Source organism: Marmoricola sp. URHA0025 HA25, assembly GCF_054059435.1.
The window spans coordinates 1,519,249-1,573,607 of the sequence record NZ_JBSSCD010000001.1 but is presented as its reverse complement, the minus strand read 5'-3'; the positions used below and the strand labels follow the sequence as shown (position 1 = coordinate 1,573,607).

Genomic DNA, 54,359 nt, shown 5'->3' with positions numbered 1-54,359 from the left:
AACGCGATCTTCGGAGGCGTCTGGGCCGGCAAGGTCGTGGGCGTGGCCGCCGTGGTCTCCGGGTTCGGAGCTCTCGTGGGCTGGACCCTGATCGTCGCGGAGATGCCACAGGCTGCCGCCCGCGACGGAGTGTTCCCGCTGGCATTCCTCCGGGAGAGTCGCCGCGGCGTCCCGGCATTCGGCATCGTGTCCGCGACCATCCTCGCCTCGGTGCTCACCGTGGTCAGCTACACGTCCTTCGACGAGGTCTTCACCACCGTGGTCCTCCTGTCGGTCCTGACGTCGGTGATCCCGTATCTCTTCTCGGCGGCCGCCCAGGTCTACTGGCTGGCCACGTCGGCCCGCAACCTGCATCCGGCCCACCTGGCCAGAGACCTCACCGTCGGCCTCCTAGCTCTGGTCTTCTCGTTCTGGGCGCTGCAGGGCAGCGGTCAGCAGGCGGTCTACTACGGGATGTTCGGTGTGCTGCTGGGTGTCCCGGTCTACGTCTGGCACAAGAGCCGCAAGGGTGAGTACGGCGAATCCGTCGCGATGCTCGGGAGCCCGGCGAGCACCCTGGTGCTGCCTTCGGCGGTGGCCCGATGAGCGCCACGGTCCACGAGCCCCGCCTCGGCGTCGGGATCCACTCCGAGGTGGGCCAGCTCCGCGAGGCGATCGTGCACCGACCGGGTCGCGAGCTCGATCGGCTCACGCCGGCCAACGCGCCGGCCCTGCTGTTCGACGACGTGATGTGGGCCGACCGCGCACGTGAGGAACACGACGCGTTCAGCGAACTGCTCTCCGACCGCGGCGTACGCGTGCACCACTTCGCGGCCTTGCTGGAGGAGGCGCTCGCCACCCCGGACGGACGCGCTTTCGCAGTCGAGAGGGTGTGCGCGGACGAGCGGTTCGGACCGGCCCTGGCTGCAGACTTGCGCGCCCTCTTCGCCGACACCGACCCGGCCGGTCTTGCCGATATCTTCATCGGCGGACTGGTCGCCTCCGAGCTGCGGCCGCTCGGGTTCATCGGCCTCACCTCCGCCTCGCTCGACGCCGACGACTTCGTGCTGCCCCCGGTGCCGAACACGCTCTTCCAGCGCGACAACACCGCCTGGATCGGACACGGCGCCACCGTGAACCCGATGGCGATGCCCGCCCGGCGCCGCGAGTCGTTGCACACCCGAACCGTCTACCGGCACCACCCGCTGTTCGCGGACGCGACGTTCGCGATCCACTACGGCGACGACGACCTCGACCACGCACCGGCCACGCTCGAGGGTGGCGACATCCATGTGCTCTCCCACGAGACGGTGATGATCGGGATGGGCGAGCGCACGACACCGATGGGCGTCGAGATGCTCGCGCGCAGCCTGTTTGCCTCGAACAGCGCACGCCGCGTACTAGCCATCGAACTGCCCAAAGCTCGGGCGGCGATGCACCTGGACACCGTGCTCACCATGGTCGACGTCGCCACCTTCGTTGCCTATCCCTACTTCGATGGCGACCAGGTGCGGATGTGGCTCCTCACGGCGGGTGAGGATTCCGCTCGACCGGAGGTCGAGGAGCGCCGCGGGCTCGAGGCGACGCTGGCCGAGGTGCTCGGCCAAGACGTTCGCGTGCTGCGCGCGGCCCAGGACCGCCGGACCGCCGAACGCGAACAGTGGAACGACGCCGACAACTACCTCGCGATCGCCCCGGGCGTCGTCATCGGCTACGAGCGCAACACCGACACCAACCGGCTGCTGGCCGACCACGGCGTCGAGGTCCTGCCCCTGGTCGGCAACGAGCTGGGCCGCGGACGCGGAGGGGCCCGGTGCATGACCTGCCCCATCCAGCGTGACCCGGTCGAGGAGCGACGATGACACTCAGCGCTGTACGCGCCCAGGCCGGACCGGCCGCCGGTTCGCTGCTGACCGAAGCTGCCCTCGGCCGGGAGAGTTTCCTATGCCTTGTCGACCTGGCCGCCGACCTCAAGGCCGCGCGGCGAGAAGGACGCGAAGTCCCGCGGCTCGCCGGCAAGGGCATCGCCCTGATCTTCGAAAAGGCCTCCACCCGGACCCGGTGCGCCTTCGAGGTGGCCGCGGCCCAGCAGGGCGCCATGACCACGTATCTGGGACCGGACGGCAGCCACATCGGCCGCGAGGAGAGCATCGCCGACACCGCCCAAGTCCTCAGCCGCCTCTACGACGGCATCGAGTTCCGCGGCTTCGCCCACGAGACCGTCGAAGAGCTCGCGGAGTACGCCGACGTGCCGGTCTGGAACGGCCTGACCGACCAGTGGCACCCCACCCAGATGCTCGCCGACGTCCTCACGATCAGGGAGACAGTGTCCAAGGAGCTCCGCGGAGTCGCCTGGACCTACGTCGGCGACGGCCGCAACAACGTAGCCCGATCGATCCTTGTCACCGGAGCGATGCTCGGGATGGACGTCCGCATCGCAGCGCCCGCCGCACTCCAGCCGCCCCAGGACGTCCAGGCGCTGGCCGCAGAGCTGGCACGAGCAAGCGGCGGCCGCGCCTGGGTGACCGACGACCCGGTGTACGCCGTGACCGGCACGGACGTCGTCTACACCGACGTGTGGGTGAGCATGGGCGAGGCGGACTCGGTCTGGGACGACCGGGTCTCGCTGTTGCGCGAGTACCGCGTGAGGCCCGAGCTGATCGCCGCGTCCGGCAAGCCGACGACACGGTTCATGCACTGCCTGCCTTCCACCCACGACGAGCGCACAGAGCTCGGGCGGCGGGTGCTCGACCGGTACGGGTTGCACGGCGCCGAAGTGACCGACGACGTCTTCACCTCGCCGGCCTCCGATGTCTTCCAACAGGCCGAGAACCGGATGCACACGATCAAGGCCGTCATCGTCTCGGCCCTGACCGGCCCGGAAAACCACTGATCGCCGAGCAAGGACCACCAACCGAGGAGCCAGCGCCATGACCACGAAGATCACGCTCATCTACGACAACCCTCTCGATCCCGAGGCGTTCGAAGCGGGGTACGGCGCACAGCTCGCGTCGGCGAAGAAGATCCCCGGGATCCAGAGGATCGAGACGTCGAAGGTATGGCCGAAAGAGGATGGGAGTCCTACCCCGGCGTACCGGATGGTCGACCTGTACTTCGCCGACTACGACGCCGCGAGCCAGGCCGTGACGACCGACGAGGCCAGCGCGTTCTTCCCGAGTGTCTTCGCGCTCGCGACAGGTGGGGTCCGGATCGCCTTCGCAGACGTCGAGACCGACAGCGAGCAGCGGCCGCGCCCATGAGCCGCTACATGCGCACGAGCGGCCACCGGAGCGGTCCGATCGTGGTGGCGGTCGATGGACACGACGGCGACTGGAGCCCTCTGGAGTGGGCGGCATCGGAGGCCGCGACCCGTGGCCGACAGCTCCGCATCGTCTGCATCGTCGCCTCGCATGCCGTCGTGTTCGACCCCTACGGCGTCATCGCGCCTCAGCAGTGGGACGCGTCCGCACGTCGGACCGGCGAGCTGGTCCTCCAGGAAGCCACCCGACGCGCGGGCGACATCGACCCGCACCTCCGAATCTCCACGCGCCTGCACGTGGGTTTCGTGGACGCGGCGATCCTCCGAGAAGGACAGAACGCCGAGATGATCGTGATCGGTCGAGGCCGTGACATGGGTCGGCTCCTCGCTCGTTCGAGATCCCTGAGCCTGCGGGTCGCTCGCCATGCCAACAGCTCCGTTGTCGTCGTCGGGCCGGCGAACCGCTCTCGCCTGTGTGCGCACGGACACGTGGTCCTCGGGCTGGACGACTCCGGAGCACAGGCAGCGGCCCTCAGCTGTGCGTTTCTCGCCGCCCACCACGCCGATGTCCCCCTCGACGTGCTGCAGCGCCGGCCGGTGCCTGAGGTCCAGCACCAGATGGCGATGTGGCGCGACGTCTTCCCGGGAGTCGACGTGCACCAAGGCTTCGTGGGAGAGCGCCTTGCCGGCCGTCTCGTCTGCGCGTCTGAGGGTGCCAGCCTGCTGGTGCTGTCTTCCGGGCCGTCAGGCTTCCTGCACTTCTCGCCCTTCGAGGCGGTACGACGGGATGTGCTGCGCTCGGCACACTGTCCGGTGGCGGTCATCAGGACACCGTTCGAGGTGCCACGCGCCGGAGTCGCACCCCGCACTCGACGGGGCTCGGCCGCGTGGAGTACACGTTGACTCGAGCGCTCGACAGGGCGCTCGGAGGGAGCATCCATGGATGACCAGCAGGACGTTGACATCGACCCTTCTGTCCGGCCGAGCAGTGAGGGCTGCGTGGAATGCACCGCGAGCGAGGGCTGGTGGTTCCACCTGCGCCGATGTGCGCAATGCGGGCACGTCGGCTGCTGCGACTCGTCGATCGCCAGACACGCGACGGCGCACGTCGAAGCAACGGGCCACCCCATCGTGCGCAGCTTCGAACCGGGTGAGGACTGGTTCTACGACTACCGCACCGGTGACTTCGTTAACGCACCAGAGCTCGCGCCCCCGCACTCCCACCCGGAGGACCAGCCGGCGCCCGGTCCCGCCGGGAGAGTCCCGGCCGACTGGCAGCTCCAGTTGAGATGACCCAAGAGGGGACTTTGCTCAGCAGCCGCCCAAGGGCTCAAGTTCCAGGACGCCATCCGCGGCCGGATCCGCGGCGCAGCGGCGGGCGCACTCGCCCAGTGGCCACGCGACGGGGTTGGCGCGAGAAGTGCGGAAATAGGCCCCCCGGGCACTCAAAGGCGAAACCCCGCCCGACCTGTTTCGCAGGTCAGGCGGGGTCCGGTGGCTCCCCCGGTTGGACTCGAACCAACAACCCTCCGGTTAACAGCCGAATGCTCTGCCAGTTGAGCTACAGGGGATCGCGCCCGCAAAGATTAGCAACACACCGGGAGGGTTGCTAAATCGGCCGGACCTCACTCCCCGACGTCCTCGCGGGCGCTTCGCAGTAGGCCCTCGGCGGCCTCGACGACCGCCGGGTCGGCTGGGTCGACCCCCTCGTCGTACTCGTGCATCCAGGTGATCGGGCCGCCGACCGGCGAGCGCCGGCCGATCACCTTCAGGCCGCGCTTGCCCGCCATGACGTGCCCCCGCTGGAGGACGACGCTGGCCGTGACCCGCTCGCGGATCAGCTGCAGCAGCGTGGCCGGCTCGACCTCGGGAAGCGTGTACACGTACGACGGCCGCGGCTCGCCGTACCGGCCGACCTCGGTGACTCGCAGGCGGGATCCCTCGCGGTCCCAGTCGGCCCCTTCGACCTGCTCCCAGGGGATCCGGGTCGCGGCTGAGCTGGATCCACCCGGGACGACGTGCAGGGCAGACCTGGTGCCGACCAGCCAGGTGCCGTCCACGGTCTCCGCGGACGCCAGCGGACGACCGTCGACGCGGGCGGCCACGTCGACGGGCAGCGCCGACCGCCGCAGCCTCACTCGCCCGCCAGCGCGCGCTCGCGCAGATCGCGGCGGTGCTGCTCGAGGGCGACCAGCTCGCCGAACATCCGGTTGTACTCCGGCGCCTCGTCGACGGGGTTGGTGCGCTGCAGCCGGGACTTCAGCTCGGCGATCCGGCGCAGGGCCGTCAGCTCGCGCAGCCGGTTGACGTGCTGGGCGGCGTACGCGGGCGTCGGGTCCTTCGACGTGCGCACCTCCTCGACCGCGAGTGCGGTGAGCAGGCTCCGGAGGCGCTCGTCGGACGTCGCGGCGTGCAGCCTCGCGGTCCACTGGCCGTCGGCGCTGGCAACTCCTCCGGCCGCCGTGACCACGGCCCAGACGGCGCGGTATGCCGGATGGGTGAAGTCGTGCTCGTCGACCTCACCGAGCAGCGGCGCGATCGCCGCGGGGTGCTGGGCCACCAGCTTGAGCGTCTCGCGCTCGAGGGTGAACCGGGGGTCGCGCGCATCGGGCAGGTCGGCCGCGGGCCGCGCAGGGGCGGTCGCCGGCGCTGCCGCAGCGCCCGCGCGCCCGGCTGCTCGGCGTACCTCCCGCTGGACGTCGTTCGGGTCGATGCCGAGCATGCCGGCCAGCTCGCGCGCGAACGCGTCGACCTTCGAGCGGTCGCGGATCGCGGTGACCAGCCGGGCGGCGTCGCGCATCGCGTCGATGCGCCCGTCGGCGCGGTCGAGGTCGTAGCGCGAGACGACGTTGCCGAGCACGAAGCGGTACAGCGGCACCCGTCGCGCCACCAGCTCGCGGACGGCGGCGTCGCCCTCCTGCAGCCTCAGGTCGCACGGATCGAGGCCGGACGGCTCGACGGCGACGTACGTCTGGCCGGCGAAGTTCTGGTCGCCCTCGAACGCGCGCAGTGCCGCCTTCTGCCCTGCCGCGTCGCCGTCGAAGGTGAAGATGACCTCGCCGCGGAACTCGTCGTGGTCCTGGAGCAGCCGCCGGATCACGCGCCCGTGATCCTCACCGAACGCGGTGCCGCAGGTGGCGACGGCGGTCTTCACACCGGCGAGGTGGCAGGCCATCACGTCGGTGTAGCCCTCGACGATGACCGCCTGGCTGGCCCGCGCGATCTCGCGACGGGCGAGGTCGATGCCGTAGAGCACGTGGCTCTTCTTGTAGATCGGCGTCTCGGGAGTGTTGAGGTACTTCGCCTCGATCCGGTCGTCGTCGAAGATCCGGCGCGCCCCGAAGCCGATGACGTCGCCACTGCTGTCGCGGATCGGCCACATCAGCCGGCCACGGAACCGGTCGTAGAGGCCGCGGTTGTTGTCGCCGGCCAGGCCACTGGCGACCAGCTCGTCCTCGCGGAATCCCTGCCCGCGCAGGTGCTTGACCAGGTCGTCACCGCCGCGCGGGGAGAACCCGACCCCGAAGGTGGCCGCGGCGTCCTGGTCGAAGCCGCGCTCCCCCAGGAACTTGCGAGCCGCCGCGGCGTCCGGCGAGCTCGCCAGCAGCTCGGCATACCAGGCGGCGGCGAGCTTGTGCGCCTCGACCAGCCGCGGACGCTGCGGTCCGCCGGTCGCGCGCTGCGGGCCGCCCTCCTCGTAGCGGAGCTGCACGCCGACCTTGTCGGCCAGCCGCTCGACGGTCTCTGTGAAGCCGAGCCCGTCGATGTCCATCACGAACTTGATGACGTCGCCCCCGGCATTGCAACCGAAACAATGGAACATGCCCCTCGACGGGGTCACGTTGAACGAAGGGGACTTCTCGTCGTGAAAGGGACACAGCCCCTTGAGGTTGCCCCCGCCCGCGCTCTTGAGAGTCACGTACGCCGAGATCACGTCGTCGATGCGCGCCTTCTCGCGAACCTCCGCGATGTCCTCGTCCCTGATCCGGCCCGCCACGGCGCGATCCTACGTCCCGCCGCCGACCACGCGGGCCGAAGGACAGGGTCCCGGCTCAGCGGCCCTGGTCGACGAACCCGGACTCGTAGGCCGCCACGACGGCCTGGACCCGGTCGCGCACGCCGAGCTTGGCGAGGATCCGCGCCACATGCGTCTTCACCGTCGTCTCCGCGACGACGAGCTCCTCGGCGATCTCGGCGTTCGACAGGCCGCGGGCCAGCAGCTGGAGGACCCCGAGCTCGCGCTCGGTCAGGCTCCTCAGCTCCTCCGGCAGCTCCGCCGGGGGCTTCGCCTCCGCATCGGCGAACGCCTCGACGAGGCGTCGGGTGATCGACGGTTCGATGAGCTCGTCGCCTGCCGCCGCTGCCCGCACGGCGCCGACCAGGCGCGACGAGGGCGCGTCCTTGAGCAGGAAGCCGCTCGCGCCGACGCGCAGGGCCCGGTAGACGTACTCGTTCAGGTCGAAGGTGGTGAGCACGACGACTCGCGGGGGGTCGGTCATCGCCATGATCTGCTCGGTCGCCGCGAGGCCGTCGAGCTCGGGCATCCGGATGTCCATCAGCACGACGTCCGGGCGGCTGAGCTGCGTGCGACGTACCGCCTCCGCACCGTCGGCCGCCTCGTCGACGACCTCGATGTCCGGCTCGGCATCGAGGATCACGCGGAAGCCCGCGCGCAGCAACTGCTGGTCGTCAGCGATGAGGACGCGGATGGGCACGCGCTCATTGTGGCGGTACGGCGCGTCCTCGCGTGTCCTCCTCGAGGATGACGCGCCGTCCGACAATCGCCCGCTGGACGGACGAGGACGACGGCGCCGGCTCCCTAGCGTCCGAGATGTGTGGGGGACCCACTCCCGAACGAACCGAGAGGACAGGACGATGGACGGAATCTTCAAGGACGTGCGACGGATGGACGCCGTGCTCGCGATCGCGCTGAGCGCCACGGGGGTGCTGCTCATGGTGATGAACGTCAACGCGGACGTCAGCGACACCAAGGACCTCGAGCACGCGATCACGAACCAGAGCTGGCTGATGGTGCCGGTGTTCCTGGGCGCGACCATCCCCGTGCTCTGGCGACGGCGCAACGTCCTGGTCGTGGCGCTCGCGTCGACCGTCGTCATGGGTCTGCACCTGCTCGCCTTCGACTGGGTGGTCCGCTGCGGCGCGGCGCTCCCGCTGAGCTTCGTGCTCGCCTACAGCGTCGGCAAGCTGGCCCAGCGGCGTGAGTCGTACGTCGGGATCGCCGTCGTGATCGTGGGACAGACCCTGTCGCTCGTGAAAGACTCGGCCGCAGGTCTCGGAATTCTGCCGTTCACCGCCGTGATCGCCCTGGCTGCCTGGGGCATCGGGCTCGTCGTCCAGCAGCAGACCGTCAAGCGCGCGGACCGGGCCGGCGCACGGACGCCCGCCGGCTCGCACGCCTGACGGGCACGAGCGACCGACCGGTGAGAGGACGCACCATGGATGCGACCAGAGCCTTGTTCCGGGGGGTCCGACCGCTCGACGTGGCGATCACGGCGGTGCTGACGTTCCTGGGTGTGCTCCTGATGAACATGCAGGTCGGCATGGAGGTCGGGAAGCCCGTCGACGGAGTCACGATCGACTCGAACACCGGCTGGCTCTACCTGTTCCTGGTTGCTCCCCTCGCTGCCCTCTGGTGGCGACGCAACGTCATCGCGGTCGTCCTCGTGGCGACCGCGGTGATGGTGCTCCACACCCTGTTGTTCGGTCAGGTGGTGCGGTGCGGCGCAGGCCTGCCGCTCGTCTTCGTGCTGTCGTTCTTCGCCGGCTACCAGGAGGACCGCTCCACCGCCTGGTGTGCACTCGCCGGTGCCCAGGTGCTGGGGTTCTCCGTGCTGATCCGCGACGCCCAGGTGGGGGTCGAGATCCTGCCGGTCGTGAGCGCGATGTCGGCCGGCGTCTGGTGGGTCGCCCGCCTCGCCCGCCGACGCTCGACGCTCGGGCGAGAGCTGCGTGTCCGGAACGAAGAGCTCCGGGCGCTGCGGGACCAGCGAGCCCTGCTCGAGGTGACGGGCGACCGCGCCCGGGTGTCCGGGGAGCTGGACTCGCTGCTCGACCGGCGGCTCCGCCAGCTGACCACGCTTGCGGAGGCCGGGGCACGCACCGCGGACCCGGCGGCCGCGGAGGCCCTGCTCACCCGGATCGAGGACGAGGGCCGACGCACCCTCGACGAGATGCGTGATGTCGTCGGCCGGCTGCGCGGGGGCGAGGTGGCCCTGTCGCCCGCGCCGTCCGTCGCCCACCTGGACGCCCTTCTCGCCCAGCACGGCAACCAGCTCGTCGTGACCGGCGACCCCAGGAGCCTGCCGGCGAGCGTGGAGCTGTCGGCGTACCGGATCGTCGAGCACCTGCTCGGCGTCCTGGACCGCGACGGCGAGCCGCCGGTCGACGTGCGCATGGACTTCGAAGGTGGCTCTCTCGAGGTGACCGTGACGGGACGAGTGTCGCGTGGGGCCGACGTCCGGGACGCAATCGCCCGAGCGCGGGAGAGGGCGCGCCTCCAGGACGGCAGCCTCCACGTCAAGCTGACCCGCGGACGTGCCCGCGCTGTCGCGCGCCTCCCGGTCACGATCTGAGGTCCGGGGTGCGCCGCCTCGAGACGCCGCTCATCGCGCTCGTCGCGATCCTGCTGACCGCGGTCCCCTCGTTCTTCACCGATGCGGTGGACGGCGCCAGCTGGCCCCACTCCGGTCCGGACTGGATCGGCTGGGGCGCCCTGGTCGCGTCCGCGATGTCGCTGGTGCTGTGGCGGCGACATCCCGGCTGGACGCTGGTCGTCGGCTGCGGCGGGACCCTCGTGTGCACCGTGACGAACGTGGAGCCGAGCGACGCGGGCCTGGTGATCCTGCCGACGCTGGCGCTGGTGGGGGCATACAGCTGGGGAGGGCGCACGGCGATCGCGGTCGGGCTCGGGCTCCTCATCTGGCTGGAGGCCCTCTACCTCGCGACCGGTGAGACGGGACCTGCGTTGGCGATCTTCACCCTGCCGGGGTACATCGGCGGCGTGGTGCTCCGCCGGGTGCACGAGACCGCGGCTCAGCTGGAGCTGCGGAGCCGCGAGCTGGAGGAGGAGCGCGGGCTGTTCGCCGAGCTCTCCGTGCGCAACGAAAGGACCCGGATCGCCTCGGAGCTGCACGACATCATCGGGCACGCGCTGAGTGTCATGGTCGTCCAGGCCGCGGCCGGCCAGCGGCTCGCGGCACGCGACCCGGCCGCGACGACCGAGGCGTTCGAGGTGATCGCCGAGTCCGCCCGCCGGGGTCGCGAGGATCTCGGTCGACTGGTCGACCTGCTCGGCGGCGAGCCCGTCGAGGCGCCCGACCTGTCCCTGATCGACGAGGTGATCTCACGCGCCGCACGCAGCGGGCTGGCCGTGACCTGCCGTTTCGAGGGCGATCGCGACGGCGTGCCGGCGCCCGTCGCCCACGCGGCCTTCCGGGTCGTGCAGGAGGGACTCACGAACGCGCTCCGGCACGCGCCCGGTGCGGCCGTCCAGGTCCTCGTCCGTGGTGCGGGACGCGGCTTGACCGTCAGGGTCGTCAACGACGCCCCCTCGGGCGCCTCGCCCGGGATCGTCGGCACCGGTCAGGGCCTGGCCGGCCTTCGCGCCCGGATCCAGCAGCTCGGCGGCTCGCTCGACGCCGGAGCGGTCGCTCGCGGCGGCTGGCAGCTCGAGGCTCGTCTGCCGGTGTAGCCCACCCCCGGGTCAACCCAGGTGCGCTTGCTGGAGCAGCGCGCCGAGCTGGTCCGAGTCGAGCACCGGGGTCTCACGGGTCGTGGACGTGTCCTTCTCCCCCATCGCGTTGTACGCCGTCGCGGAGATGTGCAGGCCGCCGGTCGTCCACAGGTCGGCGTGCGCGCCGACGATCGCGGAGTCGCCGCCGCCCGACGCCGGCTCGGGCGCCGTGAACGTGCTCAGCCAGGAGCCGTCGGCCAGCCGGTGGCAGTCGCCCGGGGCCGCGGAGCAGGGGTCCGCCGCCACCTGCGCCTGCTTGGCAGCGGCTGCGTCCGACGACGTGCCGTCCTTCGCCAGGCTTGCTGCGTCGAGGAACCGCGAGTCGGCGTACTCGACGAGCACCGAGACCTGGCCGGCGCCCGAGCCGTCGTCCGGCGTCACGCTCCAGGACGCGGCGACGAACCCCCTGCCGGTGCTTCCCCAGCTGTCGAGCAGCCGGCTCTGACCGGGCATCCTCACGACGCCGCCACTCGCCAGCGTGTCCCGCGAGGGGAGGTCCGAGCGCACGGACGTCTGGTGCGGGGTCTGCTTGTTCTGGGAGGTCGCCGCGACGGAGCCGTTCGAGCGCGCGTCGCCGCCGACGTACGACGGCACGACGATCGCGGTGACGCCGACGGCGGCAACCGCTCCGGCAGCCGCCAGCCCGGTCGCCACCCGGCGTCGGGTGCGCAGCCTGCGCCCACGGACCATGCCGCGTGCCACCAGTCCGGAGACGTCGGGGCGGAGGTCGTCGGTGGCGCGTTCCATCAGCTGGGTGAGGTCGTTCATGGTCGTTCTCCTGTCGTCACGATGAAGTCGGCTCCGAGGTGCTCCCGGACCCGGGCGAGCGCCCGCGTCGCGCGGCTGCGGGCCGCGTTCTCGCTCAGGCCCAGCTCGGCGGCGACCGAGGCGACCGTTTGGTCGAGCAGGTAGCGCATCACCAGCACCGCCCGGTCGGTGCGGCCCAGCTCGCCGAGCGCCGAGATGAGCGTGAGCCGCAGGTCGTGATCGGCCGATCGAGACCGTCCCTCCGGCAGGTCGGCGCTCGGCAGCTCCGCGGAGCTCAGCCTGCGCCGGCCGGTCACGAAGACCCGGAAGAGCACCGTCTGCACGTACGCCGCCGGGTTCTCCGCGGTCGACACGTGGCGCCAGCGGCTGAACACGCGGGCGAACGTCTCCTGCACGAGGTCCTCGGCCGCCCACTGGTTGCCGCAGAGCAGCCACGCGGCCCGGTACAGCTCAGGCGCACGTGCCGTGGCGAACTCCTCGAACTCCTGGTCGTCCACGGCACCTCCGTCTCCCGCACTCCAGCCGGTCACCCAGTACGACGCTCTGGCTTCCCGAAATGTGTCACGACGGCTCGCCGCGCGGGGATTCAACCGACGGGTTCGGGTAGTTGGGGGGCATGACCCAGCAGACGCAACCCTCGCGCGCCGACGCTGAGCCGACGATCGGTGCGCTGGTCCACCAGCTGTCGGAGGAGATCCCCCAGCTGGTCCGCTCCGAGATCCGCCTCGCCCAGGCGGAGGTCACCCAGAAGGGCCGCCGGGTCGGGATGGGCATCGGGATGTTCAGCGCCGCCGGGCTACTGGCGTTCTTCGGGGTCGCGACGCTGGTGGCCACCGCCGTGCTCGCGCTGGCCGAAGCACTCCCCGCCTGGCTGTCCGCGCTGATCGTGGCCGCCGCGCTGCTCGTCGTCGCCGCGGTCTTCGGGCTCGTCGGCAAGCACCGGGTCAGCGAGGGCCAGCCGCTGAAGCCCGAGCGCGCCGTCGCCGGTGTCCGCGAGGACGTCGCGGTCCTCAAGCAGGTCAAGCCGTGAGCACCGAGGTCAGCCACAACGGGTTGAGCGCCTCCGCGATCGAGGCGGACATCGTCCGGCAGCGCGAGCAGCTGGCGCAGACCATCGACGCGCTGAGCCACAAGCTGGACGTCAAGAGCCGGGCCGAGCACAAGGTCGCCGACCTGAAGGCTGCTGCCACCACCGGATCCGGTCGACCACGCCCGGCGCTCGTGGCCGCCGCCGTGGTGGTCGCCGGCAGCGTGGCGCTCCTGGTCTGGTGGCGACGGCGCGACTGATCCGGGCATCCGCCCACGAGATTCCACCAACCGGCTCCACCAGGGAGGAACCATGAAGAAGCTGATGTTCGTCACGGCATTCGGGGCGGGCTACGTGCTCGGCGCCAAGGCGGGGCGCGAGCGGTACGAGCAGATCCGGCGGATGACGCTGAGGATCAAGAACAACCCGACCGTCCAGGAGACGGCCCACAGCGCCGCCGACAAGGCGCGCGAGCAGGCACCCGTCGTCGGGCACAAGCTGGCCGACGCAGCCGGCACCGTCGCCGACAAGGCCAAGCACGCCGCGCACCTGGGGAACCACAACGGGCACGACGCCAACGACCCGGCCGCTCCGGCGGGCTCGCAGTTCGAGAACCGGCCGTTCCCCGGTACGACGAGCTAGCGAGCTAGTAGTCCCCGCTCACCTGGTTGTCCAGCGGAAGGCCGCGCGCGAACAGCTCGAGCTGCGACCGGACCACCCGGTAGGCCCGCGGCCACATGGCGCTGCTGGCGCCGCCGACGTGCGGTGAGACCAGCAGGTTCGGCGCGCTCCAGAGCGGGTGACCGGCGGGCAGCGGCTCAGGGTCGGTGACGTCGAGCGCCGCCCGCACCCGGCCTTCACGGAGTGCATCGAGGAGCGCGTCGTGGTCGACGACGCTGCCCCGCGACACGTTCACCAGGAGGGCCCCGCGCTTCATCCGGGCCAGGAATCCCGCGTCCACCAGGTGTCGCGTCTGTGGCGTGCCGGGCACGATCAGCACGACCACATCGGCGTCGGGGAGCAACGAGGCCAGCTCGTCGATGCCGTGCACGCCGGGTCGTGGGTGCCGGGCCACCCGGACCACGTCGGCCTCGAACGGCAGCACCCGCGCCTCGATCGCTGCCCCGATCTGGCCGTGGCCGACGATCAGGACGCGCTTGTCCGCGAGCGACTCGCGCCGGTCGGGGCGCCACTCCCCGCGTCCTGCGCGTGGACGAAGTCCGGGACGCCGCGCAGGCTGGCGAGGATCAGGGTGAGCGTGAGCTCGGCGGTCGAGGTGTCGTGGATGCCGCGCCCGTTGCAGAGCACGACTCCGGGCGGGAGAGCTCCGCGGATGTGGTCGACCCCGGCGGTCAGCGTCTGGACCACGCGCAGCCGCGGGAGCTGCCTGAACAGCGCGGGATCCGCGGCTCCCATCTGGTACGACGGCACGTACAGCTCGACCTCGGCGGCACTGTCGGGCAACGGTTCGCCGGGCTCGGGGCGCACCGTATCGAGGCGCAGACCGGGGATCGGATCGCCGAGGTGGTCGGCCGAGAACGGCAGCCAGACCAGCGGCTCGCTCATGCCGGCATCCGGCCGGTCAGGCGGGCATGCCAGGCCACCGCGCTCGCATCGGTCAGGGACGCGATCTGGTCGACCAGCACGCGAGTGCGCCCCGCGTCGTCCGTCGCGCGGGCATGGTCGTCGCGGAACGGCGCGTCCAACGCGCGGCCGTCGGAGGTCACCAGCGCGTCGAAGAGCTCCCCGACGAGCTCGCGCTGTCGCTCCATGATCCGCGACCGCGCGTCGGTGCGCATCACGTAGTGGGCGGCGATGCCTTTGAGCACCGCGATCTCGTGCACCGTGTCGTCGGGCACGACGAGGTCTGCGCTGTGTCGCACGAGCGGCGAGTCGCCGTAGCGGTCGCGGGTGGCGGTGTGCACGTGTCCGCAGAAGACGCCGATCAGGTCGCTGGTCAGGTTCTTGAGCACGGCGAGCGCACCCCGCGTCCCGTCGTACGGCGTGCCGGGCCGGGTGCCGACCGCCCGCAGCCGGGCCAGCGCCTCGACGAGCGCAGCGTCCTCGACACCCGGCAGGTACCAGTCGCGGACCGTCGCGCACACCGCCGCGAGCTCTTCCGGGCTGTCGATCACGGCCAGGTCGATGTGGCCGCCGACGATGCCGTCCTCGAGGTCGTGCACGGAGTAGGCGACGTCGTCGGCGAAGTCCATGACCTGCGCCTCCAGGCAACGCCGCGACCCGGTGACGCCTTCGCGCAGCCAGCGGAACGCCGGCAGGTCGTCGGCGTACACCCCGAACTTCCCTGACCCGCCGGTGGTCGAGCCCGCCGAGCCGGTCTCGCGCGGCCACGGGTACTTGGTGCAGGCATCGAGCGTCGCCCGGGTCAGGTTGAGCCCGATCGACCGGCCCTCGGCGTCGGACGACTTGGCCTCCAGTCGGGTGAGGATCCGCAAGGTCTGCGCATTGCCCTCGAATCCGCCACAGCTCTCCGCGAGGCGGTCGAGGACTGCCTCGCCGTTGTGCCCGAAGGGTGGGTGCCCCAGGTCGTGGGCGAGGGCGGCGGTCTCGGCGAGGTCGGGGTGGCAGCCGAGCGGGTGTGCGATGTCGCGGGCCACCTGGGCGACCTCGAGGCTGTGAGTGAGCCGGTTGCGCACGAAGTCGTCGTCCTGCGGCCCGAGCACCTGGGTCTTCGCGGCCAGCCGGCGCAACGATGCGGAGTGCACGACCCGGGCGCGATCACGCTCGAACGGCGTCCGCACGGGGGCCGGGACCCGCTTGGCCGGCTCCTCGACGATGCGGGCACGCGCGTGCTCGTCGTACAGCTCGTCCCAGTCGACCACGGCCCGAGGCTACTGCGCCCTGGGGACGGTGAGGTCTAGCATCCGGGGAAGTCGAACGTCTGGGCAACCACTATCGGGGGTCGGCATTGCTCAAGGTCATCCGGCACCGCCCGGTGCAGGCCTGCGTGATCGTCGCCCTGTCCGCGCTGGTGACGGCGTGCGCGGTGTTCACACCGCTCTACCAGCGTGCGCTCGACCAGGCATCGGTCCAGGTCGAGCTCGACCGGGCGGCGCCCGGTGCGTCCGGCCTGCAGCTCACGGCGTCGGGCATCCTCCCGACCATCTACAGCGCGCAGACCACACCGATCGCCGCACCGACGCCGGCAGAGCTCGAGGAGCTGATCCCGCAGGCGGTACGCCGGTCCTTCGGCGCGCCGGTCAACGCCCGGTTCGTCGGCCTGAGGATGCCCTCCGATGCCGCCCAGCCGACCGACGGCTCGCTGCTCTGGCGCGCCGGCGCCTGTGCCCATCTGCAGCTGGTCTCCGGCGCGTGTCCCGCAGCCGCCAGCGAGATCGCCGTGAGCAGCGCCGACGCGAAGAATTTCGGCTGGTCCGCCGGCAGCGTCATCCCCGTCGTGGAGTCGCAGCCCGGACAGACCCGCGGCCCACCGCAGCCGACGGTCCCGCTCACCGTGTCCGGCGTCTACCGCCCGCCGACCGACCGCTACTGGGCCGGCTGGCACCTGGTCGGCGCCTCGGGCACGCAGTCGGACGAGAGGGTCGTCTTCCACGACACGTGGGTCACCGACAGTGCGACGTTCGGCTCGTCCCAGCCCTGGCGCAACCCGAGCAGCCGGATCGACCTTCCGGTGGACCGCGAGAAGATCGGCGTCGACGAGCTGCTCGCGCTCGAGCCGGCGCTCGCGCACTTCCAGCGCGAGCTGCGCCGGCGGCCGACCGACAGGGGGCTCGTGCGCGCCGACACCGGGCTCGCCGCCGTCGCCGATCGGGTGCAGGTCGCGCAGGACCAGTCGCGGATCACCATCCCGGCGCTGATGGTGCCGCTCGGGCTGCTCGGGCTGGTCGTGCTCTGGATGGCGGTCGGCGCCGGCGCGGAGCAGCGTCGCCCCGAGGTGGCGGTGGCCCGGCTGCGCGGCCGGGGCGTCAGGGGGGCGCAGGCGCACCTGCTGCGCGAGCTGCTGCCCACGGTGCTGGCCGGCGTACCTCTCGGTGCGGGGGTGGCGTTCGCGCTCTCCTGGCCCGTGCGCCACGTCCTGCTCCCCGGCGACGTGTCGCTGGAGGTGCAGCGACCGGTCTGGCTCGCCCTGATGCTCTCCGTCGCTGCCGTCACCGCGACCGCCGTGCTCGTCAGCGCGAGCATCAGCCGCGAGCCGATCGTGGCGCTGCTGCGCCGGGTTCCCGCCCGGCGTTCCGGCTGGAGCCTGGGCACGCTCGACGCGATGCTCGTGACCTTCGCGGCGTCGATCCTGGGGGCGTTCGCGACCGGCCGGCTGACCGGCCCCGTGGCCGTGGCGGCGCCCGCCGTCCTGGCGCTGGCGGCGGGCCTGGTGCTGGCCCGTCTCCTGGTGCCGGTCGCGACCCGGGCCGGCCGCTCGCTCCTGGCTCGCGGCGCCACCGGCACCGGCGTCGCCTTCCTCCAGGTGGCCCGCAGGCCCGGCGTCCGGGCGACGATCGCGCTCCTCACCGTGTCGGCGGCCATCTTGCTGTTCGCCGCCGACGCGGTGACCGTGGGCGACCGCAACCGTGAGCTGACCGCGCGGCAGCAGGTCGGCGCACCCATGGTGGCGACCGTGTCGGGCGGCACCGTCCGGTCCGTCCGCGACGCCCTGGCCGAGGTCGGCCCGGGCCGCACCCGGATGACGACCGTGGTCGTGCAGCACCCTCTCAGCGACGACGACCAGAGCAACCTCTTCGTGGACCGTGCTGCCTTCCTCCGGATCGCGACGTTCCCCGACGCCCGGAAGGCGCTCGCTGCCGTCCACCGTCTCGACGGCCCCGAGACCAAGCCGGTCAACGTGGTCGGACACAGCCTCGCCGTCGACGTCAGCACCGAGAGCTTCTACAAGGGCTCGAGCCGGTCGGTGTCGCTGGCCGTGAGGTTGCTGCAGCACGACGGCCGGGTGGTCTCGGTCCGGCTCGGTGACCTCCCGACCGGGAAGTCACCGGCGACGACCCATCAGGCTTCGATCGACTGTGCGGACGGATGTGTCCTGACCGGCTGGCAGGTCCTCACCGACCCGGGCAACGCCGGCACCGGCCGGGTGACCGTCAGCTCAGCACGCACCGACGACGGCCAGGCCGTCGACCTCGGGGCCACCGCCGACTGGGCGGTCAGCGGCTCCGACTCGTCGAGCGGCTCCCGGATCCAGGCACTCGATGCGGGTTCGCAGTCCTTGACGATGTACGTGACCAGCAACGGCTCGAGCGAGCTCACCCTCGCACACCGCTGGGTCCCGACCAGCCTGCCGGTAGCGGTCAGCGGGAAGCTGCCGCCGGACAGCGAGCGCGGCCGCTTCAGCGGCGCGGGGCTCGACGGCGTGGACCGGCCGATGACCGCCGCTGCCCGGCTGCCGTGGCTGCCGGCCAGCACCAGCAACGCGACCCTCGTCGACCTCGACCTAGCCCTTCGCTCCGGGATGCAGCTCGGCGACCAGGCCGAGCTGCAGGTCTGGTTCGACCGAGAGGACCGTCACGCCCTGGCGGCGGTCACCGATGCCCTCGAGTCGGGCCACATGGAGGTCACCGCGGTGTCGACGTACTCCGAGGCCCGCAGGCTGCTCGACCGCACGTCCGCCACCTGGAGCATGCAGCTGGGCGTGCTGGTGGGCGTGGCGTGCCTGGTGGTCGCCGCGCTGGGCCTGGCGATCGCGGGTGCAGCGACCTGGCGGTCCCGCGCACGCGATCTCGCGATCATGAGGCTCAACGGGCTGCCGGCAGGCGACGTACGCCGGATCTCCGTCGGCGAGCAGCTGCCGATGGTCGTGGTCTCGGTGCTGATCGGTGCCGGCACCGGCGTCCTCGCCGCCCACTACGCCCTGCCGACGCTGCCGCTGCTCCCGGACGATCCGGCGGTCGACCTGGTCGACCTCTCGGCGGCCTGGGGCCCGGTCGCCGTCCTCACCGTGGTCACGGCGGTCGCCCTGTGCACGGTCGGACTGCTCATCGCGGCACTCGTGGCCCGCCGGGCGAGCCTGGACCGCGTGGTCGGTGCACCGTGACCGGCACCGCTGTGAGCACGCGCAGGCTCGTGCACATCTACCGCACCGAGGGCCACGACGTGGCCGCGCTCGCCGGGGTGGACCTGACGCTCCTGGCTGGCGAGTTCATCGGGCTCCTCGGGCCGTCCGGGTCGGGCAAGTCGACGCTGCTCAGCCTGCTCGGCGGGCTCTTCCGGCCGAGCGCGGGCCAGGTCCACATCGGTGATCTCGAGCTGTCGGCCGCGACCACCCAGCAGCTCGACGACCTGCGGGCGCACACCGTGTCGCTCCTGCTCCAGGGTGCCCGTCGCAACCTGCTGCCGTACTACTCGCCGCGTGAGAACGTCGCCTTCGCGCAGCGGGCAGCCCGGCGACGTGGTTCGGCGAACCTGCGCGATCCCGACGAGGTCCTGTCGTCGGTCGGGCTCGAGCCGCACGGAGGCGCCGAGCTCCGGTCGCTGGGTGCCGACCAGCTCCAGCTGACGGCGCTCGCGGTGGCGCTGGCGCCAGGGCCCGGAGTGCTCCTCGCCGACGAGCCGACCGGCCAGCTCGACCACCGCTCCAGGGACGCCGTGCTGGACACGTTGTCGCGGATCAACCGCGACTGGGGCACGACGATCGTCCTGGTCACCCACGACGCCGACGTGGCCGCGGCGCTCCCCCGCACCGTCACGATCCGGGACGGCCGCATCGGAGGTGAGGGACGCAGCGGCGAGGAGTACTCCGTGGTGAGCGCCGACGGGTTCCTCCCCCTCCCGACCCATGTCCGCGCCGACCTCCCGCCGGGGACGCTGGTGCGCTTCCACCCCGTCGAGGGGACCTACCACCTGCTCGTCGAGGACGGCACGGGCAGCAGCGAGCCCGGAGCCGGCACGGAGCAGAGCACATGACGGCGCAGACACAGTCCGGGGGCTCGCTCGACGCCACCGGCGTGGAGGTCCGGTACGCCGACCGGATCGGCCTCCGCGCACTCGACCTGACCCTGTTGCCGGGGACGATGGTCGCCGTGACCGGGTCGTCCGGGTCAGGCAAGTCGACGCTGCTGTGGGCGCTCGCCGGTGCCGTGCGGCCGACTTCCGGCAGCGTGAGCCTGGCCGGCGAGGAGGTCACCGGCCGGCAGCAGGCCAGCCGTCTCGGCATCGCCCTGATGCCGCAGGGCGGTGCGCTCGTCTCGACGCTGACCGCCGAGGAGAACGTCGTGGTCGGGCTCCTCGGCCAGGGTGTCCCGCCCACTGAGGTGCGCGAACGGGCCGCGGCGGCACTCGTCTCCGTCGGCCTCGGTGAGGAGGGAGGGCACCTCCCCGAGGAGCTCTCGGGAGGACAGCAGCAGCGGGCCGCTATCGCGGTCATGCTGGCGTCGCGTGCCCGCGTGCTCCTGGTCGACGAGCCGACCAGCGAGCTGGACGCGGCCAACCGCCAGCTCGTCCTCGCGACCCTGCGCGCGGCGGCCACCGCGGGTGCCGTCGTCGTGGTCGCCACCCACGATCCGGAGGCAGCCGAGCCGGCCGACGCCGAGCTGCGGCTCGACGAGGGCGTGGCGACCTGGGTGCGGAGCTAGAGCCAGCCGTTGCCGTCGGCGATCCGGACCGCCTCCGTGCGGTTGCCGGCTCCCGTCTTGCCGATCGCGCTCGAGAGGTGGTTGCGCACGGTGCCCTCCGACAGGAACAGCCTGGCGGCGATCGCCGCGGCCGACGAGCCGTCGCGCGCCGCCTGGAGCACCTCGGTCTCCCGGGCGGTCAGGGGCGACTCTCCTGCGACGAGGCTGTCGGTGGCGAGCGCCGGGTCGACGACGCGCAGGCCGGCGTGCACCCGGCGTACCGCGTCGGCGAGCTCGGCGGCCGGCGTGTCCTTGACCACGAAGCCCGACGCACCGGCCTGCAGGGCTCGACGAAGGTAGCCGGGCCGCCCGAAGGTCGTGACGATCAGCACCCGCACCTCGGGGAACTGCTCGCGGACGGCCGCGGCGGCGCTGATGCCGTCGAGGCCGGGCATCTCGACGTCGAGCAGCGCCACGTCGGGGCGGTGCTCGCGCACGGCGTCGAGCACGGCGTCGCCCGAGCCGACCTCCGCCACGACCTCGAGATCGGCCTCGAGGGCGAGCAGGGCGGCGAGCGCGCCGCGGACCAGCGCCTGGTCGTCGGCGAGGAGCAGCCGGATCACGCCTTCACCACCCTGAGCGAGAACCCGGGGTCGAGGGGCGCTGTGACCACAGCGGCGCCCACCGCCGCCGCGCGCTCCCGCAGGCCGATCAGCCCGTGGCCGCTGACGGTCGCCGCTCCCGGGCCACGCCCGTCGTCGGCGACCTCGACGCTCGACGGCGTCATCACGACCGTGCAGGTGCGCGCGTCGCTGTGCCTGACGACGTTGGTGACCCCCTCCCGGATCGTCCAGGCGAACAGCTCGCGCAGGTCGGTGGGCACGTCGTCGGTGGAGTTCGGCAGGTGTGCCTCGATCTCCGCCGCCTCGAGCGCGGTGCGGGCACGGGCGAGCTCGCCGGGCAGGGTGAGCTCGCGGTAGCCCTCCACCGCCCGCCGGACGTCGGCGAGCGCGTCGCGCGAGAGCCGCTCGAGATCTGTCACCTCGGCGCGGGCGCGCTCGGGGTCGACGTCGAACAGCTTCTGGGCGAGCTCGGCCTTGACGGTGATGACCGTCAGCGAGTGGCCGAGGATGTCGTGGAGGTCGCGTGCGAACCGGTTGCGCTCGTCCTCGAGGGCGAGCCGCGCGTTCTCCTCGCGGACGGCGAGCACCTCGATGTTGCGGTTGATCGCCTGCGAGATGCCCCAGATCGCCAGGCCGGCGACCAGGATGCCGAAGAGCAGCCCGCGGTCCTCCTCCCAGCCCGGGAGGACCACCGTGGAGCCGTACGCCGCCGCCGCCACGACGAGCGTGACCAGCCACGCCCACCGCGCGTTCAGGCAGATCATGCTCAGCACCGCGATGTAGACGGCGGTGGCGGAGCCCTTCTGCCCGACGGCGAGGCAGATGACCACCGCCAGCGCGATCTCGACGGCGATCGCGGCGACCCCGGCGGCGGTGGTCGGGGTCGCGCGGAACGGCGTACCGATCGGACGGCGGAACCGCAGTAGCAGGAACGCGCCGAGGTAGATCCCCGCGAAGAGGACCGTCGCGACGATGCCGACCCAGCCGGCTGCGGTGTCGCGCTTCTCCCAGCCGGCCTCGAGCGGGTTGAGCAGGTAGAACAGCCAGATCGCGGCGAAGATGCCGCCCCAGCGCCGCGGACCCTCGCCGGGGTCCACGGCAGCCGGGGCGGCGCTCGTCATGGGCGTCACCGTAGTCACACGCGCGCGGTGTCCTTGCTCATCCGCCACGCAGCGCCGCCGACGAAGACCAGGAGCCAGAACCCGAGGTTCAGGATCCAGCCGAGGTGCGGGGCGCCGCCGTAGAGGGGCCAGCGGGCCAGGTTCGCGAGCCCGTAGATCGGCGTCAGCGCCGAGATGTGGCCCAGCACTGTCTCGGGGCGGATCCGGAACCAGAGGCCGCCGAGCGCCGCCAGCCCCGCCAGCAGCGGGCCGAGGACCTGCATGACGTTCTCGCTGGGCAGCAGGTAGCCCATGAACAGCCCGAAGGCGCCGAACACGATCGAGCCGAGCCAGGCGATCAGCGCCGCCGTGATCCACACGTGGGTGGGCATCTGCGCCTTGCCGTTGAGCGCGCCGACCACGTTCACCGCGAGGACGGAGAGCCCGCCGAACGCGAGAGAGACGATGGCCTTTGTCGCGATGTAGGCGGCCGGCGACAGTGGGGTCAGCCGCAGCTGCCGCGACCAGCCGAGTGCTCGCTCGTTGGCGACCATGGCGCCGCCGCTGGTCGCGGCGAGGACGGCGCCGTACGCCGCCATGCTGATCAGGATGTACGCCGAGACGTTGCCGGAGCCCACGTCGTCGTTGCCGTAGGTGTCGTTGGCCCCGATGATCAGGTAGAGCAGCACCGGCATCACCAGGGTGAAGATGATCGTGCGGCGATTGCGCATCATCCGCCTGAGCTCGATGCCGAGGACGGTCAGGTTGAAGCCGCCCATCGGCGGCACCCGCCGGGCCGCCACGTCGATGGTCTGGGTGGTCATGCCTGTTCTCCTTCGAGGTGTGCGTCGTCCTGGTCGCCGGTCAGGCTGAGGAAGGCCTCCTCGATGCCCTTGGCGGTGATCTCGACGTCGCGGGCGTCCGTCTGGGTCAGCAGGTGGCGGGCGACCGCGTCGCTGTCCTTCGCGTGCACGATCACCGTCTCGCCGCGGACCTCGACCGAGTCGACGCCGGCGATCGCGGTGAGCGACTCAGCGTCGGGGTCAGTGACGGTCGCGCGCACGGTGCGTCCGGACGCCAGCCCCTTGATCTCGGCGCCCGAGCCGTCGGCGACGACGCGGCCCTTGCTGACCAGGACGATGCGGTCGGCGTACTGGTCGGCCTCCTCGAGGTAGTGCGTGGCGAAGAGGACGGTTCGGCCCTTCTCCGCGTCGGCGCGGATGGCCGACCAGAAGGCACGGCGGCCCTCGACGTCCATGCCGGTCGTCGGCTCGTCGAGGAGCAGGAGCGCCGGGTCGGGGAGCAGCGCCATCGCGAACCGGAGCCGCTGCTGCTCACCACCCGAGCACTTGCCGACCTTGCGGTCGGCGATGCCGTCGATGCCGGCGCGGCGCAGCACCTCGTCGGCCGGGTGGGTGTGGCCGAAGAGGCTCGCGGTGTACTGGACGGTCTCGCGGACGGTGAGGTCCTTGAGCAGTCCGCCGGTCTGCATCACGGCCGAGACGAGGCCGTGGGCGATCGCCTGGCGCGGCTGCATGCCGAGCACCTGCACGTCGCCGGTGGTGGGCTGCGACAGGCCGAGGACCATGTCGATGGTCGTGGTCTTGCCGGCGCCGTTGGGTCCGAGGAAGGCGACGATCTCACCCTGCCCGATCTCGAGATCGATGCCGCGCACGGCGTGGACCGAGCCGAAGTCCTTGGTGACCCCGGCAAGCCGCACCGCAGGGTCGCTGCGCACGTCCGGTCCGAGAGTCTCAGTGGTCGAGGAGGTCATGGCCCCAGCCTGTCGGAATACCGGCCCGCGCGCCTCACCCGCTCGTCACGGCTGCGCCATGACAAATGTCAGGATCGGGCCATGACCACCTCTCCGACGACTCCCCTGGGCCTGTTCGGCACCGACGACCTGATCGCCGCGGAGGACCGGGCCATCCGCGACACCGTGCGGCGGTACGTCGACGAGCGGCTGCGGCCGGCGGTCGCCGGCTGGTTCGAGACCGGCACCGTGCCGGCCCGGGAGCTGTCCGCCGAGCTCGGTCGGCTCGGGGTGCTCGGGATGCACCTGGAGGGCTACGGCTGCGCAGGCACCTCCGCCACGGCGTACGGGCTCGCCTGCATGGAGCTCGAGGCAGGCGACTCGGGGCTGCGCTCGCTCGTCTCGGTGCAGGGCTCGCTGGCGATGTTCGCGATCTGGCGGCACGGCAGCGAGGAGCAGAAGCAGGAGTGGCTCCCGCGGATGGCGCGCGGCGAGGCGATCGGCTGCTTCGGCCTGACCGAGCCCGACTTCGGCTCGAACCCGGGCGGCATGCGCACGAGGGCGCGGCGGGAGCCTTCGGGTGACTGGGTGCTCGACGGCACGAAGATGTGGATCACGAACGGATCGGTCGCGGACCTTGCGGTCGTCTGGGCGCGCGCCGAGGAGGGCATCCGCGGCTTCCTCGTGCCCACCGACACCCCTGGGTTCTCGGCACCCGAGATCAAGCACAAGCTCTCGCTGCGGGCGTCGGTCACCAGCGAGCTCGTGCTGGAAGGTGTGCGGCTGCCGGCTGCCGCGATGCTGCCCGGCGCCGAGGGTCTGTCGGGGCCGTTGTCGTGCCTGACCGAGGCTCGCTTCGGGATCATCTTCGGGTCTCTCGGCGCGGCCCGCGACTGCCTCGAGACGACCATCGGCTACACCCGGCAGCGGGAGATCTTCGACCGGCCGCTGGCGGCGTTCCAGCTCTCCCAAGCGAAGCTCGCCGACATGGCCCTCGAGCTCGGCAAGGGCATGCTGCTCGCGCTGCACCTGGCCCACCTGAAGGAGTCGGGCACCCTGCGCCCCGAGCAGATCAGCCTCGGCAAGCTCAACAACGTCCGCGAAGCACTCACGATCGCCCGGGAGTGCCGCACGCTCCTCGGTGCGGCCGGCATCACCCTCGAGTACCCGGTGCTCCGCCACGCCAACAACCTCGAGTCCGTGCTCACCTACGAGGGCACCTCCGAGGTCCACCAGCTGGTGATCGGCCAGGCCCTCACCGGCGAGTCTGCATTCCGTTGAGTTGGGCCTCCCTACCCGTTGAGTTGGGCCTCCCTACCCAGTGAGCTCGGGCGACCTGTCACCGGACAGTCAGCCACTCCCAGCCCGAATGTCAGGGACACCCAACTCGCGGGTCAGGGACACCCAACTCGACGAGCTCTCAGAAGCCGAGCTTGCGGAGCTGGCGGGGGTCGCGCTGCCAGTCCCTGGCGATCTTCACGTGCAGGTCGAGGTAGACCGGCGTGCCGAGGATGGCCTCGATCTGCTTGCGGGCGGCGGTGCCCACCTCCCGGAGCCGGGAGCCCTTGTGGCCGATGACGATGCCCTTCTGGGAGTCGCGCTCGACGTACAGGCTGGCGTGGATGACCAGCAGCGGCTTGTCGGCCGGCCGGTCGGGATCCAGCGCCATCTCCTCCACCACCACCGCGATGGAGTGCGGCAGCTCGTCGCGGACGCCCTCGAGGGCAGCCTCGCGGATGAGCTCGGCGGCGATGTTCTCCTCGGGCGCGTCGGAGAGCTCGCCGTCGGGGTACAGCTGGGGCCCCTCGGGCAGCCGGGCCACGAAGAGGTCGGCGAGCAGGCCGACCTGGTCACCGGATCTCGCCGAGACCGGCACGATCTCTGCGAACTCGGTGCCGACCTCCTCGCCGAGGGCCTGGATCGCCAAGAGGTGCCGGCCCAGGTCCTCGGAGCTCACCAGGTCGGTCTTGGTCGCGACCGCGAACTTGAGGCTTCGGCGCACCTTGGCCAGCTCGCTGAGGATGAACCGGTCGCCCGGGCCGGGCTTCTCGTTCGCCGGGAAGCAGACCGCGACGATGTCGACCTCCGACCACGTCGTCCGGACCAGGTCGTTCAGGCGCTCGCCCAGCAGCGTGCGCGGTCGGTGCAGACCGGGCGTGTCGACCAGGACGAGCTGTGCGTCGTCGCGGTTGACGATCCCGCGCACGACCGTGCGGGTCGTCTGCGGCTTCGAGGAGGTGATCACCACCTTGGAGCCGACCATCGCGTTGGTCAGGGTGGACTTCCCCGCGTTCGGCCGGCCGACGAAGCACGCGAAGCCGCTGCGGTAGGTGCTCGGGCGCATGCCGCCGGACTCAGCCACCGGTAGCTCCTCGCGCCGCGTCGTAGTCGGCCCAGATCTCGTCGTCGCTCTTGCCGGCCGCGCGGCCCGCCTCGTAGATCGGGCGCGGGTCGAGTGCGCGGACCTGGCGGCCGCGGGTGCCGCTCCAGTACCCCATCACGTCGTACGCCGATGACGGCAGCCGCAGGTCGTGGCGCAGGTGACGCCGGATCGCCCGCATCTGAGCCGACTCCCCCGCCATCCAGAAGTACCCGTCGCCCTCCGGCCAGGCCACCCCCTGCACGAGGTCGGCGAGCCCGCTCTCTCCGGGCGCCGGCGGCTCGAGCCAGGTCACGTCGGCATCGACATAGCCGGCGACCGGGCCGTCCGGCGTCTCGACGTGGGCAGTCAGCGGCAGCGCCGTCGACTCGCTGATCCGGGCGATCGCGGGCAGCGCGGTCAGGTCGCCCACGAGCAGCACCCACGACGCGCCGGGCGGGAGCTCGAAGGACCCCTTGGGTGCCGAGACGCCCACCGGGTCACCGACGCAGTCGCTCTGCGTCCACTCGGTGACGAGGCCCTCGTCGTGGACGACGATGTCGAGGACCAGCTCGCCTTCCTGCCACGACCGCACGGTGTAGTAGCGGGTCTGGAACTGCCCCGGGACCGTCAGCGCCACCCACTCGTCCGGCACGCCCGTGGAGGCGAACCCGTCGAGCCCGGTGACCACGATCCGGACCAGGTGCTCGCTGAGCTGCTCACGCCTCGCGACGGTGCCCTCGAAGGCGCGAGAGTCGGGACGGGCGTTCACTCGGCAAGGCTAGCGGCAGCCCCGGCCCGACCTGACGCGCACGGATCCCGTGGCTGGATCCCTGCCCGGCGTCCAGAGGTCTCGACTGATCGCTCGCAGGGTCGCTGCTCGACCACCAGTGCGGCCACCGAGCGCTGCGACCCGGTGGTTTTGAGGAGGTCGCGCGATGACCATCGCGAAACCCCGGTGACGCTCAGTAGGGCTGGACGACCTTGAGCTTGCCACCCTTGACCACCTTGAGCTTCGCCACGTGGAGCCGGCGCTGGCCGCAGGTCGGCGCGAGCAGCTGGCAGTCGACGGTGTTGTAGCCCACCTGGCCGGCGTTCCACGCGTGGTAGCCGAGCCGCAGCCGGCCGCGGGTGTCGATGAAGGGTGCCGGGCCGCCGGGTCCGGCGATCGCACCCTGCGTGGCGAGCAGTGGTTTCTTGCGGGGCTTGTGGCAGTCGCCCTTCCAGCTCTTGCAGATCAGGTAGCCGATGGCGTAGCGGGTGGTGGCGTAGGAGTTCGCCGAGTAGAAGACGTAGTAGCGCTTCTGGAAGCGGATCATCGCCGGGTTCTCGATGATCGAGCCCTCCCAGGACTGGTTCACCTTCGCCAGGTACTGCGCGCTCTTCCCGGGCAGGACCCCGGTCGCGGCCAGGTCCATCGGCTGGGTCCACAGCTTCGCGGGATAGAGGTCGCGCTTCCAGACCAGCCACGGCCGGCCGTTCGGCGCGACGAAGACCTGCGGGTCGATCGCCCCTCGAGTCGGGCACAGCGTCGGCTGGGTGGTGGTGTCGGTGAAGGGGCCGGTCGGGTTCGGCGCGTGCGCCAGCGAGATGCACATCAGCGTGCCGGGAGCGCTGGCAACCTGCGCGGCGTACGCGAGCACGAAGTTGTTCTTCCCGATCTTGGTGACCGACGGCGCCCACGGTCCCTGGCCCGGGCGAGTCCGACCGTCCGGCAGGGTCGTCTTCGTCGCCCAGGTCGCGACGTGGGGCAGTCCGTCGCCGGCCGGCGCGTCGGCGGTCGCCGGACGGGCGATCCACGTGTGCAGGTCTGTCGACGTCATCGTGGGCAGGTTGACCGGCTCGCCCTGGGGTCCGCTCGTCGTCGAGTAGGCGAAGTACTTCGACCCCAGCCGCATGATCCACGGATCGGGGAAGTCGCCGGCGTAGGCCTGTCCGGGGTTGATCGGGTCCTGGCCCTTGGGGGCGGGCAGCTGGGGGCGCGCCTGGGCCGGCGGGAGCATCGCAACGGGTGCGACGCCCAGCAGCAGGCCGAGACAGAGGAGGGTGCGGACGGTCCGAGAGCGAAGCATCCGGACATGATGCCTTGGATCGGCGGACGATCCGGGCCAATTCGCCGGCGTTGCGATGAGTTTCGCGGTGCCGGACGGTCAGAATGGCACACCTTTCGCGCGGGCCGGCCCGCCGAGACACCAAGGAGACCGCCGTGAAGATCCGCACCCGGATGTGCACCAGCCTCGACGGCTACGTCACCACACCGAACGGCTGGCCGGTCCAGCTCGCCGATCCCGACTTCTCGCCGGAACGCTACGGCTTCGTGGCGTTCCAGGGCACCTGCGACGCCGTCCTGATGGGCCGGAGCACCTTCGAACCCGCCCTTGGGGCGCCGCAGTGGCCCTGGGGCGATCTCGACGTCTTCGTCCTCGGATCGACCCGTCCGGCGGGCACCCCCGACCACGTGGTCGTGGACAGTGACCCGGCCCGGCTGCTCGAACGGGTCCGCAAGGCGAACCGTGGCGGAGACGTCCACCTGGTCGGCGGCCCGAGCACGATCGAGGCGTTCCGGGCACTCGGAGCGCTCGACCGCCTCGGGCTGGTCGTGCTGCCGCTGCTGACGGGATCGGGCCTGCAGCTCACACCGTCCGTCGCCACCGACGCCTCGCTGGAGCTCGAATCGGTCCACCCGCTGGAGGGTGGACCGCTCGAGGTCACCTACGTGTGCCGCTGACGACGTACGTCGCTCAGGAGAGCCAGGTCGGCCGCAGCGGCATCCCGCTCCGGCCATTCACGGTGTTCGTCGCGAGCACCTGGTGCAGCTGGATCTCGTTGGTCTCGAAGCCCATCCGCGAGCCGGCGATGTACAGGCCCCACACCCGCGCGGTGCCCTCACCGACCTCCCGGACGCAGTCGTCCCAGTGCTCGACGAGGTTGTGGTTCCACCCGGTCAGCGTCTTGGCGTAGTGCATCCGGAGGTTCTCCTCGTGGTGCACCTCGAGGCCGGCGTCCTGGGCCTCGGTGATGATCCGGCCGGAGCCGGTCAGCTCGCCGTCGGGGAACACGTAGCGGTCGATGAAGGCGCCGGTGCTCAGCTTGCGGTTCTGCGAGCGCGTGATGCAGTGGTTGAGCAGCCGGCCCTCGGGACGGAGCTTCGACTTCAGGAACTTGAAGTACGACGCGTAGTTGCCGACGCCGATGTGCTCGGTGAGGCCGATCGAGCTCACTGCGTCGAAACCCGACTCGGCGACGTGGCGGTAGTCGAGGTGCCGGACCTCGGCGACGTCGTCCAGGCCCTCCTCCTTGATCTTGCTCTGCGCCCAGCTCGCCTGCTCTGCGGAGAGCGTGACGCCCAGCGCCGTGACGCCGTACTCCTTGACGGCGTGGCGGACCATGCCGCCCCAGCCGCAGCCCACGTCGAGCAGGCGCTGACCCGGCTTGAGGTCGAGCTTGCGGCAGACCAGGTCGTACTTGGCGAACTGCGCCTCCTCGAGGGTGGCGTCCTCGGTGGGGAAGACCGCGCAGGTGTAGGTCATCGACGGGCCCAGCACCAGCTCGTAGAAGCGGTTCGAGACGTCGTAGTGGTGGTGGATCACCTCGGCGTCGCGCTCCGGGGAGTGCAGGAAGCCCTCCATCATCCGGCGCCACCGGGGCAGGTGCTCCTGCGGCGGCACCGGCGGCGGCTTGAGGTTGGCGATGCCGACCGAGCGCAGCAGTGCGACCGCCTCGCCGGGCGTCGGCAGCCGGAACTTCAGGCCCTCGCGGCTGCCCTTGATCGCCATCAGTGCGGAGTACGGGTCGCCCGGGTGGGCCCCGATCAGCTCCAGGTCACCCGACACGTAGGCGCGCGCCAGACCGAGGTCTCCGGGTGCCGAGATGAGGTAGGAGAGCCCGCGCTCGTTGCGCAGGTCGAGGCCGAACTCGGCGTCCGCGGGGCCGGCACTGCTGCCGTCGTACGCCGTGAAGCGGAACGGCAGGTCGCCGATCAGCAGGTGGCTGAACGCGTCTGCGATCGACATCGTCGGAGCCAGGGTGGTCATCGTCGGGTTACCGCCTTTTCGTAGAGGCTGATGAACCTGTCATCAGGGTCGTAGCGGTGCTTGACCGCAGCCAGGTTGGGACCGTCGTAGAGCCGGTCGAAGGTGTCCTTGTCGTAGAAGGCGTCGGAGTAGAGCGACTTGTGCCCGTCGAGCTCGTGCACCTTGGCCTCGATCGCCCTGTTGCGCGGCGCATCCGGGGCGTCGGGCCCGACGTGGACCGTCCCCCAGAAGCCGGCGTTGACGTAGGTGTGGCCGGGCTCCAGGGGGTACGACGGCCACTTCTCGTGCGCGACCAGCGGACAGAGCCACACGGGGCGCATGCCGACCTCGACGTCGAACCAGTCGAGGAACTCGCCGAGCCGGTCGACCGGGATCTCCACGTCCTGGATGACCCGCTCGCGCTGCGGACGCCCGGCTCGGCGGTCGAGCCGGTCGGCGATCCCGAACCGGCGGTCGAGGCCGAGCAGCCGCATGTAGACGTCCGAGCGACGCCAGCGCCCCGGCCAGAACCGCCGGATCCGCGGGTCCTGGGCGCCGAAGGCACCCGAGCACCAGAACCAGTCGGTGTCCCAGCGCCACAGGTAGTCGTGGACGGTGAGCAGGTCGGTCTCGCGCTGCTGGATCGAGCGGAAGTAGATCTGCTGGCCCGTGTAGTCAGAGGGCACGGCGTCGGACGGGCCATCGGTGGTCGAGCCTGTCGAAACCTCGTCGGTCCAGGTCGCCAGGGTGAGGTAGTACTCCCCCGGCTCGAACGCGACACCGTCCATGCCGTCGACGCGGACGCCGTCCCACTCGCGGCTCTCGGTGATCTGCGTGATCGCGGCCGACAGCTTGTCGGCCTCGTGGAAGCGCACGTGCCGCAGCGCGGCGTACGCCGGCACCGGCTCGAGGCGGATCCGCAGCCGGGTCGCGTAGCCCAGCGAGCCGTAGGAGTTGGGGAAGGTGCGGAACAGGTCGGTGTGCTCGTTGTCCGGGCGGGCCGTGACCACCTCGCCGGTGCCGGTGAACACGTCCATCTCGAGGACCGACTCGTGCGGCAGGCCACTGCGGAACGACGTCGACTCGATGCCAAGGCCCGTGACCGCGCCCCCGAGGGTGATCGTCTTGAGCTGCGGGACGACGTACGGGATCAGGCCGTGCCGGAGCGTCTCCTCGACCAGCCGCTCGTAGGTGCACATGCCCTGCACGTCGGCCGTGCGGCCCGCTGCGTCGATGCCGATGACGCCGTCGAGACCCGAGACGTCGAGACCCGGGCCGCTGGCGGCAGCACGGTGCCGGAAGAGGTTCGACGTCTTCTTCGCCAGCCGAATCGTGTCGGCCGGCGCGATGGCGGCGTACGACTCGCGCAGCCGGCCGACGGCCGCCTCGTGACGCGCCCTCCCGATCAATCCCACTGGAGCAATTTAGACCCCGGGCCGGGTGTCACGTCGAGTGAGTATCACCGATCGTCCCGTTCGGGGCTCCGTGGTGGACCGGTACGCCGCCTCCGGCGAACTCGCGCAGGAGATCCAGCTCGGTCTCGAGGAAGGGACCCTCGTTGAGCACGACCGCCGCCTCGGCACCTCGAGAACCGCTGGCGAGCGCCATCGCGATGCACACACCGAGCGCGGAGACCTGCAGCGACGGGAGGTCGACAGTCGCGCCGGCGTACGTGCGGCCGTCGAGGTCTCGCAGCGCGGCACCCTCCGCGGCGCCCGTCCGGGCCCGGGTCGCGCGGGCGAGCACGACCAGCTTGTTGTCCTCGGCGTCCACGACCGGTGATCCTACTGACCCGACCGCCGAGGCGGCTCACCTGAAAGCGCCAGACCCGCCGAGGCGGCTCAGGTGAAAGCCCCAGACCCGCCGAGGCGGCGCACATGAAACTGCCCGGCTTTCATCTGCGCCGCCTCGGCGGTCTTCAGGCTTTCATCTGCGCCGCCTCGGCGGTCTTCAGGCTTTCAGTTGCGCCGCCTCGGCGGAGTCGGCGGAAGCTGCGGTTGCGGACCGTGCGGACCCGGGGTCGGCGGAGCGGTGGGCAGCCGGCGTGATCAGCACCGTGCCGACCCGGTTGCGGCGGCCCTTGGTCTCCTCGGCGCGGAAGACCAGCCCGGCGACCTCGACGGTCGATCCGGGGATCGGGACCTTGCCGAGGTGCTTGGCCATCAGCCCGCCGACCGAGTCGACCTCGTCGTCCTCGATCTCGACGCCGACGACCTCCTCGAGGTCGTCGACCGGGAACCGCGACGACACCCGGGTCGAGCCGTCCGGCAGGTGCTCCACCGGTGTCTCGCTGCGGTCGAACTCGTCGGTGATCTCGCCGACGATCTCCTCGAGGATGTCCTCGATGGTGACCAGGCCCGCCGTGCCGCCGTACTCGTCGACGACCACCGCGATGTGCCTGCGCGACTGCTGCATCTCACGGAGCAGGTCGTCGGCGGGCTTGGAGTCCGGCACCCAGAGCACCGGGCGCATCACCGACTCGACGTGCTCGGTGGTCTCGGCGTCCTTGCGGTCGAAGACACGACGCGCCACGTCCTTGAGGTAGGCGAACCCCACGGTGTCGTCGAGGTCTTCGCCGACCACCGGCACCCGGGAGAAGCCGCTGCGCAGGAACAGCGACATCGCCTGGCGCAGCGTCTTGTGGCGCTCGATGTAGACCACGTCGGTGCGGGGAACCATCACCTCGCGCACGATCGTGTCGCCCAGCTCGAAGACCGAGTGGATCATCGCGCGCTCGTCGGACTCGATCAGGCTGCTCGCCTCGGCCAGGTCGACCAGCTCGCGCAGCTCGGCCTCGGACGCGAACGGCCCCTCGGAGAAGCCCTTGCCGGGGGTGAGCGCGTTGCCGACCAGGATCAGGAGCTGCGGGATCGGGCCGAGCACCCGGGTGACGAAGATCAGCACGGCGGCAGAGCCGAGCGCGATCCGCTCCGAGTGCTGGCGGCCCAGCGTGCGCGGGGCGACTCCGATCACCACGAACGAGACCACCAGCATCAGCCCGACGGTCACCAGCACGACCGCCCACCAGCGGTCACCCAGCGCGTGCTGGATCATCAGCGTCGCGAGCACGACCGCGCCGGTCTCGGCGAGCAGCCGCAGGAACAGCGCGGTGTTGAGGTAGCGCGGCGGGTCGTCGAGGATCTTCAGGACCCGGCCGGCGCCGGGCCGGCGGTCGTCCTCGAGCTCCTCGGCCCGTGCCCTGGAGAACCCCGCGAGAGCCGCCTCCGCTGCGCTCAGCAGCCCGGCGACCAGCACGAGGCCGACGACGACCAGCAGCAGGCCCGGACTGTCGGCCCTCACGTCGCGGAGACCTCGCCCGACGGGTCGCCCGGCTGGTCGCCCCCGAGCTGGCCCTGCCACTCGGCGAGGAGCCGGGCCTGGAGGCCGAACATCTCCTCGTGCTCCTCGGGCTCGGCGTGGTCGTAGCCGAGCAGGTGCAGGACGCCGTGCACGGTGAGCATGTCCAGCTCGTCGGTCGCCGTGTAGCCGGTCTGCCCCTTGGCGACCGCCTCCTCGGCCTGCCGGACCGCGACCGCCGGGCACAGCACCAGGTCGCCGAGCACGCCCTCCTCGGGCTCCTCGTTGACCTTGCCGGGGCGCAGCTCGTCCATGGGGAACGCGAGCACGTCGGTGGGGCCGTCCTTCTCCATCCACTTCGCGTTGAGCTCGGCGATGGTGTCCTCGTCGACCGCGGTCACGCAGAGCTCGGCCTGGGGGTGCACCCGCATCCGGTCAAGCACGAAGGCGGCGAGCCGCTGGGTCCGGCGCACGTCGACCAGGTCGAGCCCCGACTCGTTGAGCACCTCGATACTCACCTGGGTCCTCGCTTCGCATCGGACGCCAGGCGAGCATCCGGATGGCTGTGCCTGATTGGTCGCTCGCTTCGCTCGCTCATGAACGGCTCACTCCGGGCTGCCCGACCTCATCGCCCGCAGCTGTTCGGCACGGGCGTCGAACTCGTCGTACGCCGCCACGATCCGGCCGACCAGCTTGTGCCGGACCACGTCGTGGGCGGTCAGCCGGTTGAAGGAGACGTCGTCGATGCCGTCCAGGATCCCCTCGACGATGCGCAGCCCGGACCGGATGCCGGAGGGGAGGTCGACCTGCGTGACGTCGCCGGTGACGACGATCTTCGAGCCGAAGCCGAGCCGGGTCAGGAACATCTTCATCTGCTCGGCCGTGGTGTTCTGCGCTTCGTCGAGGATGATGAACGAGTCGTTGAGCGACCGGCCGCGCAGGAACGCCAGCGGCGCCACCTCGATGGTGCCGGCGGCGAGCAGCTTCGGGATGCTCTCCGGGTCGACCATGTCGTGCAGCGCGTCGTACAGCGGTCGCAGGTAGGGGTCGATCTTCTCGCTGAGCGTGCCGGGCAGGAACCCGAGCTTCTCACCGGCCTCGACGGCCGGGCGGCTGAGGATGATCCGGTTGACCTTCTTGGCCTGCAGCGCCTGCACCGCCTTGGCCATCGCCAGGTAGGTCTTGCCGGTGCCGGCCGGGCCGATCCCGAAGACGATGGTGTGCCGGTCGATGGCGTCGACGTACCGCTTCTGGTTCAGCGTCTTGGGGCGGATGGTCCGGCCGCGGTTGGACAGGATGTTCAGCGAGAGCACGTCGGCGGGCCGCTCGGTGGTCTCGGCCCGCAGCATCGTGATCACGCGCTCGACCGTCTCGGGCGTGAGCCCCTGGCCGGTGCGGACGATGGTGACCAGCTCGTCGAGCATCCGCTCCGCGAGCGCCACCTCGCCGGGATCGCCACTGAGGGTGATCTGGTTGCCGCGGACGTGGACGTCGGCCTCGAGGGCCCTCTCGATCAGCGCGAGGTGCTCGTCACCGGGCCCGAGCAGCGCGACCATGTTGACGCTGGTCGGCACGACCACGGTGTGCTGCGTCCCGGGACCGCGCTCATCATCAGGGTTGTCAGTCATCCGTGCCCTTCTCGGGCGGCCTCTCGGGTCGGTTGCAGGTGCCTTCCAATGCTACGGGAGCGATCCCCGCAGGGCACGTGAGTTGGAGCCGCCGGCTCGCGGGCGACGCTCAGGGCCGGGTCACCAGCAGCAGCCCGAGGCACATCTCGTCGGTCGTGCCCTCGCCCCACATCACGTAGCGGTCCTCGCGCTGCGTCGCGAAGGCGGGCAGCTGATCGCGCAGGTCCTGGCTGTGCGTGCAGGTCACCTTCACGGTGTCGCCACGGTCGAGGTGGATCGGCGGCGTCGCCACGCTTCGCTGGTTGTCGAAGTCCCAGACCGGTATGTCGAGGATCGTGCGCGCCTTCGGCGTGCCGGGATCGACCTCGATCCTGATGGACCTGCCCAGCAGGTGCATGTGCCCGGCCACTCCGCGGATCGTCTCCGGCGAGCTGATCTCGCGCGTGCACGACTGCACCGGCCCCGCGGGACCACCCCCGCAGAGGAAGTGCAGGTAGTTCGCGGTCGAGCCGGGTCCGTCGCCGAACCTGGCCTTCACGTCGGCCAGCGCCTCGTCGCGGTCGCAGAGGTCGCCGCCGTGGCCGGACCGGCACGGGAGCTCGACCGGTGCGGGGATCAGGCGGGTCTCGAGAGCCTTCGTGGCGGGGTCACTGGTCAGCCGCAGCTCGGCCGCACTGGTGTCCGGGGCGCTGCCGGCGAGCAGGTTGTAGTGGACCTGCATGATCACCCGAGACCCCGTGTCGAACTTCTCGCCCAGGCCGTTGCCGTAGAGCTGCTCGGAGCCGCCCGGAGCCCATGCGCCCAGCCAGGGCGCGTCGTCGATCGAGCCGTCGTCGGCCAGGCCGGAGGTGCCGAAGCAGGTCCAGCCCTCTCCTGGCGTCGCCGCGTCCTTGCGCTCCGCGTCGTCGACCAGGTCGGGCGGCACCCGGAACAGGATGACGTGGTGGACGACCTCCGGGTTGCCCGGCCGCACGTTGAAGCCGGTCACGAAGGAGTCGCGAGCCACCTTGGGGTCGAGCAGGAAGCAGCGGTAGTCGTCGGTGCCCACCCCGGTCGGCGCCGAGGGTGTGTACGCCGAGGGCATCCGGACCGTGACCCGGCGCTCACCGGGACGCAGCGGCTGCGACTTCGCCGGGGCAGTCGTGGCGGCCGCCGGCGCGTCGGACGGTGTGGCATGACCGGTCGGGGTGCTGGTCGCACGTGGCCGGTCGGCCGACGTACCACCCGAGCCGCAGGCGGCGAGAAGGACGAGGGCAGCACCGGCGAGAAGGGCAGTGAGGGCGCGTCTCATCCGGGCGGCCAGCCCATCGACCGGCCGCCGAGCAGGTGCACGTGCACGTGGAAGACCGTCTGGTGGGCCGCCGGTCCGGTGTTGAGGACGAGGCGATATCCCTCTGCGAGCCCTTCCTGGGCGGCGATCTCCCGTGCCGCGTCGAAGAGGTGGGCCGCGGTGGCCGGTTCGCCGGCGGCCAGCTCCGCGGCGTTCGGGTAGTGACTGCGCGGAACGACGAGCACATGGGTCGGCGCCTGCGGCTCCAGGTCGCGGAACGCCACGGTCGTCGCTGTCTCGTGCACGACCTCTGCCGGGATCTCACCGGCCACGATCTTGCAGAACAGGCACTCCGGATCCGCGGTCATGATCCTGAGCATAGGCAGGGTTTCGCGACGGTTGCCGCGCAACTCCTCAACCAGCCGGCGTCGGCGTGTAAACCACCGGTCGGGGCTGCGCGTCCCAGTATCGTGAACACGGTCATGCTCTCGACGGCGGAGGAGGCGCCCATCCCTGGCGACACCGCTGACGCCGACGCGGCGCTCGAGGAGCTCTACGCCACCCACTACGCGGGACTCGTCCGGATGGCCGTGCTCCTGCTGCGCGACCAGGGCCTCGCCGAGGACGTGGTGCAGGACGCCTACGTCGCCGTCCACGGACGCTGGCACCGGATCGACCCGGCCAAGGCACCGGCGTACCTGCGCCAGACGGTGGTGAACCGGTCGCGGAGCGCGCTGCGCCACCGCACCGTGGTCGCCCGGCACCAGCCCGATCCGCTGCCCGACGGGGCACCCGCCGACGAGGCCGTGCTGCGCACGGAGCGACGCTCGACCGTCCTCGACGCCCTCGCCGCGCTCCCGACCCGGCAGCGCGAGGTGCTCGTGCTGCGCCACTACCTCGACCTCTCCGAGGCCGACATCGCCGCCACGCTGGGCATCAGTCGCGGTGCGGTGAAGAGCCACGCGTCGCGTGCCGCTGCAGCCCTGCGCGCACGTCTCTCGCCCGAGGAGGACTCATGACAGGCCCGATCGACACCGGTGACGACGACCTCCGCCGGCTGCTCCACGAGGCGGTCGCCGACGTGCGGCCCCGCGACGCGCTCGACGACATCCGATCCCGAACCGACAAGGTGATCCCCATGAAGCGCTGGTTCCTCCCGACCCTGGCCGTCGCCGCCGTGATGGCAGCCGTCGTGGGTGGTGCGTTCTGGCTCACCGACGACGACCAAAAGGTCGCACCGTCGACCACGCCGACCGTGGGCCCGTCCCAGACGCCCACGACGTCCTCGACGGACCCGGGCCACGCCCCCCGCGCGGTGCCGGTGTACTTCGCCGGCAGCACCGCCCACGGCGACAAGCTGTTCCGAGAGTTCCAGCGGAAGGACCTCTGCGGCGACACCGACTGCCTCCTCAAGGCTGCCGCGGTCGCCGCGGTCAACGGGAAGCCCGACGACCCGGACTACCGGACGCTGTGGCCCGCCGGAGCGACCGTCGGCAGGGTCGGCCAGGACGGCGACACGATCGTGATCGACCTCGCCAGTGGCGTCCGCGACCGACCCGCAGAGATGTCGGCCGACGACGCCGGCCTGGCGGTCCAGCAGCTCGTGTACTCGGCGCAGGCCGCGGTGGGCCGGGGCCGGCTGCCGGTGCAGCTGCTCATCGACGGCCAGCACACCGACATGGTCCTCGGCGTACCGGCAGCCGAGCCGCTCGCGGCCGACAACCCCGACGACGTGCTCGCGCCGGTGCAGGTCGACTCGCCGGCCGACGGCGCACAGGTCTCCGGCACGTTCACGGTGACCGGCCGAGCCGCCGCCTTCGAGGCGAACGTCGCGTGGGAGCTCACCCAGGACGGCGACGTCGTCAAGCACGGCTTCACCACCGCGCAGGAGTGCTGCACGCTGTCGCCGTACTCGTTCGAGGTCACCGCACCTCCCGGCACCTACACCCTGGTCGTGCACGACACCGACGAGTCCGGTGGTGGCCGGCCCGTCGACCAGGACACCAAGGAGATCACCGTCCAGTGACCCGGCTGTCGACCCGAGCCCTGACCACGACGCTGTGGCTGCGCCAGCAGCTCGTGCCCGGGCACCGCACCGTCCACGGCACCGCAGAGATGGTCGAGCACCTGATCGGCCTGCAGGCACAGGACAACCTGCCGCCCTACCTCTCCCTGGCCGCGCGGATCGGCGGCTTCGACCCGCAGAACCTGTCCGGCAGTCTCGAGCGCCGCCACCTGGTGCGCTTCCGCACCATGCGCGGCACCGTGCACGTCCTCACCCCTGAGGACGCGCTCACGTTGCGTCCGTGGGTGCAGCCGGCGCTCGACCGGGTCAGTGGGTCGAGCGCGCAGAACAAGCCGGCTGCCGGGCTCACCAACGAGGTGCTGACGTCCGGCGTGCGCAAGCTGACCGGGGGTGCAGCGGTCCCGATCGGGGAGCTCGCGCTCGGGCTCGCCGAGGAGTTCCCGGACGTGCCGGAGCCGGTCCTGCGCCACGTCGTCCCCGAGCGCGTGCCGCTGCTCCATGCACCACCGCGTGGCTTGTGGAAGCAGAGCGGCGGCGTGGTCTACGCACTCGCCGACGAGTGGCTCGGCCGGCCCTTCGCGGAGCCCGACGTGCGTGACCTGGTGCGGCGCTACCTGCGCGCCTACGGGCCGGCGACACCGGCGGACATGACGAAGTGGTCGGCGGTCAGCCGGCTCGCCCCGGTGTTCAAGGACCTGCACGCGGCCGGCGAGCTGGTCACGCACACCGACGACCAGGGCCGGACCCTGTACGACGTACCGGACGGCGTGCTCGCCGACGAGGACCTTGCGCTTCCCACCGTGATGCTCGGGACCTACGACAACCTGTTCCTGTCCCATGCCGACCGGGATCGGGTCGCACCGGACGAGATGCGCAGGAGATGGATGGGCCCCAACGGCGGCGTCGGCCCGACCCTCTTCGTCGACGGCCTGCTGGCGGGATCGTGGCGCTTCGACGGCAGTGTCTTCGAGGTCGAGCCGTATCGGCCCCTGGCTGCGACCGAGCGACGTGCCGTCGAGGGCGAGAAGGAGCGGATCGCCGAGCTGCTGGCTCGCTGACTCAGAGGGACGTTCGTCGCGGGATCACCCGCGCCGGCTCGAGCTCCCGGCGGACCAGTGCCTCCGCGACCGCACTGAGCTTCAGGTGGTTGCTGCGGGCGTAGGCGCGGATGGCCTCGAAGGCGACGCCCATGTCGAGCCCGCCGAACTCCGCGATCACGCCCTTCGCCTGCTCGACGGAGATGCGGGTGCTCAGAGCCAGCTGCAGCTGCTCGACGAGGATCGAGGCGCGGGACACCGTGCGCTGCTGGAGGATGCCGATCGTGGCGACGTCGGCGAGCGCCTGGGCGAGCCGGGCGTCGAACTCCGAGAGCGGCGGCTGGGTGGAGTTGAAGAGGTTGAGGGCGCCGATCTTCTCCTCGCGCAGCCGCATCGGCAGGGCGTAGACCGCGGAGAACCCGACCCCCTCGATGGCGTGCGAGAACGCGGGCCAGCGTCGCTGCACCTGCCCGAGATCGGTGACCGAGACCGGCTCACCGGTCTCGACCGCCTCGAGGCAGGGACCCGAGCGACTCTCGAGCTGGAAGACCTCCATCAGGTAGGACGCCTCGTTGGAGCTGGCGACCACCTCCAGGTGCCGGTCGCGGTTGACCAGGAGGATGGCAGCGGCGTCGACGCCGATGAGCGTCACGCAGTCCGCGACCAGGCGGTCGAGCAGCTCGACGACGTCGAAGTCGTCGACCAGGGTGTCGGCGAGCGCCACGAAGCTCTGGGCCACCAGGGCGGCCTGCCTGCTCGTGTCGTGGTTCTCCTGGCTCTCATTCATGGGCCATCCCCGCCTTTCCGAACCTCTGCCTCCCCGAAACGCCGCTGTCCCGAGATCACGTCAGCGGCAACGTGCGTGACTTGCCGGTCCTCGCTGAAGGCCACCGAGCGAAGCAGCATCAGCGCCTCCTCGATGGTGATTCCCGCCTGCTGCATGACCATCCCGGCTGCCTGGTGGACCGTCATCCGCAGGCCGGATCCGATGCTGTCGCCGGCACGCGGGTCGACCAGGGCCAGACCGATCAGCTCGGTGATGTCGGTCGCGTGCCGGTGCTGCTCGCTGGTGAGGCGAGTGGGCGCTCGTGAGTACAGCCCCACGGTCCCCAAGGCCTTGTCGTCGATCATGATCGGGTACGCCTGGATCGCGCGGACGCCGGCCGTGACCGCCTCGACGGCGAACAGCGGCCACCGATGCAAGGACACCCTGCTCTCCAGGTCGTCGGCGGCGGTCGGGAGCCCCGACTCGACCGCATCGACGCCGGGGCCCTGCCCGAGCGCGAACTCGAGCTCCGCCACGCGCTCGGCAACCTCGTCGGTGGCCAGGAGGAGCTCGAGGCTCGCGAATGCGTTCGCCCAGGTGACCGTCATCGCCTGGACCCCCGTCCGGAGCACGCCGATGCGGCAGAAGTCGGCGAGGCGGCGCAGACCGTCCGGATCCGAGATCGCCGCCTCATCCCCCCACATGCCGCAGCCCGTCCCCCGCACCTCCTGGACGGCCACTCCACGGTTCCGGCCGCTTCGAACTCTACGCCTGTTTGCGCCCGAACCACGTCGCAACGAGGTCTGTCGCGGATCCGAAGTCGGGTGTAGGTTCGAGGTGACGTCCCAGGCCAGCACCGGATGGGCGTCGACGGCCCGGACCCCGCCGCTCTCAGTGAGAATGCGATGGGGGACGTCGTGGCAGACCGAGGTGACGCAGTCAGACGGCCTCCGTCCGCCTGCACACGCGCTGTGCGTGATCCGTCCTTGTCGTGCGCCGCCCCGGCCACCGCCGGCCGGGAGTGGTGGACGTGGCGGCCACGGAACAGGGGGCCGTGGCCACCATCGCGGAAAGGCGCATCGGCCCGGGCAGACCGCGAGCGACATCAGCGGTCGTGACCGATGCGGAGCTGCCCGGCGGGAGCTGACTCGATCCTCGATCTCCCAGGAGTCGTTCCCGTCGGGCGCTCACCCTCTGCGCCTGCTCGTCTCAGCTCCAGCGGAGCGTGCGGGCGAGCAGCGCGGACACGGCGACGACGCCGGCCGTCGAGGTGCGTAGCACCGAGGACCCGAGGCGCACCACCTCTCCCCCGGCCGCCGCGAACGCACTGAGCTCCTCGTCGGTGAGGCCGCCCTCCGGACCGACCACCACCACCACCGTCTCGACACCCTCGAGCGGCAAGGCGGCGAGCGGCACCTGGGCGGACTCGTGGAGCACCACGGCGAGGTCCGCCTCACCGAGCAGCGCGATCACCTCGTCGGTCGAGGCCGGTGCGGTCACCTCGGGCAGCCACGACCGGCGTGCCTGCTTCGACGCCGTGCGCGCGGTGCTCCGCCACTTCGACAGCGACTTCGCAGCACGGTCCCCGCGCCAGATCGCGACCGAGCGCGCGGCTGCCCAGGGGACGATCCGGTCGACGTCGATCTCGGTCAGCATCTCCACGGCGAGCTCGCCACGGTCGCCCTTCGGGATCGCCTGGACGACGGTGACGTGGGGCACCGGTCGCTCGGCGTGCCCGATCGAGTCGACCCGGACCGACAGCGTCGACCGGCCCGCCTCGGTCACCGTGCAGGTCGCAGAAGTGCCGGCGCCGTCGCTGAGCACGAGCTGCTCACCCTCGCGGATGCGCCGCACGGTGGCGGCGTGCCGGCCCTCGTCGCCGTCGAGCACGACCAGGTCGCCCTGGACTGCGCTCGTGACCGCGTCGGTGAGGAAGACCGGCAGGCTCACGACCGGGAGCCGGTCATCGGCAGCTCATCGCTGGTTGAAGGCGTCGCGGAGGCGGCCGAACATGCCCTTGTGCGCGGGCTGCATCCGGCCGTCGGGTGACTCCTCGTTGCGCAGCGCCGCGAGCTCGCGCAGGAGCTCCTCCTGCCGCTCGTCGAGCCGGGTCGGCGTCTCGACCTCCACGGTGGCGACCACGTCGCCCCGCGCCGCCGATCGCAGGCTCGGTACGCCGCGCCCGCGGAGGACCTTCTCGGTGCCGGACTGGGTGCCCGGGGCGATCTCGAGCGTCACCGAGCGCTCCACCGTCGCGTCCTCGCTGTCGAGGTCGCCCTCCAGCAGCGGCAGCTCGATGCTGGTGCCCAGCGCGGCCGCGGTCATCGGGACACTGACCCGACAGCGCAGGTCGAGGCCGTCGCGCTCGAAGATCCGGTGCGGGGCGACGTGCACCTCGACGTACAGGTCTCCGGGGGCACCGCCTCCGGGCCCGACCTCGCCCTCGCCGCTCAGCTGAACACGTGTGCCTGTGTCGACGCCCGGCGGGATCTTCACGGTGATCGCGCGCCGCGACCGCACCCGGCCGTCGCCCGCGCACTCGCGGCAGGGGTCGGGGATGATCTCGCCGTAGCCGCGGCAGGCGGCGCACGGCCGCAAGGTGCGGATCTCGCCGAGGAACGACCGCTGGACGTGCTGGACCTCGCCACGGCCGTGGCAGGTCTCGCAGGTGATCGGGCGGGAGCCCTCGGCCGCCCCGGAGCCGCGGCAGGTGGAGCACAGCACCGCCGTGTCGACCTTCAGCTCCCGGGTCGTGCCGAACGCCGCCTCGGCGAGCTCGAGGTCGATCCGCACGAGAGCGTCCTGACCGCGGCGCTGGCGCGGGCGCGGACCACGGCCGGCTGCCTGCTGGCCACCGAAGAACGCGTCCATGATGTCGGTGAACGAGAACCCGGCGCCCTGGCCGAATCCGCCGGCGCCGAACGGGTCGCCGCCGAGGTCGTAGACGCGGCGCTTCTCCGGGTCCGACAGCACCTCGTAGGCGTGCGAGACCTCCTTGAAGCGCTCCGCTGCACCCGGCTCGGAGTTCACGTCCGGGTGGTACTGCCGGGCGAGCCGGCGATAGGCCTTCTTGATCGTGTCGGCGTCCGCATCGCGGTCGACGCCGAGGATCGCGTAGGGGTCCTGGGTCACGGGGTTCAGCTCATCCTTCGTCGAGGATTGTCGAGACATAGCGTGCTACGGCGCGCACCGCAGCCATGGTGCCGGGGTAGTCCATCCGCGTCGGGCCGACGATGCCGAGGGAAGCCAGCGCCTCCTCGGCCGCGCCGTAGCCGGTCGCGACCACCGACGTCGAGGACAGCTCGTCGATGGGTCCTTCGTGGCCGATGCGCACGGTGACCTCGGCCGGCGAGGTGGCCTCGCCGAGCAGCTTGAGCAGCACGACGTGCTCCTCGAGGGCCTCCAGCATCGGCTTCACGGAGCGCTCGAAGCTGTCGCCGAAGCGGGCCAGGTTGGCGGTGCCGCCGACGACGACGCGCTGGTCGGAGCGGTGGTCGGACATCGCCTCCACCAGCGCCGCAGCCACGATGGAGTACGTCATCCGGCTCTCGGCGGTGACCTCCTCGGGAAGCCGGCCCAGGGCCGCCGCAGCGTCGGAGATGCGGACACCGCTCGCGCCTGCGTTGACCCGGCCGCGAAGGTCCGCGATGACGTCGTCGGTGAGCTCGACCGGCACCTCGATCACCCGCTGCTCGACGCGGCCGGTCGAGAGGATGAGCACCGCGAGCAGCCGTGAGGTGCTGAGTGCGACCAGTTCGACGTGGCGCACCGTGGAGCGCGCCAGCGTGGGGTACTGCACGATGGCGACCTGCTGGGTCAGCTGCGCGAGCAGCCGCACGCTGCGCTGGACGACGTCATCGAGGTCGTGCGCACCCTCGAGGAAGGTGGCGATCGCCCTCTTCTCCGCGGCCGACATCGGCTTGAGGCTGGTCAGCCGGTCGACGAAGAACCGGTAGCCCTTGTCGGTGGGGATCCGGCCGGCGCTGGTGTGCGGCTGGGCGATCAGCCCCTCCTCCTCGAGCGCGGCCATGTCGTTGCGCACCGTGGCCGGCGAGACGCCGAGGCGGTGCCGCTCGACCAGCGTCTTGCTCCCGACCGGCTCCTGGGTGGCGACATAGTCCTCGACGATCGCCCGCAGCACGGCGAGCTTGCGATCCTCGATCATGTCGACTCCTCTCGACCTCGGCTGCTGGCACTCCTGCACGCTGAGTGCCAAGTCTACTAGGCGGCGGGTCCTGCGCCGGCCTCTCTAGGGTGGCGCCATGAGCATGTTCGCCGAGGTGGCCGACCGGGTGTGGGTGGCGCGCTACGAGTGGTTCGACGTCAACGTCGGGGTGGTCGGCGGGTCGGAAGGCCTGCTGGTGGTCGACACGAACGCCTCGGAGGCCGCCGCGGGTGCCGTCCTGGCCGACCTCCGCCGGCTCTCGAGCGCTCCGCTGCTGGCTGCCGTGAACACCCACGTGCACTTCGACCACACCTTCGGCAACGGCGTCTTCGCCGCTGAGGGAGCCGAGCTCGTGGCGCACGAGGACGCAGCCGCGGACCTTCCCGAGCACGCGGCGCGGATCCGCGCCCAGGCCGCCGCCGAGGTCGACGAGGACGCGCGGTACGCCGAGCTGGTCGCCACCACGGAGGTGGTGCCGGCGCGCACGTTCTCCTCTGCGCTGACCGTCGACCTCGGCGACCGGGTCGTCGAGCTGGTGCACCCGGGCCGCGGCCACACCCGCGGGGATCTCGTCGTACGCGTGCCGGACGCCGACCTGCTGCTGGCCGGTGACCTGGTCGAGGAGTCGACGGCGCGCGCGGCGGTGCCGGGCTTCGGAAGTGACTGCTACCCGATGGACTGGCCGTCGACCCTCGACCTGGTGCTGAACCTGGTCGGCCCCGGCACCGTGGTGGTGCCGGGGCACGGAGCGCCCGTCGGCCGCGACTACGTCCAGGAGCAGCGAGCGGCGCTCGGCGTGGTCGCCGAGACGATCAGGGACCTGGCCGGGCGGGGTGTCCCGCTCGACCAGGCCCTCGATGCGGCGGAGTGGCCCTACCCGCGTGAGGCACTGGCCGACGCGGTACGCCGGGGCTACGAGCACCTCCCCCGGGCGCAGAAGCGGTTGCCGCTGATCTGAGCGCGTCACCAGTGGTAGCGGCGCCGCCGTCTCAGGAAGACGAACCCGCACGCGAAGAACGCCAGCAGCACGAACGGGATGTGGGTGAGCACGGTGAGGGCGATCAGCAGGAGCAGCACCGGCACGAACGGCACCGGCAACAAGCCGCGCCGACCCCACGGGCCCCGACGACCCCGGTTGGCGGGCCACTCGCGCTCGGTCGGCACCGACCCGAGGTCCGCGAAGATCGGGGCCAGGTCGGCGTAGGTCCTCGCCGTCCAGACCGCGTCGCTGCGCTCGTCGAACTCCTCCTTGTCGAGGCGTCCGGCGGCGTAGTGCTCACTGAGCCGTGCGATCGCCCGGTCACGGTCGGCGTCGCTCAGCCTGAGGTCGGGCCGCTGGTCGGGTCGGTACATCGTGCTCACTCCTGCTCGTCGGCTTCGGGGTCTGCGTCGTCTGCGTCGGGGCCCTCGGCGAGCAGCCCGTAGAGGCGTCGCCGCGTGTCCGCGAGGATCTGGACCGCCTTGTCGCGCTGGTCCGGTGTGCCGGTCGAGGCGACCTGGATGATCGCACCGACCGTCTGCCCGATGACCTGGCGGAGGTCGCCCGAGCCGTCCTGGGCCTCGTCGTCGTCGAAGGTGCGCCACATCTCCGCGATGTCCTCGGCGTGGGCAGCGACCCGCTCGCGACCGGCGTCGGTGAGCTGCAGGGTCTTGCGACCCGTCGCAGCGTCCTCGACCAGGCCCTCGTCCTGGAGCTGCGCGATCGTCGGGTAGACCGAGCCGGGGCTCGGCTTCCACGCGCCGTTGCTGCGCTCGGCGATCTGCTGGATCACCTGGTAGCCGTTGATCGGCTCCGCAGCGTTGGCCAGGACGTCGAGGATCGCGGTGCGGACGTCGCCCCGGCGGACCCGGGAGCGACCGCGCCCGCCGCGGCCGCCGCTGTGGCCGGCCCACTGCGGACCGAACATCTGGGCCACCCACGGCGGCGGGCCGCCCATCGGGCCGCCCCATCCGGGGCCGAAGCCGTGCCGGCCGTGTCCGCGGCCTCGGCCGCGCTGTCGTCGGACCGCTTCGAACTCCGCGGCCCAGGGGGATTCTGAGGTGGGATACATGGTGCTTCTCCTTGTTCTGGGGATCGAGGCGGCGCTTCCGATAGCGCGCCGAACTTCTCGATACGTTGACGATATATCGTGATGTTCCAGAAGTCAAGGCACAGACACGCGCCTCCTCCTCCGCGGCCCGGCAGCGCCGGGTTCGTAGCGTTGGCCGGTGACCACCGATCGCTACGGCTCCGACGTCCTGTCCGGCGACTGTCGGGCTCCCCGCAAGGGGCGCGCCGCCGAGACCGCTGCCGAGCTGGGACTGGTGGTCGAGGCGGTCGTGGACTCGGCGCAGCCCGACTTCTGCGGCGAGATCGTCAAGGTCGAGCGCGACCTGGACACCGTCACGCTGGAGGACAGAAGGAACCGCCGCCGCACCTTCCCGCTCGGCCCCGGCTTCCTGCTGGAGGGCCGGCCGGTGATCCTGGTGCCACCCGCCCGCAGCGGCCCGGCGACACCGACGCGCACGGCATCGGGGTCGCTCGCGGTCCAGGGCACCAGGGCGCGGGTCGCCCGGGCCAGCCGGATCTTCGTCGAAGGACGCCACGACGCCGAGCTGGTCGAGAAGGTCTGGGGTGCCGACCTGCGCGTCGAGGGCGTGGTCGTGGAGTACCTGGACGGCGTGGACGACCTCGCCGAGCACCTCCGCGACTTCCGGCCCGGGCCCGAGCGGCGCGTCGGCGTACTCGTCGACCACCTGGTGGCCGGCTCCAAGGAGAGCCGGATCGCCCAGTCCGTCTCGCGGTCGCCGGTCGGCAAGCACGTGCTGATCGTCGGGCACCCGTTCGTCGACATCTGGGCCGCGGTTAAGCCGCAGCGCCTCGGCAAGGACGCGTGGCCGACGATCCCGCGGACGATCGAGTGGAAGAAGGGCGTCTGCCAGAGCTTCGGGTGGCCGCACCGCGACCAGGCCGACATCGCCCGCGCCTGGCAGCACATCCTGTCGAAGGTCAGCTCGTACGCCGACCTGGAGCCGGCACTCCTGGGTCGCGTCGAGGAGCTGATCGACTTCGTGACGGGCTGAACCAACTCGCCGAGGCGGCTCACATGAAAGCCTCCAGAACGTCGAGGCGGCTCACATGAAAGAGATCTTGTTTCATCTGCGCCGCCTCGGCGCTATCCGGGCTTTCATCTGCGCCGCCTCGACGTGATCCGGGCTTTCACCTGCGCCGCCTCGACGTGATCTGGGCTTTCAGCTCCGCAGGATCCGCCCCTGCGCGTCGCGACTGTCGCTGACCAGGATCACGATCCCGTCGATGAACGGCCACAGTCCCCCGATCCCGCAGGTGAGCAGGGTGACCCCCAGCTGCCAGCCGCCGGTCTTCGAGTCCCCGATGTAGAACCGGCCGATCCCGAGCGGGAGCAGGATCTGCAGCAGGCCGGCGACGATCTTGCTCTTCTCCGAGTACGGCAGCCCGGTCCCCGGGTGGATCCCGTAGGGCGCCCAGCCCGGTTGACCAGGGGTCGCGTAGCCGGGCGCCTGCCCCGGCGGAGGCGGGGGCGCCGGTGGCAGTGGCTGCTGAGGCTGGCTCGGGTCGGGCGGCGGGACCTCGGTCATGCGCCGACCCTAGCGACGCGTCAGCCGACGAGGTCGCGAACGACGGCATCGGCCAGGAGCCGGCCCTGCAGGGTCAGGACGAGGCGGTCGTCCTCGACGATCGCGAGGCCCTCTGCCACGGGTCGGGCGACGCGGGCCGGGTCGTCGAGGACCGACAACGGCAGCCCGTCGCGCAGCCTGAGCTCGAGCAGCACGCGCTCGACCCGCTGGGTCGTGCCGTCGAGCACCTCGCGGGCGTGCGCCGGGGACAGGCCGGCCGCCAGGCGAGCGGCGTACGCGGTCGGGTGCTTGACGTTCCACCACCGAACGCCGCCCACGTGCGCGTGCGCGCCCGGCCCGATGCCCAGCCAGTTCTGAGAGGTCCAGTAGAGCTCGTTGTGCCGGCACCGCGCCTGCTCGTCGCGCGCCCAGTTGGACACCTCGTACCACTGCATGCCGGCGCGCGCGAGGACCTCGTCGGCCAGCAGGTACTTGTCGGCGAGGTCGTCCTCGTCGGGCATCGGCAGCACGCCGGAGCGGACCTGCCTGGCCAGCGCGGTGCCGTCCTCCACGATCAGCGAGTACGCCGAGACGTGGTCGGGCTCGCAGGCCAGGGCGGCATCGAGCGAACGGCGCCAGTCGCCGAGGCTCTCCCCCGGCGTGCCGTAGATCAGGTCGAGGCTGACCTGGTCGAACCCGGCCTCGCGCGCCCACGCGACCGCTTGGGGCACCCGCTCGGGGTCATGGGTGCGGTCGAGCACGGCGAGGACCGACGGGACTGCCGACTGCATCCCGAACGACAGCCGGGTGAAGCCCCCCTCGCGCAGGGCGGCAAGGCTCTCGGGCGTCACGCTGTCCGGGTTGGCCTCCGTCGTCACCTCCGCGCGATCGCGCAGCCCGAACCTCTCCCGGACCGCCCCGAGCACCGCGACCAGGTCCGCGCTCGGCAGCAGCGTCGGGGTGCCGCCCCCGAAGAAGACCGTGTCGACCTCGGGGGTGTCCGGGAGCACCTTGTCGAGCAGCTCGATCTCGCGGGCGGCCGTCTCGGCGTACGACGCCTGCGAAGCTCCTCCGCCGAGCTCGGTGGCCGTGTAGGTGTTGAAGTCGCAGTAGCCGCACCGGACCTTGCAGAACGGCACGTGCACGTACACGCCGAACAGCCGCTCGTGCAGGGTCGCCGCCGCATCGGCCGGCAGCGCGCCGTCGGCGGGAGCGACGTCACCGTCGGGCAGCGTGGAGGGCACGTACCGACCCTAGACGCGCCCGGCGCAGGCCGCTGTCGGCAGCCTCCGCTGCCTCAGGAGTACATCGAGTCGATCAGGCCCTTGTTCGTCTCCTCGACGACGTTGCGCTTGACCTTCATGGACGGTGTGAGCTCGCCGGACTCGACCGTGAGGTCGTGGTCGAGCAGCTCGAACTTCTTGATCGTCTCCCAGCGGTTCAGCTGGGCGTTCAGCTCGTCGACGTACTCCCCGACCATCTTCTTCACGTCGTCGGAGGCGACCAGCTCGGCGTACGACTTGCCGACCTGGCCGTTCTCCTCGGCCCACGTGGCCAGGGCCTCAGGGTCCAGCGTGACCAGGGCGGTGCAGTAGTTGCGCTCGGCACCGAAGACGATGAACTGGCTGGCGTAGGGGCACACCGCCTTGAACTTCGCCTCGATCGCGGGCGGGGCGATGTACTTCCCGCCCGAGGTCTTGAAGAGCTCCTTGATCCGGCCGGTGATGGTGAGGAACCCGTCGGCGTCGAGCGAGCCCTTGTCACCGCTGCGGAACCAGCCGTCCTCGGTGAAGGCGCCCGCGGTCTCCGCGGTGAGGTTGTGGTAGCCGTCCATGACGTTGGGGCCCTTGATCTGGATCTCGTCGCCCTCGCCGAGGCGGACCTGGCTGCCCGGGAAGACCTCGCCGACCGTGCCGAGCTTGTAGTGGTCGGGGTGGTTCACGAACGCGCCCGCGGAGGTCTCGGTCAGGCCGTAGCCCTCCAGGATCAGGATGCCGGCCGCGTGGAACCACTCGGCGATGTCACGGTTGAGCGCGGCCGCACCCGAGATGAAGAACCGCACGCGGCCGCCGAAGCGGTCGCGGATCTTGGAGAAGACCAGCCGGTCGAAGAGCGCGTGCTGCACCTTGAGGGGCAGGGGAACCGACTTGCCGTCCCGGGTGAGGCGGTCGACCTCGAGGCCCACCTTGAAGGCCTGGTTGAAGATCTTCTCCTTCGCACCGCCCTCCGCCGCCTGCATCGTGACGATGCGGGCGTGCGCCTTCTCGAAGATGCGCGGTGCGGCACCCATGAAGGTCGGCTTCACGATCGCCAGGTTGTCGATGATCTTGTCCACGCGGCCGTCGACCGCGGTCGCGAAGCCGCAGGCCAGCTGGGTGGAGAGCAGCACCTTGCCGAACGAGTGCGCCATCGGCAGCCACAGGAACTGCAGGTCGTCGACGGTGAGTATGTTCTGCGCCTGGATCGCGGCGCCCTCGTAGGTCCACGAGGAGTGCCGCAGCCGCACGCCCTTGGGGCGACCGGTCGTGCCGGAGGTGTAGATCAGCGTGGCCAGCTGGTCAGGCTGGATTGACTCGACCGCCTTCGAGACCGCGTCGGGCTGCGCAGCGAGGTGCTGCTCGCCGAGGTCGGCCAGGTCGTCGAGCCCGATCGTCCAGTCGCCGTCGGTGGTGCCGTCGAAGACGACCACCTTGGCGAGGTGGGGCAGCTCCGCCTTGTGCTCGCGCAGCTTCGCGACCTGGGTGTCGTCCTCGGCGAACACGATGCGGCACTCGGAGTCGGCCAGGATGTAGGCGACGTCCTCGGCCATCGTCGAGGGATAGACGGTCGTGGTGGCGCCGGCAGCGCACATCACGGCGAGGTCGGCCAGGATCCACTCGACCCGGGTGCCCGCGGCGATGCCGACCCGCTGCTCGGACTCGATGCCGAGCGCGAGCAGGCCGGCGGCCAGCTTCTCGACCCGCTCGCCGGTCTCCGCCCAGGTGATCGACGCCCAGGGGCTGTCGTCGCCGACCGGGAAGCGGTACGCCTCCGCGGAAGGGCTCTGGGCGACCCGCTCGCGGAACATCGCCGCCATGTTCGGGGACCGCTGGTCGATGAAGGTGGTGTCTCTGACGACGGGGGACATGTCGCTCGATTCTCGTCCGGAGTTACCCAAGGGCTACCAGTACGTAACCTAGATCACTCTCCCGGGCGCAGGCTACGAGCCCCGGCATCCGGGCTGGTCCGGTGGGCCGCCAGCAGGGCGCGCTCGCGCACCCAGTCCTTGAGGTCGTCGACCGCCAGCAGCCTCGGGAGCAGCCGCGGCTCGACCAGCAGTGCCCGGAACATCGTCGCGACCGAGACGTCGTGGTCGGGCCGGTCGAGCACCACGATCGGGTCGCCGGCGGTGACCGTGCCCTCCTCGAGCACCCGGAAGTACGGGCCCGGTCGCCCGGCGAGCGCGAACCGGCGTACCCAGGCGGTGGCGTCGTGGCCGGTGTGCCCCATCCAGCCCTTGAACGTGAGGCACGGGGTGCGCACGTGCGCGATCTGCAGGACCGCGGAGCCGACCCGCCAGGTCTCCCCCACCAGCGCTGCGTTGAGGTCGATGCCCTCGGTCGTGAGCTGCTCGGCGAAGTGGCCCGGAGCCAGCGGCGCCCCGAGCTCGGCCTCCCACCAGCGGTAGTCCTCCGTGGAGTACGCGTAGACGCGCATGAACTCGTCGCCGTGGTTGACGGTGTCACCGACCTCGTTGCCCTCCACGCCGTACGACGTGATCCGGACCGGTCCCTCGACAGGGCGCTTCTCGATCGCGGTCTCGGGCAGGAAGGTGGTCTCGAAGCCGACCAGCTTGGCGCGGCCGACATTGAAGGAGACGACGGACGGCACCCGCCCATCCTCTCAGCCGGACGCAATCCACAGCCTCAAGTGTCGTATTGGGCCTCGTCTCTTCGTGGAGGTCACGACAAGATGGGCGCGAGCCCCGGACCGAGGAGCAAGCCATGACGCAGTACCTGATGTCCGTGATCCACGACTGGGACAACATGACGATGGGCCCTGAGGAGATGGAGGAGTCGTTCGCGGCGACCGCCAGGTTCAACGACGACCTGCGCGAGTCGGGCCGCTGGGTCTTCGTGGGAGGGCTCACCCACCCGTCGAACGCGACCGTCGTCGACGGGCGCCCCGCGCAGCCGATCGTCACCGACGGCCCGTACGCCGAGGTCAAGGAGCAGCTCGGCGGCTTCTGGGTCGTGCAGGCGGCCGACCTCGACGAGGCGCTGGACCTCGCCACGAAGGCCTCGGCCGCCTGCCGGCACCCGGTCGAGGTGCGTCCGTTCCAGGGCCCCGACGAGGCCTGAGTGCCCGACTCGCACGTGGATGCAGCCGAGCTCGACGCGAGGATCACGGAGATCGTCCGTGCCGAGCACGGCCGGATCGTGGCCACCCTGATCCGCCGGCTCGGCGACATCGACCTCGCCGAGGATGCGGTCGCGGAGGCCCTGGTCACCGCTCTCGAGCGGTGGCCCGGCGACGGGATCCCCCCGAACCCGGGTGCCTGGCTGACCAAGACGGCCGGCAACAAGGCGATCGACCGGATCCGCCGCGAGGCGAAGCGCGACGCGAAGTACGCCGAGGCAGCCAAGCTCATGGACGACGACACTGACCCCTTCCAGGGCCCACCCGACGACGGGCCGGTGCAGGACGACCGGCTCCGCCTGATCTTCACCTGCTGCCACCCGGCGCTCGCACCCGAGAACCGGGTGGCCCTCACCCTCCGCCTGCTGGGCGGGCTCACCGTCGGCGAGATCGCGAAGGCGTTCCTGGTCCCCGAGACCACGATGGCCCAGCGGATCACCCGGTCCAAGCAGAAGATCCGCAACGCGAACATCCCCTATCGCGTGCCCCGGGCCGAGGACCTGCCCGCCCGGCTCGGCGGCGTGCTCGCGGTCCTCTACCTGGTGTTCAACGAGGGGTATCTGGCCACCGAGGGCGAGGGCCTGCGCACCGACCTGTCCGCCGAGGCGATCCGGCTCACGCGGCAGCTGACGACGCTGATCGACGATCCCGAGGTGCTCGGCCTGCTCGCGCTGATGCTGCTCACCGAGGCGCGCCGCAGCGCCCGCGTCTCCGACGGCGTCCTCGTCACGCTCGACCGGCAGGACCGCTCCCTCTGGGACGCCGGGCTGGTGGACGAGGGGCACGAGCTGGTGCGCCGCTGCCTGGCGACCAACCGGCCCGGCCCCTACCAGCTCCAGGCTGCCATCAACGCCGTCCACACCGACGCGCTCGAGGCCTCGATGACGGACTGGTCGCAGGTGGTGCAGCTCTACGACCAGCTGCTCGCCGTGCAGCCGTCGGCGATCGTCGAGCTCAACCGCGCGGTGGCGGTCGCCGAGCTGGACGGGGCCGAGGTGGCGTTGAGCATCGTCGACCGGCTCGACCTCGAGTCGTACCACCCGTGGCACGTGGCCCGCGCTGAGCTGCTCCGCCGCCTCGAGCGGTACGACGAGGCACGGGACGCCTACGACCTGGCCCTCGGGCTCACCGGCAACGACGCCGAGCGGGCGCACCTCCGCAGGCGCAGGAGCACGCTTTGACCCGCGACGGCTGGCTAACCTCATGACCGTGCAGACCAACCGCTCCGCACCTCCGGTCACCGTGACCCCGGTGCTCCCCTATCCCGACGTCCGGGAAGCGGTCGCATGGCTCGGCGAGGCGTTCGGCTTCGAGGAACGCGTTCGCGTCGGCGAGGCACACCGCGCGCAGCTGCGGGTGGGCGCGGACGGTGCGGTCATCGTCGCCCAGGCCGACGGCGACAGACAGCCGCCGAGCGCCGGCCAGGTCCCGCACATCCTCAAGGTGCGCGTGCCCGACGTCGACGCCGCCTTCGCGCGTGCGACGGCCGCCGGCGCGAGCGTGGTCGAGGAGCCGACGAGCTGGGAGTACGGCGAACGCTCCTGCGTCGTCCAGGACCCCGCCGGTCACTCGTGGGAGCTGACCCAGACGGTGCGCGACGTCGAACCGGAGGAGTGGGGCGGTGTCACGGTTGCCCCCTGGTGAGGACCCGCAGGTCGAGCCGGACGGCTCCGGACGGGCGGTCGCCGCGGCAAAAGCGCTCGGGCTCGACCACCAGCTGACCCGACACGGCCCCGTGCGCTCCCTCCAGGAGGCTGCCGAAGCGCGCGGGATCGAGCCGCGGCAGATCGTCAAGACCATGGTGGTGCGGGTCTCCGAGGACGACTTCCGGTTCGTGCTGGTGCCCGGCGACCGGGAGATCGCCTGGCCGAAGCTGCGGGCGCTTCTCGGCGTCAACCGGCTCTCGATGCCGTCCGCCGACACGGCGTACGAGGTGACCGGCTACGTGCGCGGCACGATCACCCCGCTGGGAAGCCGGGCGCCCCTGCCCGTCATCGCCGACGCAGCGGTCGCCGGCATGGTCT

At 71.4% G+C, this 54,359-nt stretch carries 60 protein-coding genes and 1 tRNA gene (2 of these 61 only partly in view); 26 read left to right on the top strand and 35 right to left on the bottom strand.

Annotated elements, in window-relative coordinates; translation table 11 throughout:
* The 6 genes in view from ACVW00_RS07710 to ACVW00_RS07685 are tightly spaced (at most 37 nt apart) and all read left to right on the top strand, a layout consistent with a single transcriptional unit that may run on beyond the window.
* Positions 1–585, top strand: the end of a protein-coding gene (locus ACVW00_RS07710; RefSeq protein ID WP_457110314.1) for an amino acid permease. Its footprint begins 807 nt before the window's first position; only the last 585 of its 1,392 coding nucleotides appear in the window; its start codon lies beyond the left edge, outside the window; it ends in the stop codon at positions 583–585.
* Positions 582–1,841 carry an arginine deiminase gene (locus ACVW00_RS07705; RefSeq protein WP_457110313.1) on the top strand — a complete coding sequence of 420 codons (1,260 nt, stop codon included), beginning with the start codon at positions 582–584 and terminating at the stop codon, positions 1,839–1,841. Before ACVW00_RS07710 ends, ACVW00_RS07705 begins: the two co-directional genes overlap by 4 nt.
* Entirely contained in the window at positions 1,838–2,872 is a 1,035-nt protein-coding gene (argF, locus tag ACVW00_RS07700; RefSeq protein ID WP_457110312.1) for an ornithine carbamoyltransferase, read from the top strand. The genes ACVW00_RS07705 and argF overlap by 4 nt, the downstream gene beginning before the upstream one ends.
* A 37-nt stretch (positions 2,873–2,909) precedes the next feature.
* Complete coding sequence (locus tag ACVW00_RS07695; protein ID WP_457110311.1) at positions 2,910–3,239, top strand: EthD family reductase; 330 nt, start codon at positions 2,910–2,912, stop codon at positions 3,237–3,239.
* The gene (locus ACVW00_RS07690; RefSeq protein ID WP_457110310.1) at positions 3,236–4,141 is read left to right on the top strand and encodes a universal stress protein; all 906 of its coding nucleotides are present in this window, start codon (positions 3,236–3,238) and stop codon (positions 4,139–4,141) included. The genes ACVW00_RS07695 and ACVW00_RS07690 overlap by 4 nt, the downstream gene beginning before the upstream one ends.
* 36 nt (positions 4,142–4,177) lie before the next feature.
* Complete coding sequence (locus tag ACVW00_RS07685) at positions 4,178–4,531, top strand: UBP-type zinc finger domain-containing protein (RefSeq protein ID WP_457110309.1); 354 nt, start codon at positions 4,178–4,180, stop codon at positions 4,529–4,531.
* Between the two features lie 202 nt (positions 4,532–4,733).
* Here the strand turns inward: ACVW00_RS07685 and ACVW00_RS07680 are convergent.
* The 4 genes from ACVW00_RS07680 to ACVW00_RS07665 all read right to left on the bottom strand — a co-directional run bounded on the left by ACVW00_RS07680 (position 4,734) and on the right by ACVW00_RS07665 (position 7,953).
* Positions 4,734–4,809 (bottom strand) — tRNA-Asn (locus tag ACVW00_RS07680).
* A 54-nt stretch (positions 4,810–4,863) separates the two neighbouring features.
* Positions 4,864–5,376: a hypothetical protein gene (locus ACVW00_RS07675; protein ID WP_457110308.1), complete on the bottom strand. Its 513-nt coding sequence runs from the start codon at positions 5,374–5,376 to the stop codon at positions 4,864–4,866.
* Positions 5,373–7,235 carry a DNA primase gene (dnaG, locus tag ACVW00_RS07670; RefSeq protein ID WP_457110307.1) on the bottom strand — a complete coding sequence of 621 codons (1,863 nt, stop codon included), beginning with the start codon at positions 7,233–7,235 and terminating at the stop codon, positions 5,373–5,375. The genes ACVW00_RS07675 and dnaG overlap by 4 nt, the downstream gene beginning before the upstream one ends.
* A gap of 55 nt (positions 7,236–7,290) precedes the next feature.
* On the bottom strand, positions 7,291–7,953 hold the full coding sequence (locus tag ACVW00_RS07665; RefSeq protein ID WP_457110306.1) for a response regulator transcription factor: 663 nt from the start codon (positions 7,951–7,953) through the stop codon (positions 7,291–7,293).
* Between the two features lie 160 nt (positions 7,954–8,113).
* Between ACVW00_RS07665 and ACVW00_RS07660 the strand changes: the two genes are divergently transcribed.
* From ACVW00_RS07660 to ACVW00_RS07650, 3 genes are read left to right on the top strand one after another with little or no spacing between them, the layout of a single operon-like run.
* Positions 8,114–8,659 (top strand): DUF7134 domain-containing protein, encoded by a 546-nt coding sequence (locus ACVW00_RS07660; RefSeq protein ID WP_457110305.1) that lies wholly within the window; start codon positions 8,114–8,116, stop codon positions 8,657–8,659.
* A gap of 35 nt (positions 8,660–8,694) precedes the next feature.
* Entirely contained in the window at positions 8,695–9,831 is a 1,137-nt protein-coding gene (locus tag ACVW00_RS07655; protein ID WP_457110304.1) for a hypothetical protein, read from the top strand.
* An 8-nt stretch (positions 9,832–9,839) separates the two neighbouring features.
* Positions 9,840–10,949, top strand: coding sequence for a sensor histidine kinase (locus ACVW00_RS07650; protein WP_457110303.1), 1,110 nt, complete (start codon positions 9,840–9,842; stop codon positions 10,947–10,949).
* A 12-nt stretch (positions 10,950–10,961) separates the two neighbouring features.
* Here ACVW00_RS07650 and ACVW00_RS07645 read toward each other — a convergent pair whose 3' ends face one another.
* On the bottom strand, positions 10,962–11,759 hold the full coding sequence (locus ACVW00_RS07645; protein ID WP_457110302.1) for a hypothetical protein: 798 nt from the start codon (positions 11,757–11,759) through the stop codon (positions 10,962–10,964).
* Positions 11,756–12,256, bottom strand: coding sequence for a SigE family RNA polymerase sigma factor (locus tag ACVW00_RS07640; RefSeq protein ID WP_457110301.1), 501 nt, complete (start codon positions 12,254–12,256; stop codon positions 11,756–11,758). The genes ACVW00_RS07645 and ACVW00_RS07640 overlap by 4 nt, the downstream gene beginning before the upstream one ends.
* Positions 12,257–12,375: 119 nt before the next feature.
* On the opposite strand from ACVW00_RS07640, the gene ACVW00_RS07635 reads away from it, so the two are divergent.
* Genes ACVW00_RS07635 through ACVW00_RS07625 form a run of 3 tightly spaced genes read left to right on the top strand, consistent with a single transcriptional unit; the run spans position 12,376 to position 13,428 of the window.
* Positions 12,376–12,789 (top strand): phage holin family protein, encoded by a 414-nt coding sequence (locus ACVW00_RS07635; RefSeq protein ID WP_457110300.1) that lies wholly within the window; start codon positions 12,376–12,378, stop codon positions 12,787–12,789.
* Entirely contained in the window at positions 12,786–13,046 is a 261-nt protein-coding gene (locus ACVW00_RS07630; protein WP_457110299.1) for a DUF3618 domain-containing protein, read from the top strand. The genes ACVW00_RS07635 and ACVW00_RS07630 overlap by 4 nt, the downstream gene beginning before the upstream one ends.
* A 52-nt stretch (positions 13,047–13,098) precedes the next feature.
* Positions 13,099–13,428, top strand: a complete 330-nt coding sequence (locus tag ACVW00_RS07625; protein ID WP_457110298.1) for a hypothetical protein — start codon at positions 13,099–13,101, stop codon at positions 13,426–13,428.
* Between the two features lie 4 nt (positions 13,429–13,432).
* On the opposite strand, the gene ACVW00_RS07620 is transcribed toward ACVW00_RS07625, so the two are convergent.
* Genes ACVW00_RS07620 through ACVW00_RS07610 form a run of 3 tightly spaced genes read right to left on the bottom strand, consistent with a single transcriptional unit; the run spans position 13,433 to position 15,629 of the window.
* A complete protein-coding gene (locus tag ACVW00_RS07620) occupies positions 13,433–13,933 on the bottom strand; it encodes an NAD(P)-dependent oxidoreductase (RefSeq protein WP_457113086.1) in 501 nt (166 codons plus the stop codon).
* On the bottom strand, positions 13,933–14,352 hold the full coding sequence (locus tag ACVW00_RS07615; protein ID WP_457110297.1) for a hypothetical protein: 420 nt from the start codon (positions 14,350–14,352) through the stop codon (positions 13,933–13,935). The genes ACVW00_RS07620 and ACVW00_RS07615 overlap by 1 nt, the downstream gene beginning before the upstream one ends.
* Positions 14,349–15,629, bottom strand: a complete 1,281-nt coding sequence (locus ACVW00_RS07610) for a deoxyguanosinetriphosphate triphosphohydrolase (protein WP_457110296.1) — start codon at positions 15,627–15,629, stop codon at positions 14,349–14,351. The genes ACVW00_RS07615 and ACVW00_RS07610 overlap by 4 nt, the downstream gene beginning before the upstream one ends.
* An 86-nt stretch (positions 15,630–15,715) precedes the next feature.
* Here ACVW00_RS07610 and ACVW00_RS07605 point away from each other — a divergent pair, with 86 nt between their 5' ends.
* Genes ACVW00_RS07605 through ACVW00_RS07595 form a run of 3 tightly spaced genes read left to right on the top strand, consistent with a single transcriptional unit; the run spans position 15,716 to position 20,345 of the window.
* Positions 15,716–18,808: an FtsX-like permease family protein gene (locus ACVW00_RS07605; RefSeq protein WP_457110295.1), complete on the top strand. Its 3,093-nt coding sequence runs from the start codon at positions 15,716–15,718 to the stop codon at positions 18,806–18,808.
* Positions 18,805–19,677, top strand: a complete 873-nt coding sequence (locus ACVW00_RS07600) for an ABC transporter ATP-binding protein (protein ID WP_457110294.1) — start codon at positions 18,805–18,807, stop codon at positions 19,675–19,677. The genes ACVW00_RS07605 and ACVW00_RS07600 overlap by 4 nt, the downstream gene beginning before the upstream one ends.
* Positions 19,674–20,345 (top strand): ABC transporter ATP-binding protein, encoded by a 672-nt coding sequence (locus ACVW00_RS07595; protein ID WP_457110293.1) that lies wholly within the window; start codon positions 19,674–19,676, stop codon positions 20,343–20,345. The genes ACVW00_RS07600 and ACVW00_RS07595 overlap by 4 nt, the downstream gene beginning before the upstream one ends.
* Here the strand turns inward: ACVW00_RS07595 and ACVW00_RS07590 are convergent.
* From ACVW00_RS07590 to ACVW00_RS07575, 4 genes are read right to left on the bottom strand one after another with little or no spacing between them, the layout of a single operon-like run.
* A complete protein-coding gene (locus tag ACVW00_RS07590; protein ID WP_457110292.1) occupies positions 20,342–20,947 on the bottom strand; it encodes a response regulator in 606 nt (201 codons plus the stop codon). The two genes, ACVW00_RS07595 and ACVW00_RS07590, sit on opposite strands and share 4 nt — an antisense overlap.
* Positions 20,944–22,068 (bottom strand): sensor histidine kinase, encoded by a 1,125-nt coding sequence (locus tag ACVW00_RS07585; RefSeq protein WP_457110291.1) that lies wholly within the window; start codon positions 22,066–22,068, stop codon positions 20,944–20,946. The genes ACVW00_RS07590 and ACVW00_RS07585 overlap by 4 nt, the downstream gene beginning before the upstream one ends.
* Positions 22,069–22,082: 14 nt before the next feature.
* Positions 22,083–22,871 (bottom strand): ABC transporter permease, encoded by a 789-nt coding sequence (locus tag ACVW00_RS07580; protein WP_457110290.1) that lies wholly within the window; start codon positions 22,869–22,871, stop codon positions 22,083–22,085.
* A complete protein-coding gene (locus ACVW00_RS07575; protein ID WP_457110289.1) occupies positions 22,868–23,821 on the bottom strand; it encodes an ABC transporter ATP-binding protein in 954 nt (317 codons plus the stop codon). Before ACVW00_RS07575 ends, ACVW00_RS07580 begins: the two co-directional genes overlap by 4 nt.
* Before the next feature lie 81 nt (positions 23,822–23,902).
* Between ACVW00_RS07575 and ACVW00_RS07570 the strand changes: the two genes are divergently transcribed.
* Entirely contained in the window at positions 23,903–25,081 is a 1,179-nt protein-coding gene (locus ACVW00_RS07570; RefSeq protein WP_457110288.1) for an acyl-CoA dehydrogenase family protein, read from the top strand.
* A gap of 139 nt (positions 25,082–25,220) precedes the next feature.
* On the opposite strand, the gene era is transcribed toward ACVW00_RS07570, so the two are convergent.
* The 3 genes from era to ACVW00_RS07555 form a co-directional block, all read right to left on the bottom strand.
* Complete coding sequence (gene era / locus ACVW00_RS07565; protein ID WP_457113085.1) at positions 25,221–26,144, bottom strand: GTPase Era; 924 nt, start codon at positions 26,142–26,144, stop codon at positions 25,221–25,223.
* 10 nt (positions 26,145–26,154) lie between these two features.
* Positions 26,155–26,931: a siderophore-interacting protein gene (locus ACVW00_RS07560; protein ID WP_457110287.1), complete on the bottom strand. Its 777-nt coding sequence runs from the start codon at positions 26,929–26,931 to the stop codon at positions 26,155–26,157.
* A 193-nt stretch (positions 26,932–27,124) separates the two neighbouring features.
* Positions 27,125–28,231, bottom strand: a complete 1,107-nt coding sequence (locus tag ACVW00_RS07555) for a glycoside hydrolase family 43 protein (protein WP_457110286.1) — start codon at positions 28,229–28,231, stop codon at positions 27,125–27,127.
* Positions 28,232–28,365: 134 nt separating this feature from the next.
* On the opposite strand from ACVW00_RS07555, the gene ACVW00_RS07550 reads away from it, so the two are divergent.
* On the top strand, positions 28,366–28,887 hold the full coding sequence (locus tag ACVW00_RS07550) for a dihydrofolate reductase family protein (protein WP_457110285.1): 522 nt from the start codon (positions 28,366–28,368) through the stop codon (positions 28,885–28,887).
* A gap of 13 nt (positions 28,888–28,900) precedes the next feature.
* Here the strand turns inward: ACVW00_RS07550 and ACVW00_RS07545 are convergent, their stop codons facing one another.
* From ACVW00_RS07545 to ACVW00_RS07510, 8 genes are all read right to left on the bottom strand, one after another.
* On the bottom strand, positions 28,901–30,193 hold the full coding sequence (locus ACVW00_RS07545) for a class I SAM-dependent methyltransferase (RefSeq protein WP_457110284.1): 1,293 nt from the start codon (positions 30,191–30,193) through the stop codon (positions 28,901–28,903).
* On the bottom strand, positions 30,190–31,587 hold the full coding sequence (locus ACVW00_RS07540) for an FAD-binding oxidoreductase (RefSeq protein ID WP_457110283.1): 1,398 nt from the start codon (positions 31,585–31,587) through the stop codon (positions 30,190–30,192). Before ACVW00_RS07540 ends, ACVW00_RS07545 begins: the two co-directional genes overlap by 4 nt.
* Positions 31,588–31,615: 28 nt before the next feature.
* A complete protein-coding gene (locus ACVW00_RS07535) occupies positions 31,616–31,945 on the bottom strand; it encodes a cytidine deaminase (RefSeq protein WP_457110282.1) in 330 nt (109 codons plus the stop codon).
* A 177-nt stretch (positions 31,946–32,122) separates the two neighbouring features.
* Entirely contained in the window at positions 32,123–33,472 is a 1,350-nt protein-coding gene (locus tag ACVW00_RS07530) for a hemolysin family protein (protein ID WP_457110281.1), read from the bottom strand.
* Positions 33,469–33,987 (bottom strand): rRNA maturation RNase YbeY, encoded by a 519-nt coding sequence (gene ybeY, locus ACVW00_RS07525; RefSeq protein WP_457110280.1) that lies wholly within the window; start codon positions 33,985–33,987, stop codon positions 33,469–33,471. Before ybeY ends, ACVW00_RS07530 begins: the two co-directional genes overlap by 4 nt.
* 87 nt (positions 33,988–34,074) lie before the next feature.
* Positions 34,075–35,097: a PhoH family protein gene (locus ACVW00_RS07520; RefSeq protein ID WP_457110279.1), complete on the bottom strand. Its 1,023-nt coding sequence runs from the start codon at positions 35,095–35,097 to the stop codon at positions 34,075–34,077.
* Between the two features lie 109 nt (positions 35,098–35,206).
* Entirely contained in the window at positions 35,207–36,388 is a 1,182-nt protein-coding gene (locus tag ACVW00_RS07515; protein WP_457110278.1) for a hypothetical protein, read from the bottom strand.
* The gene (locus ACVW00_RS07510) at positions 36,385–36,735 is read right to left on the bottom strand and encodes a histidine triad nucleotide-binding protein (protein WP_457110277.1); all 351 of its coding nucleotides are present in this window, start codon (positions 36,733–36,735) and stop codon (positions 36,385–36,387) included. The genes ACVW00_RS07515 and ACVW00_RS07510 overlap by 4 nt, the downstream gene beginning before the upstream one ends.
* A 114-nt stretch (positions 36,736–36,849) precedes the next feature.
* Between ACVW00_RS07510 and ACVW00_RS07505 the strand changes: the two genes are divergently transcribed.
* The 3 genes from ACVW00_RS07505 to ACVW00_RS07495 are packed head-to-tail and all read left to right on the top strand — an operon-like array spanning position 36,850 to position 39,451.
* Entirely contained in the window at positions 36,850–37,386 is a 537-nt protein-coding gene (locus tag ACVW00_RS07505) for a SigE family RNA polymerase sigma factor (protein ID WP_457110276.1), read from the top strand.
* Complete coding sequence (locus tag ACVW00_RS07500) at positions 37,383–38,393, top strand: Gmad2 immunoglobulin-like domain-containing protein (protein ID WP_457110275.1); 1,011 nt, start codon at positions 37,383–37,385, stop codon at positions 38,391–38,393. The genes ACVW00_RS07505 and ACVW00_RS07500 overlap by 4 nt, the downstream gene beginning before the upstream one ends.
* Positions 38,390–39,451 carry a winged helix DNA-binding domain-containing protein gene (locus ACVW00_RS07495; protein ID WP_457110274.1) on the top strand — a complete coding sequence of 354 codons (1,062 nt, stop codon included), beginning with the start codon at positions 38,390–38,392 and terminating at the stop codon, positions 39,449–39,451. The genes ACVW00_RS07500 and ACVW00_RS07495 overlap by 4 nt, the downstream gene beginning before the upstream one ends.
* Before the next feature lies 1 nt (position 39,452).
* Here ACVW00_RS07495 and ACVW00_RS07490 read toward each other — a convergent pair whose 3' ends face one another.
* From ACVW00_RS07490 to hrcA, 5 genes are all read right to left on the bottom strand, one after another.
* On the bottom strand, positions 39,453–40,217 hold the full coding sequence (locus ACVW00_RS07490) for a GAF and ANTAR domain-containing protein (protein ID WP_457110273.1): 765 nt from the start codon (positions 40,215–40,217) through the stop codon (positions 39,453–39,455).
* Positions 40,214–40,900, bottom strand: a complete 687-nt coding sequence (locus ACVW00_RS07485; protein ID WP_457110272.1) for a GAF and ANTAR domain-containing protein — start codon at positions 40,898–40,900, stop codon at positions 40,214–40,216. The genes ACVW00_RS07490 and ACVW00_RS07485 overlap by 4 nt, the downstream gene beginning before the upstream one ends.
* 505 nt (positions 40,901–41,405) lie before the next feature.
* The gene (locus ACVW00_RS07480) at positions 41,406–42,146 is read right to left on the bottom strand and encodes a 16S rRNA (uracil(1498)-N(3))-methyltransferase (RefSeq protein ID WP_457110271.1); all 741 of its coding nucleotides are present in this window, start codon (positions 42,144–42,146) and stop codon (positions 41,406–41,408) included.
* Between the two features lie 24 nt (positions 42,147–42,170).
* Positions 42,171–43,328 carry a molecular chaperone DnaJ gene (gene dnaJ / locus ACVW00_RS07475; protein ID WP_457110270.1) on the bottom strand — a complete coding sequence of 386 codons (1,158 nt, stop codon included), beginning with the start codon at positions 43,326–43,328 and terminating at the stop codon, positions 42,171–42,173.
* Between the two features lie 10 nt (positions 43,329–43,338).
* The gene (gene hrcA / locus ACVW00_RS07470; protein ID WP_457110269.1) at positions 43,339–44,361 is read right to left on the bottom strand and encodes a heat-inducible transcriptional repressor HrcA; all 1,023 of its coding nucleotides are present in this window, start codon (positions 44,359–44,361) and stop codon (positions 43,339–43,341) included.
* 97 nt (positions 44,362–44,458) lie between these two features.
* On the opposite strand from hrcA, the gene ACVW00_RS07465 reads away from it, so the two are divergent.
* Positions 44,459–45,319 carry an MBL fold metallo-hydrolase gene (locus ACVW00_RS07465; RefSeq protein ID WP_457110268.1) on the top strand — a complete coding sequence of 287 codons (861 nt, stop codon included), beginning with the start codon at positions 44,459–44,461 and terminating at the stop codon, positions 45,317–45,319.
* 5 nt (positions 45,320–45,324) lie between these two features.
* Here the strand turns inward: ACVW00_RS07465 and ACVW00_RS07460 are convergent, their stop codons facing one another.
* Positions 45,325–45,714 (bottom strand): DUF1707 SHOCT-like domain-containing protein, encoded by a 390-nt coding sequence (locus ACVW00_RS07460; protein ID WP_457113084.1) that lies wholly within the window; start codon positions 45,712–45,714, stop codon positions 45,325–45,327.
* 5 nt (positions 45,715–45,719) lie between these two features.
* Positions 45,720–46,412, bottom strand: coding sequence for a PadR family transcriptional regulator (locus tag ACVW00_RS07455; protein WP_457110267.1), 693 nt, complete (start codon positions 46,410–46,412; stop codon positions 45,720–45,722).
* A 157-nt stretch (positions 46,413–46,569) separates the two neighbouring features.
* Between ACVW00_RS07455 and ACVW00_RS07450 the strand changes: the two genes are divergently transcribed.
* Positions 46,570–47,424, top strand: a complete 855-nt coding sequence (locus ACVW00_RS07450; protein ID WP_457110266.1) for a DUF3097 domain-containing protein — start codon at positions 46,570–46,572, stop codon at positions 47,422–47,424.
* 168 nt (positions 47,425–47,592) lie between these two features.
* On the opposite strand, the gene ACVW00_RS07445 is transcribed toward ACVW00_RS07450, so the two are convergent.
* Genes ACVW00_RS07445 through ACVW00_RS07430 form a run of 4 tightly spaced genes read right to left on the bottom strand, consistent with a single transcriptional unit; the run spans position 47,593 to position 51,807 of the window.
* Positions 47,593–47,958: a TM2 domain-containing protein gene (locus ACVW00_RS07445; protein ID WP_457110265.1), complete on the bottom strand. Its 366-nt coding sequence runs from the start codon at positions 47,956–47,958 to the stop codon at positions 47,593–47,595.
* Positions 47,959–47,978: 20 nt separating this feature from the next.
* Complete coding sequence (gene hemW, locus ACVW00_RS07440; protein WP_457110264.1) at positions 47,979–49,181, bottom strand: radical SAM family heme chaperone HemW; 1,203 nt, start codon at positions 49,179–49,181, stop codon at positions 47,979–47,981.
* A 53-nt stretch (positions 49,182–49,234) separates the two neighbouring features.
* Positions 49,235–51,064: an AMP-dependent synthetase/ligase gene (locus ACVW00_RS07435; RefSeq protein WP_457110263.1), complete on the bottom strand. Its 1,830-nt coding sequence runs from the start codon at positions 51,062–51,064 to the stop codon at positions 49,235–49,237.
* A 53-nt stretch (positions 51,065–51,117) separates the two neighbouring features.
* Positions 51,118–51,807 (bottom strand): MOSC domain-containing protein, encoded by a 690-nt coding sequence (locus ACVW00_RS07430; RefSeq protein WP_457110262.1) that lies wholly within the window; start codon positions 51,805–51,807, stop codon positions 51,118–51,120.
* 113 nt (positions 51,808–51,920) lie between these two features.
* Here ACVW00_RS07430 and ACVW00_RS07425 point away from each other — a divergent pair, with 113 nt between their 5' ends.
* The 4 genes in view from ACVW00_RS07425 to ACVW00_RS07410 are tightly spaced (at most 22 nt apart) and all read left to right on the top strand, a layout consistent with a single transcriptional unit that may run on beyond the window.
* Positions 51,921–52,277, top strand: a complete 357-nt coding sequence (locus ACVW00_RS07425; protein WP_457110261.1) for a YciI family protein — start codon at positions 51,921–51,923, stop codon at positions 52,275–52,277.
* Positions 52,278–53,516 (top strand): RNA polymerase sigma factor, encoded by a 1,239-nt coding sequence (locus ACVW00_RS07420; RefSeq protein WP_457110260.1) that lies wholly within the window; start codon positions 52,278–52,280, stop codon positions 53,514–53,516.
* 22 nt (positions 53,517–53,538) lie between these two features.
* Positions 53,539–53,979 carry a VOC family protein gene (locus ACVW00_RS07415; RefSeq protein ID WP_457110259.1) on the top strand — a complete coding sequence of 147 codons (441 nt, stop codon included), beginning with the start codon at positions 53,539–53,541 and terminating at the stop codon, positions 53,977–53,979.
* On the top strand, positions 53,957–54,359 hold the 5' portion of the coding sequence (locus tag ACVW00_RS07410; RefSeq protein WP_457110258.1) for an aminoacyl-tRNA deacylase. 101 nt of this gene lie beyond the right edge of the window; 403 of the gene's 504 nt are visible here — the first part of the coding sequence; it begins with the start codon at positions 53,957–53,959; its stop codon lies off the right edge, out of view. Before ACVW00_RS07415 ends, ACVW00_RS07410 begins: the two co-directional genes overlap by 23 nt.

Bases quoted from the DNA above. Each gene is read 5' to 3' on its own strand.
- ACVW00_RS07705 (WP_457110313.1), top strand. From the start codon at position 582: ATGAGCGCCACGGTCCACGAGCCCCGCCTCGGCGTCGGGATCCACTCC.
- argF (WP_457110312.1), top strand. From the start codon at position 1,838: ATGACACTCAGCGCTGTACGCGCCCAGGCCGGACCGGCCGCCGGTTCG.
- ACVW00_RS07695 (WP_457110311.1), top strand. From the start codon at position 2,910: ATGACCACGAAGATCACGCTCATCTACGACAACCCTCTCGATCCCGAG.
- ACVW00_RS07690 (WP_457110310.1), top strand. From the start codon at position 3,236: ATGAGCCGCTACATGCGCACGAGCGGCCACCGGAGCGGTCCGATCGTG.
- ACVW00_RS07685 (WP_457110309.1), top strand. From the start codon at position 4,178: ATGGATGACCAGCAGGACGTTGACATCGACCCTTCTGTCCGGCCGAGC.
- ACVW00_RS07660 (WP_457110305.1), top strand. From the start codon at position 8,114: ATGGACGGAATCTTCAAGGACGTGCGACGGATGGACGCCGTGCTCGCG.
- ACVW00_RS07655 (WP_457110304.1), top strand. From the start codon at position 8,695: ATGGATGCGACCAGAGCCTTGTTCCGGGGGGTCCGACCGCTCGACGTG.
- ACVW00_RS07645 (WP_457110302.1), bottom strand. From the start codon at position 11,759: ATGAACGACCTCACCCAGCTGATGGAACGCGCCACCGACGACCTCCGC.
- ACVW00_RS07635 (WP_457110300.1), top strand. From the start codon at position 12,376: ATGACCCAGCAGACGCAACCCTCGCGCGCCGACGCTGAGCCGACGATC.
- ACVW00_RS07625 (WP_457110298.1), top strand. From the start codon at position 13,099: ATGAAGAAGCTGATGTTCGTCACGGCATTCGGGGCGGGCTACGTGCTC.
- ACVW00_RS07615 (WP_457110297.1), bottom strand. From the start codon at position 14,352: ATGAGCGAGCCGCTGGTCTGGCTGCCGTTCTCGGCCGACCACCTCGGC.
- ACVW00_RS07595 (WP_457110293.1), top strand. From the start codon at position 19,674: ATGACGGCGCAGACACAGTCCGGGGGCTCGCTCGACGCCACCGGCGTG.
- ACVW00_RS07585 (WP_457110291.1), bottom strand. From the start codon at position 22,068: ATGACGAGCGCCGCCCCGGCTGCCGTGGACCCCGGCGAGGGTCCGCGG.
- ACVW00_RS07580 (WP_457110290.1), bottom strand. From the start codon at position 22,871: ATGACCACCCAGACCATCGACGTGGCGGCCCGGCGGGTGCCGCCGATG.
- ACVW00_RS07575 (WP_457110289.1), bottom strand. From the start codon at position 23,821: ATGACCTCCTCGACCACTGAGACTCTCGGACCGGACGTGCGCAGCGAC.
- ACVW00_RS07570 (WP_457110288.1), top strand. From the start codon at position 23,903: ATGACCACCTCTCCGACGACTCCCCTGGGCCTGTTCGGCACCGACGAC.
- era (WP_457113085.1), bottom strand. From the start codon at position 26,144: ATGCGCCCGAGCACCTACCGCAGCGGCTTCGCGTGCTTCGTCGGCCGG.
- ACVW00_RS07555 (WP_457110286.1), bottom strand. From the start codon at position 28,231: ATGCTTCGCTCTCGGACCGTCCGCACCCTCCTCTGTCTCGGCCTGCTG.
- ACVW00_RS07545 (WP_457110284.1), bottom strand. From the start codon at position 30,193: ATGACCACCCTGGCTCCGACGATGTCGATCGCAGACGCGTTCAGCCAC.
- ACVW00_RS07520 (WP_457110279.1), bottom strand. From the start codon at position 35,097: ATGACTGACAACCCTGATGATGAGCGCGGTCCCGGGACGCAGCACACC.
- ACVW00_RS07515 (WP_457110278.1), bottom strand. From the start codon at position 36,388: ATGAGACGCGCCCTCACTGCCCTTCTCGCCGGTGCTGCCCTCGTCCTT.
- ACVW00_RS07510 (WP_457110277.1), bottom strand. From the start codon at position 36,735: ATGACCGCGGATCCGGAGTGCCTGTTCTGCAAGATCGTGGCCGGTGAG.
- ACVW00_RS07505 (WP_457110276.1), top strand. From the start codon at position 36,850: ATGCTCTCGACGGCGGAGGAGGCGCCCATCCCTGGCGACACCGCTGAC.
- ACVW00_RS07500 (WP_457110275.1), top strand. From the start codon at position 37,383: ATGACAGGCCCGATCGACACCGGTGACGACGACCTCCGCCGGCTGCTC.
- ACVW00_RS07490 (WP_457110273.1), bottom strand. From the start codon at position 40,217: ATGAATGAGAGCCAGGAGAACCACGACACGAGCAGGCAGGCCGCCCTG.
- ACVW00_RS07485 (WP_457110272.1), bottom strand. From the start codon at position 40,900: ATGTGGGGGGATGAGGCGGCGATCTCGGATCCGGACGGTCTGCGCCGC.
- hrcA (WP_457110269.1), bottom strand. From the start codon at position 44,361: ATGATCGAGGATCGCAAGCTCGCCGTGCTGCGGGCGATCGTCGAGGAC.
- ACVW00_RS07465 (WP_457110268.1), top strand. From the start codon at position 44,459: ATGAGCATGTTCGCCGAGGTGGCCGACCGGGTGTGGGTGGCGCGCTAC.
- ACVW00_RS07460 (WP_457113084.1), bottom strand. From the start codon at position 45,714: ATGTACCGACCCGACCAGCGGCCCGACCTCAGGCTGAGCGACGCCGAC.
- ACVW00_RS07455 (WP_457110267.1), bottom strand. From the start codon at position 46,412: ATGTATCCCACCTCAGAATCCCCCTGGGCCGCGGAGTTCGAAGCGGTC.
- ACVW00_RS07445 (WP_457110265.1), bottom strand. From the start codon at position 47,958: ATGACCGAGGTCCCGCCGCCCGACCCGAGCCAGCCTCAGCAGCCACTG.
- ACVW00_RS07435 (WP_457110263.1), bottom strand. From the start codon at position 51,064: ATGTCCCCCGTCGTCAGAGACACCACCTTCATCGACCAGCGGTCCCCG.
- ACVW00_RS07425 (WP_457110261.1), top strand. From the start codon at position 51,921: ATGACGCAGTACCTGATGTCCGTGATCCACGACTGGGACAACATGACG.
- ACVW00_RS07415 (WP_457110259.1), top strand. From the start codon at position 53,539: ATGACCGTGCAGACCAACCGCTCCGCACCTCCGGTCACCGTGACCCCG.